The sequence below is a fragment of the Enterobacter sp. kpr-6 genome (assembly GCF_900116015.1).
GTDB lineage: Bacteria > Pseudomonadota > Gammaproteobacteria > Enterobacterales > Enterobacteriaceae > Enterobacter_D.
Genome location: NZ_FOYH01000008.1, coordinates 114,121 through 170,364 on the forward strand (window position 1 = coordinate 114,121; position 56,244 = coordinate 170,364).

The 56,244-nt window shown below is 56.0% G+C and carries 57 protein-coding genes and 2 pseudogenes (2 of these 59 cut by a window edge); 42 read left to right on the forward strand and 17 right to left on the reverse strand.

Features of this window, described 5'->3' with window-relative positions; all coding sequences use genetic code 11:
- From BM373_RS17355 to ftsY, 6 genes are all read right to left on the reverse strand, one after another.
- Window positions 1-402, reverse strand: the beginning of a protein-coding gene (locus tag BM373_RS17355) for a branched-chain amino acid ABC transporter substrate-binding protein (protein ID WP_143102677.1). 702 nt of this gene lie to the left of the window's left edge; 402 of the gene's 1,104 nt are visible here — the first part of the coding sequence; it begins with the start codon at window positions 400-402; its stop codon lies off the left edge, out of view.
- Between the two features lie 265 nt (window positions 403-667).
- Complete coding sequence (locus BM373_RS17360; protein ID WP_090464182.1) at window positions 668-1,933, reverse strand: 4-aminobutyrate--2-oxoglutarate transaminase; 1,266 nt, start codon at window positions 1,931-1,933, stop codon at window positions 668-670.
- Between the two features lie 220 nt (window positions 1,934-2,153).
- A complete protein-coding gene (gene rpoH / locus BM373_RS17365) occupies window positions 2,154-3,008 on the reverse strand; it encodes an RNA polymerase sigma factor RpoH (protein WP_090464185.1) in 855 nt (284 codons plus the stop codon).
- Window positions 3,009-3,274: 266 nt separating this feature from the next.
- On the reverse strand, window positions 3,275-4,330 hold the full coding sequence (gene ftsX / locus BM373_RS17370; protein WP_090464187.1) for a permease-like cell division protein FtsX: 1,056 nt from the start codon (window positions 4,328-4,330) through the stop codon (window positions 3,275-3,277).
- The gene (gene ftsE / locus BM373_RS17375) at window positions 4,323-4,991 is read right to left on the reverse strand and encodes a cell division ATP-binding protein FtsE (RefSeq protein ID WP_090464190.1); all 669 of its coding nucleotides are present in this window, start codon (window positions 4,989-4,991) and stop codon (window positions 4,323-4,325) included. Before ftsE ends, ftsX begins: the two co-directional genes overlap by 8 nt.
- 2 nt (window positions 4,992-4,993) lie before the next feature.
- Window positions 4,994-6,442, reverse strand: a complete 1,449-nt coding sequence (gene ftsY / locus BM373_RS17380; protein WP_090464193.1) for a signal recognition particle-docking protein FtsY — start codon at window positions 6,440-6,442, stop codon at window positions 4,994-4,996.
- A 204-nt stretch (window positions 6,443-6,646) separates the two neighbouring features.
- On the opposite strand from ftsY, the gene rsmD reads away from it, so the two are divergent.
- The 4 genes from rsmD (at window position 6,647) to zntA (ending at window position 10,541) form a co-directional block, all read left to right on the forward strand.
- Window positions 6,647-7,243: a 16S rRNA (guanine(966)-N(2))-methyltransferase gene (rsmD, locus tag BM373_RS17385; protein ID WP_090464196.1), complete on the forward strand. Its 597-nt coding sequence runs from the start codon at window positions 6,647-6,649 to the stop codon at window positions 7,241-7,243.
- Entirely contained in the window at window positions 7,233-7,508 is a 276-nt protein-coding gene (locus tag BM373_RS17390) for a DUF1145 family protein (RefSeq protein WP_090464199.1), read from the forward strand. The genes rsmD and BM373_RS17390 overlap by 11 nt, the downstream gene beginning before the upstream one ends.
- A gap of 126 nt (window positions 7,509-7,634) precedes the next feature.
- Window positions 7,635-8,261: a lysoplasmalogenase gene (locus tag BM373_RS17395; RefSeq protein ID WP_090464202.1), complete on the forward strand. Its 627-nt coding sequence runs from the start codon at window positions 7,635-7,637 to the stop codon at window positions 8,259-8,261.
- A gap of 72 nt (window positions 8,262-8,333) precedes the next feature.
- Window positions 8,334-10,541, forward strand: a complete 2,208-nt coding sequence (gene zntA / locus BM373_RS17400; protein WP_090464204.1) for a Zn(II)/Cd(II)/Pb(II) translocating P-type ATPase ZntA — start codon at window positions 8,334-8,336, stop codon at window positions 10,539-10,541.
- Window positions 10,542-10,668: 127 nt separating this feature from the next.
- On the opposite strand, the gene tusA is transcribed toward zntA, so the two are convergent.
- A complete protein-coding gene (tusA, locus tag BM373_RS17405; protein WP_090464207.1) occupies window positions 10,669-10,911 on the reverse strand; it encodes a sulfurtransferase TusA in 243 nt (80 codons plus the stop codon).
- 167 nt (window positions 10,912-11,078) lie between these two features.
- Here tusA and BM373_RS17410 point away from each other — a divergent pair, with 167 nt between their 5' ends.
- Together BM373_RS17410 and BM373_RS17415 are read left to right on the forward strand one after the other, a co-directional pair.
- On the forward strand, window positions 11,079-11,744 hold the full coding sequence (locus BM373_RS17410) for a 7-cyano-7-deazaguanine/7-aminomethyl-7-deazaguanine transporter (protein WP_090464210.1): 666 nt from the start codon (window positions 11,079-11,081) through the stop codon (window positions 11,742-11,744).
- A 72-nt stretch (window positions 11,745-11,816) separates the two neighbouring features.
- Entirely contained in the window at window positions 11,817-12,374 is a 558-nt protein-coding gene (locus BM373_RS17415) for a DcrB family lipoprotein (protein ID WP_090464214.1), read from the forward strand.
- 11 nt (window positions 12,375-12,385) lie between these two features.
- Here the strand turns inward: BM373_RS17415 and BM373_RS17420 are convergent, their stop codons facing one another.
- Entirely contained in the window at window positions 12,386-13,585 is a 1,200-nt protein-coding gene (locus BM373_RS17420) for an MFS transporter (RefSeq protein ID WP_090464217.1), read from the reverse strand.
- 145 nt (window positions 13,586-13,730) lie between these two features.
- Between BM373_RS17420 and BM373_RS17425 the strand changes: the two genes are divergently transcribed.
- The 21 genes and pseudogenes from BM373_RS17425 (at window position 13,731) to BM373_RS17525 (ending at window position 31,572) form a co-directional block, all read left to right on the forward strand.
- On the forward strand, window positions 13,731-14,780 hold the full coding sequence (locus tag BM373_RS17425) for an AI-2E family transporter (RefSeq protein ID WP_090464220.1): 1,050 nt from the start codon (window positions 13,731-13,733) through the stop codon (window positions 14,778-14,780).
- A gap of 269 nt (window positions 14,781-15,049) precedes the next feature.
- Window positions 15,050-15,439, forward strand: a complete 390-nt coding sequence (locus tag BM373_RS17430) for a hypothetical protein (protein ID WP_090464222.1) — start codon at window positions 15,050-15,052, stop codon at window positions 15,437-15,439.
- A 70-nt stretch (window positions 15,440-15,509) separates the two neighbouring features.
- Window positions 15,510-16,568 carry a methyltransferase gene (locus tag BM373_RS17435; RefSeq protein WP_090464225.1) on the forward strand — a complete coding sequence of 353 codons (1,059 nt, stop codon included), beginning with the start codon at window positions 15,510-15,512 and terminating at the stop codon, window positions 16,566-16,568.
- A 52-nt stretch (window positions 16,569-16,620) separates the two neighbouring features.
- Window positions 16,621-17,343, forward strand: a complete 723-nt coding sequence (locus BM373_RS17440) for a beta-ketoacyl synthase chain length factor (RefSeq protein ID WP_090464227.1) — start codon at window positions 16,621-16,623, stop codon at window positions 17,341-17,343.
- A pseudogene (locus BM373_RS17445) lies at window positions 17,322-18,156 on the forward strand (lysophospholipid acyltransferase family protein). Before BM373_RS17440 ends, BM373_RS17445 begins: the two are co-directional and overlap by 22 nt.
- Window positions 18,137-18,394: a phosphopantetheine-binding protein gene (locus tag BM373_RS17450; RefSeq protein ID WP_090464230.1), complete on the forward strand. Its 258-nt coding sequence runs from the start codon at window positions 18,137-18,139 to the stop codon at window positions 18,392-18,394. The pseudogene BM373_RS17445 and the gene BM373_RS17450 overlap by 20 nt, the downstream one beginning before the upstream one ends.
- Window positions 18,395-18,408: 14 nt before the next feature.
- Window positions 18,409-18,660: an acyl carrier protein gene (locus BM373_RS17455; protein ID WP_090464233.1), complete on the forward strand. Its 252-nt coding sequence runs from the start codon at window positions 18,409-18,411 to the stop codon at window positions 18,658-18,660.
- Window positions 18,661-18,666: 6 nt separating this feature from the next.
- Entirely contained in the window at window positions 18,667-19,248 is a 582-nt protein-coding gene (locus tag BM373_RS17460) for a COG4648 family protein (protein WP_090464236.1), read from the forward strand.
- A complete protein-coding gene (locus BM373_RS17465; RefSeq protein ID WP_090464239.1) occupies window positions 19,245-20,603 on the forward strand; it encodes a class I adenylate-forming enzyme family protein in 1,359 nt (452 codons plus the stop codon). Before BM373_RS17460 ends, BM373_RS17465 begins: the two co-directional genes overlap by 4 nt.
- A complete protein-coding gene (locus tag BM373_RS17470; protein WP_090464242.1) occupies window positions 20,590-20,943 on the forward strand; it encodes an ApeI family dehydratase in 354 nt (117 codons plus the stop codon). Before BM373_RS17465 ends, BM373_RS17470 begins: the two co-directional genes overlap by 14 nt.
- On the forward strand, window positions 20,934-22,628 hold the full coding sequence (locus tag BM373_RS17475; protein WP_090464245.1) for a glycosyltransferase family 2 protein: 1,695 nt from the start codon (window positions 20,934-20,936) through the stop codon (window positions 22,626-22,628). Before BM373_RS17470 ends, BM373_RS17475 begins: the two co-directional genes overlap by 10 nt.
- A 2-nt stretch (window positions 22,629-22,630) precedes the next feature.
- Window positions 22,631-23,053: an acyl-CoA thioesterase gene (locus tag BM373_RS17480; RefSeq protein ID WP_090464249.1), complete on the forward strand. Its 423-nt coding sequence runs from the start codon at window positions 22,631-22,633 to the stop codon at window positions 23,051-23,053.
- Window positions 23,050-23,655, forward strand: a complete 606-nt coding sequence (locus tag BM373_RS17485) for an outer membrane lipoprotein carrier protein LolA (RefSeq protein WP_090464252.1) — start codon at window positions 23,050-23,052, stop codon at window positions 23,653-23,655. Before BM373_RS17480 ends, BM373_RS17485 begins: the two co-directional genes overlap by 4 nt.
- Window positions 23,624-25,942 carry an MMPL family transporter gene (locus BM373_RS17490; protein ID WP_090464254.1) on the forward strand — a complete coding sequence of 773 codons (2,319 nt, stop codon included), beginning with the start codon at window positions 23,624-23,626 and terminating at the stop codon, window positions 25,940-25,942. Before BM373_RS17485 ends, BM373_RS17490 begins: the two co-directional genes overlap by 32 nt.
- Window positions 25,939-26,526 (forward strand): DUF3261 domain-containing protein, encoded by a 588-nt coding sequence (locus BM373_RS17495; RefSeq protein WP_090464257.1) that lies wholly within the window; start codon window positions 25,939-25,941, stop codon window positions 26,524-26,526. The genes BM373_RS17490 and BM373_RS17495 overlap by 4 nt, the downstream gene beginning before the upstream one ends.
- A gap of 1 nt (window position 26,527) precedes the next feature.
- Window positions 26,528-27,697 carry a beta-ketoacyl-[acyl-carrier-protein] synthase family protein gene (locus tag BM373_RS17500; RefSeq protein WP_090464260.1) on the forward strand — a complete coding sequence of 390 codons (1,170 nt, stop codon included), beginning with the start codon at window positions 26,528-26,530 and terminating at the stop codon, window positions 27,695-27,697.
- On the forward strand, window positions 27,694-28,170 hold the full coding sequence (locus BM373_RS17505; RefSeq protein WP_090464263.1) for a hotdog family protein: 477 nt from the start codon (window positions 27,694-27,696) through the stop codon (window positions 28,168-28,170). The genes BM373_RS17500 and BM373_RS17505 overlap by 4 nt, the downstream gene beginning before the upstream one ends.
- The gene (locus BM373_RS17510) at window positions 28,167-28,898 is read left to right on the forward strand and encodes a 3-ketoacyl-ACP reductase FabG2 (RefSeq protein ID WP_090464266.1); all 732 of its coding nucleotides are present in this window, start codon (window positions 28,167-28,169) and stop codon (window positions 28,896-28,898) included. Before BM373_RS17505 ends, BM373_RS17510 begins: the two co-directional genes overlap by 4 nt.
- Window positions 28,895-30,124, forward strand: coding sequence for a beta-ketoacyl-ACP synthase (locus BM373_RS17515; protein ID WP_090464269.1), 1,230 nt, complete (start codon window positions 28,895-28,897; stop codon window positions 30,122-30,124). The genes BM373_RS17510 and BM373_RS17515 overlap by 4 nt, the downstream gene beginning before the upstream one ends.
- Before the next feature lie 2 nt (window positions 30,125-30,126).
- Window positions 30,127-30,705 (forward strand): 4'-phosphopantetheinyl transferase AcpT, encoded by a 579-nt coding sequence (gene acpT, locus BM373_RS17520; protein WP_090464272.1) that lies wholly within the window; start codon window positions 30,127-30,129, stop codon window positions 30,703-30,705.
- 72 nt (window positions 30,706-30,777) lie between these two features.
- Complete coding sequence (locus BM373_RS17525; protein WP_090464275.1) at window positions 30,778-31,572, forward strand: SDR family NAD(P)-dependent oxidoreductase; 795 nt, start codon at window positions 30,778-30,780, stop codon at window positions 31,570-31,572.
- 13 nt (window positions 31,573-31,585) lie between these two features.
- Here BM373_RS17525 and BM373_RS17530 read toward each other — a convergent pair whose 3' ends face one another.
- Window positions 31,586-32,791, reverse strand: coding sequence for a BaiN/RdsA family NAD(P)/FAD-dependent oxidoreductase (locus tag BM373_RS17530; RefSeq protein ID WP_090464278.1), 1,206 nt, complete (start codon window positions 32,789-32,791; stop codon window positions 31,586-31,588).
- A 230-nt stretch (window positions 32,792-33,021) separates the two neighbouring features.
- Here BM373_RS17530 and pitA point away from each other — a divergent pair, with 230 nt between their 5' ends.
- Complete coding sequence (gene pitA / locus BM373_RS17535) at window positions 33,022-34,518, forward strand: inorganic phosphate transporter PitA (protein WP_090464279.1); 1,497 nt, start codon at window positions 33,022-33,024, stop codon at window positions 34,516-34,518.
- 63 nt (window positions 34,519-34,581) lie between these two features.
- Here the strand turns inward: pitA and uspB are convergent, their stop codons facing one another.
- Window positions 34,582-34,917 carry a universal stress protein UspB gene (gene uspB, locus BM373_RS17540; RefSeq protein ID WP_090464282.1) on the reverse strand — a complete coding sequence of 112 codons (336 nt, stop codon included), beginning with the start codon at window positions 34,915-34,917 and terminating at the stop codon, window positions 34,582-34,584.
- Window positions 34,918-35,310: 393 nt separating this feature from the next.
- On the opposite strand from uspB, the gene uspA reads away from it, so the two are divergent.
- The gene (uspA, locus tag BM373_RS17545) at window positions 35,311-35,748 is read left to right on the forward strand and encodes a universal stress protein UspA (protein ID WP_090464283.1); all 438 of its coding nucleotides are present in this window, start codon (window positions 35,311-35,313) and stop codon (window positions 35,746-35,748) included.
- A 111-nt stretch (window positions 35,749-35,859) separates the two neighbouring features.
- Here uspA and rsmJ read toward each other — a convergent pair whose 3' ends face one another.
- Both rsmJ and prlC read right to left on the reverse strand, forming a co-directional pair.
- Complete coding sequence (gene rsmJ / locus BM373_RS17550; RefSeq protein ID WP_090464287.1) at window positions 35,860-36,612, reverse strand: 16S rRNA (guanine(1516)-N(2))-methyltransferase RsmJ; 753 nt, start codon at window positions 36,610-36,612, stop codon at window positions 35,860-35,862.
- A 7-nt stretch (window positions 36,613-36,619) separates the two neighbouring features.
- A complete protein-coding gene (gene prlC, locus BM373_RS17555; protein WP_090464290.1) occupies window positions 36,620-38,662 on the reverse strand; it encodes an oligopeptidase A in 2,043 nt (680 codons plus the stop codon).
- Window positions 38,663-38,835: 173 nt separating this feature from the next.
- On the opposite strand from prlC, the gene BM373_RS17560 reads away from it, so the two are divergent.
- Window positions 38,836-39,678 carry a 23S rRNA (adenine(2030)-N(6))-methyltransferase RlmJ gene (locus BM373_RS17560; RefSeq protein WP_090464293.1) on the forward strand — a complete coding sequence of 281 codons (843 nt, stop codon included), beginning with the start codon at window positions 38,836-38,838 and terminating at the stop codon, window positions 39,676-39,678.
- Window positions 39,679-39,751: 73 nt separating this feature from the next.
- Window positions 39,752-41,104: a glutathione-disulfide reductase gene (gorA, locus tag BM373_RS17565; RefSeq protein ID WP_090464296.1), complete on the forward strand. Its 1,353-nt coding sequence runs from the start codon at window positions 39,752-39,754 to the stop codon at window positions 41,102-41,104.
- A 48-nt stretch (window positions 41,105-41,152) separates the two neighbouring features.
- Here gorA and BM373_RS17570 read toward each other — a convergent pair whose 3' ends face one another.
- Complete coding sequence (locus BM373_RS17570) at window positions 41,153-41,851, reverse strand: GntR family transcriptional regulator (RefSeq protein WP_090464299.1); 699 nt, start codon at window positions 41,849-41,851, stop codon at window positions 41,153-41,155.
- Between the two features lie 263 nt (window positions 41,852-42,114).
- Here BM373_RS17570 and BM373_RS17575 point away from each other — a divergent pair, with 263 nt between their 5' ends.
- The 3 genes from BM373_RS17575 to BM373_RS17585 all read left to right on the forward strand — a co-directional run bounded on the left by BM373_RS17575 (window position 42,115) and on the right by BM373_RS17585 (window position 45,539).
- Window positions 42,115-43,653, forward strand: a complete 1,539-nt coding sequence (locus BM373_RS17575) for a PTS transporter subunit EIIC (protein ID WP_090464301.1) — start codon at window positions 42,115-42,117, stop codon at window positions 43,651-43,653.
- A gap of 11 nt (window positions 43,654-43,664) precedes the next feature.
- Complete coding sequence (locus BM373_RS17580) at window positions 43,665-44,993, forward strand: 6-phospho-alpha-glucosidase (protein WP_090464304.1); 1,329 nt, start codon at window positions 43,665-43,667, stop codon at window positions 44,991-44,993.
- A gap of 120 nt (window positions 44,994-45,113) precedes the next feature.
- Entirely contained in the window at window positions 45,114-45,539 is a 426-nt protein-coding gene (locus tag BM373_RS17585) for a CopD family protein (RefSeq protein WP_090464307.1), read from the forward strand.
- A gap of 33 nt (window positions 45,540-45,572) precedes the next feature.
- Here BM373_RS17585 and BM373_RS17590 read toward each other — a convergent pair whose 3' ends face one another.
- Entirely contained in the window at window positions 45,573-46,658 is a 1,086-nt protein-coding gene (locus BM373_RS17590; RefSeq protein WP_090464310.1) for a serine hydrolase domain-containing protein, read from the reverse strand.
- 379 nt (window positions 46,659-47,037) lie between these two features.
- Here BM373_RS17590 and BM373_RS17595 point away from each other — a divergent pair, with 379 nt between their 5' ends.
- Window positions 47,038-48,687, forward strand: a complete 1,650-nt coding sequence (locus tag BM373_RS17595) for an alpha,alpha-trehalase (RefSeq protein ID WP_090464313.1) — start codon at window positions 47,038-47,040, stop codon at window positions 48,685-48,687.
- A 35-nt stretch (window positions 48,688-48,722) separates the two neighbouring features.
- Here BM373_RS17595 and BM373_RS17600 read toward each other — a convergent pair whose 3' ends face one another.
- Window positions 48,723-50,318, reverse strand: a complete 1,596-nt coding sequence (locus BM373_RS17600) for an STY4199 family HEPN domain-containing protein (protein ID WP_090464316.1) — start codon at window positions 50,316-50,318, stop codon at window positions 48,723-48,725.
- Window positions 50,319-50,455: 137 nt separating this feature from the next.
- On the opposite strand from BM373_RS17600, the gene BM373_RS17605 reads away from it, so the two are divergent.
- Entirely contained in the window at window positions 50,456-50,983 is a 528-nt protein-coding gene (locus tag BM373_RS17605; RefSeq protein ID WP_090464319.1) for a GNAT family N-acetyltransferase, read from the forward strand.
- A 75-nt stretch (window positions 50,984-51,058) separates the two neighbouring features.
- Complete coding sequence (locus tag BM373_RS17610; protein WP_090464322.1) at window positions 51,059-51,460, forward strand: YdeI family stress tolerance OB fold protein; 402 nt, start codon at window positions 51,059-51,061, stop codon at window positions 51,458-51,460.
- 61 nt (window positions 51,461-51,521) lie between these two features.
- Here the strand turns inward: BM373_RS17610 and BM373_RS22005 are convergent.
- Window positions 51,522-51,680: pseudogene (locus BM373_RS22005) on the reverse strand (IS4 family transposase); the annotation flags it as partial.
- 99 nt (window positions 51,681-51,779) lie between these two features.
- Between BM373_RS22005 and BM373_RS17615 the strand changes: the two are divergent.
- On the forward strand, window positions 51,780-51,968 hold the full coding sequence (locus BM373_RS17615) for a helix-turn-helix domain-containing protein (protein ID WP_256214680.1): 189 nt from the start codon (window positions 51,780-51,782) through the stop codon (window positions 51,966-51,968).
- On the forward strand, window positions 51,914-52,603 hold the full coding sequence (locus BM373_RS17620) for a hypothetical protein (RefSeq protein ID WP_090464325.1): 690 nt from the start codon (window positions 51,914-51,916) through the stop codon (window positions 52,601-52,603). The genes BM373_RS17615 and BM373_RS17620 overlap by 55 nt, the downstream gene beginning before the upstream one ends.
- Before the next feature lie 298 nt (window positions 52,604-52,901).
- On the opposite strand, the gene BM373_RS17630 is transcribed toward BM373_RS17620, so the two are convergent.
- Window positions 52,902-53,660 carry an SDR family NAD(P)-dependent oxidoreductase gene (locus BM373_RS17630; RefSeq protein WP_090464331.1) on the reverse strand — a complete coding sequence of 253 codons (759 nt, stop codon included), beginning with the start codon at window positions 53,658-53,660 and terminating at the stop codon, window positions 52,902-52,904.
- 119 nt (window positions 53,661-53,779) lie between these two features.
- On the opposite strand from BM373_RS17630, the gene BM373_RS17635 reads away from it, so the two are divergent.
- The 3 genes from BM373_RS17635 to BM373_RS17645 form a co-directional block, all read left to right on the forward strand.
- Window positions 53,780-54,682, forward strand: a complete 903-nt coding sequence (locus BM373_RS17635) for a LysR family transcriptional regulator (protein ID WP_090464334.1) — start codon at window positions 53,780-53,782, stop codon at window positions 54,680-54,682.
- Window positions 54,683-54,734: 52 nt separating this feature from the next.
- The gene (gene yhjD, locus BM373_RS17640) at window positions 54,735-55,769 is read left to right on the forward strand and encodes an inner membrane protein YhjD (protein WP_090464337.1); all 1,035 of its coding nucleotides are present in this window, start codon (window positions 54,735-54,737) and stop codon (window positions 55,767-55,769) included.
- A 261-nt stretch (window positions 55,770-56,030) separates the two neighbouring features.
- Window positions 56,031-56,244, forward strand: the start of a protein-coding gene (locus BM373_RS17645) for an MFS transporter (RefSeq protein WP_090464340.1). 1,109 nt of this gene lie beyond the right edge of the window; the window shows 214 of its 1,323 coding nt (coding positions 1-214); it begins with the start codon at window positions 56,031-56,033; its stop codon lies off the right edge, out of view.

Below are 56,244 nucleotides of genomic sequence, written 5' to 3' on the forward strand. Positions count from 1 at the left end.
GTAGCCACGTGCGGTCAGTTCCGGGGCGGTTGCCGCAGGGGTGATCATCAGAATGCCTTCGTCTTCGTAGATGTCAGACGCAGGCTGCGTGGAGGAGGAGCACAGGTGGCCGATAACATATTTGATGCCATCGTTAACCACTTTGTTGGCTACCGCTACCGCTTGTTTCGGGTCACAGGCATCGTCGTACTGAACCGCAACCAGTTTGTCGCCCTTGATACCGCCTTTGGCGTTGATGTCGTCAATCGCCTGCTTAGCACCGGTAAATTCCTGGTCACCATACTGCGCAACCGGACCGGACATCGCACCGACGACCGCAACTTTAATATCCTTAGCGAAAGCCATGTTGCTCATTGCCAGCGCAATACATCCTGCCAGTAACGCTTTACCCTTCATTTTCATCCTGAGATTCCCCATTGTTATGGTGATTGCATTTGTTGTGATGTTTTTGTGTGACACATTATTTTGCTTACAGCCATAAGCGAAGCATATGATCGTTGTTTGATGGCAGACTGCTCGTGTCTTAACAGCATACTCTGCTAAAACATACCCCATTTTTCAGAATTTGGAACAACATTTTTGCTGAGCAGATAACAGACAGATAGTGAAAATGTGATGCTGAGAGGGAAATAAAAAGGCCCGGCAAGCGTCAGCCGCCGGGCGGGTATTATTGGGTCAGGGACGAGGAAATAATGTCCAGCGCACGACGGAACTGCGCTTCCGGGATGGTGAGCGGGTAGAGGAAGCGGATCACGTTGCCATACACGCCGCAGCTTAACAGCAGCAAACCGGCTTCCAGCGCCCGCGCCTGCACCTGGCGGGTGAATTCCGGCGACGGTTCACCCGTCTGCGGATCGGCAAATTCCACGGCCACCATCGAACCGAGCGCGCGGATATCGGCAATCTGCGGGCAGTCAGCTTTGGCTTTGTTCAGCACGTCGACCAGATGCTTGCCCAGATGCGCGGCGCGCTCGCAGAGATTTTCTTCTTCAATGACCTCAAGCACCGCCAGCGCCGAGGCGATCGCCAGCGGGTTACCGGCATAGGTACCGCCCAGACCGCCCGGTGCGGGGGCATCCATCACTTCGGCACGCCCGGACACCGCCGAAAGCGGCAGACCGCCCGCCAGACTTTTCGCCATGGTGATCAAATCGGGCTTCACGCTGTGATGCTCCATGGCAAACAGTTTGCCGGTGCGGGCAAAACCGGTCTGCACTTCATCGGCGATCAGCAGGATGCCATGGGTGTCGCAAAGTTTGCGCAGCGCCTGCATGAAATCATCCGGTGCGACGACAAAACCGCCCTCGCCCTGCACCGGCTCCAGCACAATCGCCGCCACCTGATCCGGGGCGATATCAGCTTTAAAAATGCGCTCCAGACTTTTTAAGGCGTCCGCCGTCGATACGTCGTGCAGCGCATTCGGGTACTGGGCGTGGAAAATGGAGCCAGGGAAGGGGCCGAAACCGATTTTGTACGGTGCAACTTTGCCGGTCAGCGCCATGGTCATGTAGGTGCGGCCATGAAAACCGCCGCCGAAGGTGATGAGTCCCGGACGTTTAGTGTAAGCACGGGCAATTTTGACGGCGTTTTCCACCGCTTCCGCCCCGGTGGAGAAAAAGGCGGTTTTAGCGGGGCCTTCGATGGGCACGCGGGCGTTAATTTTTTCAGCCAGTTCAACGTAACCCGCGTAGGGCACAATCTGGTAGGCGGTGTGAGTGAAGGCGTGCAGTTGCTTTTCCACCGCCGCCATCACTTTCGGGTGACGATGGCCGGTGTTGAGTACCGCGATCCCGGCGGCAAAGTCGATCACCTCGTTGCCTTCCACGTCCCACAGCGTGGCGTTTTCGGCTTTGTCGGCATAAAAATCACACATCACGCCGATGCCACGCGGCGTCGCCTGCAAACGGCGTTCGTTTAATTCTTTATTATTCATTATCGTCTCCCCGTCATTGATTCATATTCACCCGCTGTATAACCAATATGGCATAAGGCGATTTTTATTCGAGTGACAGATGGGAATAATTGAGGAGGCAGTTTTGAGAGTGTGATGGAGGTATATCAGGGAAGGTATAGCAGGGAGGATCTCCCCTCACTCCGGTCCTCTCTTGCAGAAAGAGGGAAAAACCGAACAGTGAGGGGGATGTCAGGACAACTTACGCTTCGATAGCCGCGCGCAGTTTCTTCATGGCGTTCTTTTCAAGCTGACGTACACGCTCGGCGGAGACGCCATAACGGTCGGCCAGTTCCTGCAAAGTGGACTTGTTGTCTTCGTCCAGCCAGCGGGCGCGAATGATCGCCTGGCTACGTTCGTCCAGACCCTGCATCGCATCGGTCAGACGGTTTGCCGCCTGCTCTTCCCAGTTATCATCTTCAATGCCGTCGGCAAAGTTAGATGTTTTATCCTGAAGATAAAGAACAGGTGCCATCGGCTGGCTGTCGGACTCATCGTCCGGGGACAGATCAAACGTCATGTCCTGCGCAGCCATGCGCGATTCCATTTCACGGACATCTTTGCTGGAAACGCCCAGCTCGCGAGCAACCATTTCCACTTCGTCCTGGTTGAACCAACCCAGACGCTGCTTCGCTTTACGCAGGTTAAAGAACAACTTACGTTGCGCTTTCGTGGTCGCGACTTTCACAATACGCCAGTTACGCAGAACGTATTCGTGAATTTCAGCTTTGATCCAGTGTACGGCGAACGACACCAGACGCACACCCACTTCCGGATTGAAGCGGCGCACGGCTTTCATCAGGCCGATATTACCTTCCTGAATCAGGTCAGCCTGCGGCAGGCCATAGCCCGAATAGTTACGAGCAATATGAACAACAAAGCGCAGGTGAGACAGGATCAGCGTTTTAGCTGCTTCCAGTGAGCCCTGGTAATGCAGCTTTTCAGCCAGCTCCTTTTCTTCATCAGCCGTTAACATCGGCCATGCGTTAGCGGCCCGGATATAGGATTCCAGGTTACCAACAGGGGCTAAAGCTAAATTTTGCATTTCTTTGGTCATTCAAATCCTCTCAATCGACTTCGTGCTGGCGGCGGTTTGTCCCCATCAGGCAACAAACATGCCAGTGCATATGAGCAACGAGAATATCATTCACACTTTTATCAGACAGTGATTTTATCCACAAGTTCCATGCAACGTTGTGAATAAATTACGCACAAATTGTGACATAACCATGAAAAAAAGCATGAGCAGGAAAAAGAGATAACAGGGACTCTTTCCCTGCAAGGACATCCAGTGCAGCAGGGAAAGAGTATATCAGAGAATTTTTAGTCGGGGGTAAAGTGACGTAAATGTTGCACAGTAGCGAGCCACGCCGCCAGCCAGCCGATCATTGAGCACACCAGCAGCAGCAGTAAACACTCGTCAAACGACAGGCCACTTAGCTCAAACTGGGTGCCGAAGATCTTCGCCACTTCCGTCACAGCCGATGACAAACGCATCACCAGAATTTCAGACAGGATCAGCGATAAAAACGCCCCGGTGAAGCCGAGAAGTGCGCCGCCGTAAAGAAACGGTCGCAGGATAAAACCATCCGTTGCGCCAATGAGTTTCTGCACATTGATGGTGTCGCGGCGGGCAAAAATGCTCAGCCGCACGCTGTTACCGATGACGAGGAAAACGGCGGCAACCATCAGCACGCCAATCATTGCCGAGACGCGTCCCACCAGCCCGGTAAGCGCCGCCAGGCGAGCAAACCAGCTATCGTCCATACGCACTTCATCAATGCCGTTCACCCGCGAAATTCTGTCGCGAAGCGTGTTCAGCGAGTCGGTATTCTGGAAATCCAGCTTCGGCACCACGACCGCCACCGCAGGCAGCGGGTTTTCTTCGAGCATATCCAGCGCACCGCCAAAGCCAGACCAGTTGCGGAACTCGCCCAGCGCCTCGTCGCGCGAGAGGTAATTCACTTTCTCGACGCCCTGCTCGGCCTGCAACTGCCCGACCACCTGCTGTGCCGCGTTATCATCCAGCGCTTTATCGAAATAAACGGTGATCTGCGGCGACGGATAATACTGCGTCGAAGCTTCGTGAACGTTTTTGTAAACCATATAGCAGACGCTGGGCAGCGTCAGGGAGATGGCAATAACCATCACCGTCAGGAAGGTCGCCAGCGGTTTGCTTTTCAGATCCTGCAACGCGCCCTGCCAGGCGTAGCGCATCTGCTCATTAAAAACGTTGGATTTACGCGAACCGGGTTTCGGCGGCGTTTTGCTGCGACCGGATGAGCCGCGATTGCCGCCGCCCGATGCGCCCGGTTTACGGAAGCGGTCGAACTTGCTGCCGAACTGGCGGATTTGGTTTACTGCATCGCGTTTATTCACCCGTCTGGCCTCCATGCAAATGGCCGTCGCTCAGACTCAGCATGCGGTATGAGCGACGCGAAATCAGTCCAATGTCGTGCGTCGCCATCAGCACGGTGACGCCCACGCGGTTAAACTCTTCGAACAGGCGCAAAATCCCTTCGGAGAGCGCATCATCCAGGTTACCGGTTGGCTCATCCGCCAGCAGTACCGCAGGCTTGTTGACCACCGCGCGGGCGATCCCCACCCGCTGTTGCTCCCCGCCGGAGAGCTGGATCGGAAAGTTTTTCGCTTTGTCGAGCAGCCCGACTTTATCCAGTGCCGCCGACACGCGGCGACGAATATCTTCACTGCTGGCACCCGCAATAATCAGCGGGATCGCCACGTTGTCGAACACCGTTCTGTCCATTAACAGATGGTGATCCTGGAAAATCATGCCGATCTGCCGACGCAAAAACGGCACTTCGCGGTTTTTAAGACGGCTAATATCGTGGCCGCCAAACCAAATTTTCCCGGCGCTGGGCCGTTCAATCCCACAGATAAGCTTTAACAGCGTACTTTTCCCGGCACCAGAGTGGCCGGTCAGAAACGCCATCTCGCCCGGTTGCAGGTGAAAAGTCACTCCCTGCAACGCTTGTCTCCCACCGAGATAGGCCTTGCTGACATGTTCAAAGCGAATCATTGTTAATCCTCTCGGGCAAAAAGTGCCTCTATAAAATCGCCCGCATTAAACGGACGTAAGTCCTCTATACGCTCGCCTGTCCCAATGTAGCGGATAGGAATACCAAACTGGTCAGCCACCGAGAAAATCACCCCGCCTTTAGCCGTACCGTCGAGTTTGGTCAGGGTAATCCCCGTCAAACCCACGGCTTCATGGAACAGTTTGGCCTGGCTAATCGCATTCTGCCCGGTGCTGGCGTCGATGGTCAGCATCACTTCGTGAGGCGCATCCACATCCAGCTTTTTCATCACGCGAACAATTTTCTTAAGCTCTTCCATCAGGTGCGCTTTATTCTGCAAACGCCCGGCGGTATCAGCGATTAAGACATCCGCTTTGCGTGATTTTGCAGCCTGAATCGCATCGAAAATCACCGAGGCGGAATCCGCACCCGTATGCTGCGCGATGACCGGAATATTATTGCGCTGGCCCCAGACCTGAAGCTGCTCAACCGCCGCCGCACGGAAGGTATCACCTGCCGCCAGCATTACCGATTTACCCTGCTGTTCAAACTGACGCGCCAGCTTACCAATCGTCGTGGTCTTACCCACGCCGTTAACGCCGACCATCAGAATAACAAAAGGTATTTTGCCTTCAACATTCAGCGGCTCTTCAACTTTCGCCAGAATGCCGCCCATCTCGTCTTTTAACAGACCGTACAGGGCTTCGGCATCACGAAGCTGTTTGCGGCTTGCACTTTCCGTCAGGTTAGCGATGATTTTGCGCGTGGTTTCCACGCCCACATCGGCAATCAGAAGCTGCTCTTCCAGCTCTTCAAACAGATCATCATCAATTTTCTTGCCACGGAAAAGACTGATAAATCCGGAACCGAGATTTTCTTTCGTTTTCAGCAGGCTGCGTTTTAAGCGCGCGAAAAAGCCCTCTTTGGTGGGTTTTTCCTGCTCAGGCTGCGCGGCGGCGATAACGTCTTCTTCAACGATCGTCTCAACCGGTTCTTCTGTTTCTACGGGTTCTGCGGCCAGGGCTGCGGCTTCTAACTCTTCATCCGTTAACGCGGCGTCTTCCTGCTCCTGAAGCCACTCTTCAGGCTCGGCTTCAGAAGGTTGTACTTCTTCGGCCTGCGGCAGTTCTTCATGCAGAACAACAGCTTCCGGTTCAGGTTCTGGTTCTGGTTCTGGTTCAGCAACGATCTCCGGTGCTTCGCGGGCGGCAACCTGCTCCGTGACCTCGACCACCTGCTCTGCAAAAGCCTCGGACTCTGTTTCCGTGTGCGGCTGCGCAGGCGTTTCTGCAACCTGTTCTTCAACTAACGGTTCTTCAGCTCGCTGTTCTTCGACCTGTTCGTCAACAACAGGCTGCGCTTCAATTTTCTGTTCTGGTACTGCTTCCTGCGGCTCGTCCTTCTGACCAAAGCCTAACCAGGAGAACAAGCCACGTTTTTTCTCTTTTGCCATTTGCGACTACACTCCTCGCGGTTAATTCATGGCGCAGCCCGCATTGTCGCAAACAGGGGGCTGAAAAATGAGTAAGATGTAATGATAAGTCGTTCGTTAGTCTAACACTTTCCTTACAGCACAGCACCGCCTGAGGATTAAGGTTTCAGAGCGCGCCTCACATCGCTAAAATAGCGGCCTAAATTTGTGACCAGAGCTTTCACTATGAAAAAACCCACCCGTGCCGCCAGCGGCCAGATTCGAATTATTGGCGGACAATGGCGCGGCCGTAAATTACCGGTTCCTGATAGCCCTGGCCTGCGCCCGACCACGGATCGCGTGCGTGAAACGTTGTTCAACTGGCTGGCCCCGTCGATGGTCAGCGCCCGTTGTCTCGACTGCTTTGCAGGCAGCGGCGCGCTGGGGCTGGAAGCGCTCTCCCGCTACGCCAGTGCAGCGACGCTTATCGAGATGGAACGCGGCGTGGCGCAGCAGTTGCAGCAAAATCTGGCGACGCTGAAGGCCGCGAACGCCAAAGTCGTCAATACCAATACCCTGACGTTCCTTAACCAGCCCGGAACGCCGCATGATATCGTTTTTGTCGATCCGCCGTTTCGCAAAGGCCTTCTCGATGACACCCTGCGTCTGCTTGAAGATAACGGCTGGCTGGCGGATGACGCGCTAATCTATGTAGAAAGTGAAGTCGAAAATGGTCTGCCACCGGTGCCGCTGCACTGGGATTTGCACCGGGAAAAGGTCGCCGGCCAGGTCGCCTACCGCTTGTATCACCGAACCGCTCAAGGAGAGCACAATGCTGATTAATCTGGGGCGCTTACTCATGCTGTGCGTGTGGGCGTTTCTTATCCTGAATCTGATCCACCCCTTCCCGCGCCCGATGAACATTTTTGTTAACGTCGCGCTGGTGTTCACCGCCTTCATGCATGCGCTGCAAATGGTGATGATGAAAACCGCCCTGCCCAAAGACGGCCCGCAGATGACCGCTGCCGAGCAGTGGCGCATTTTCCTGTTTGGCGTTTTCGAACTGCTGGTGTGGTTAAAGCGGCTGAAAAAAACCAGTCAACGTTAAGAAAATGCGGAAACCCGCGCAGACAGACCGAACATGCGTTGTCATAAGGCCGCCGCGACCACTACACTTGTTAGCAGGGCTGTGGGCGTAATGCCCGCGCAACAATAACGAATTCAAGGAATTAAGATGCTTTGGTCGTTTATCGCTGTTTGTTTTTCTGCGTGGCTGTATGTGGACGCGTCTTACCGGGGACCGGCCTGGCAACGCTGGGTATTTAAACCCGTCACCTTACTGCTTCTTCTTCTGCTGGCCTGGCAAGCGCCGATGTTTAACGCCGTCAGCTACTTAGTGCTGGCCGGGCTGTGCGCTTCTCTGGTGGGCGATGCGCTCACCCTGCTGCCGCGTCAGCGCCTGCTGTATGCCATCGGCGCGTTTTTCCTCGCGCACCTGCTGTATACCATTTATTTTGCCAGCCAGATGACGCTGTCGTTTTTCTGGCCGCTGCCGCTGGCGCTGCTGGTCATTGGCGCGCTCTTGCTGGCAGTGATCTGGACGCGGCTCGACGAGTTGCGCTGGCCGATTTGCACCTTTATTGCCATGACGCTGGTAATAGTCTGGCTGGCGGGCGAACTGTGGTTCTTCCGTCCAACCGCGCCTGCGCTGTCGGCCTTTGTCGGCGCGCTCCTGCTGCTGATCGGCAATATCGTCTGGCTGGGTAGCCATTACCGCCGCCGCTTCCGCGCCGATAACGCCATTTCTGCCGCCTGCTACTTCGCCGGACACTTCCTGATCGTGCGATCGCTGTACATATAACCCTTGACTCTGGAGTGGACTCCAGAGTGTATCCTCCGGGTAATGAGAAAATTATCATTCCCGGAGGATGTCATGACGCCCCGCCCATCGGATAAAAAAGCCCCGCAATTTGCCGCCATGAAGCTGCGCCCGCTCACGCCGGAAACCGGGAGCTGCGGCTGCGATAATGCCTGCGAGCCAGCCCCGGAACTCAATGAACAACCGCAGGGCCTCCGCTATTCGTGGCAGGTATCCGGGATGGACTGCGCTGCCTGCGCACGCAAAGTGGAAACCGCCGTGCGCCAGGTGGCGGGCGTCAGTCAGGTGCAGGTGACGTTTGCCACCGAGAGGCTGATTGTCGACGCCGGACAGGACGTGCGCGCGCAAATAGAAAAAGCCGTACAGAATGCGGGTTACCAGCTTCGCGATGAACATGCGGATGCACCAGCCCCCTCACGCCTGCGGGAAAATCTGCCGCTGCTGACATTAATTCTGATGATGGCCCTGAGCTGGACGCTTGAGCAGTTCAATCACCCCTTTGGACAACTGGCGTTTATCGCCACCACGCTGGTGGGCCTGTTCCCCATCGCCCGCCAGGCGCTGCGCCTGATCAAAAGCGGCAGTTGGTTCGCCATTGAAACCCTGATGAGCGTGGCCGCTATCGGCGCGCTGTTTATTGGCGCGACCGCCGAGGCAGCGATGGTGCTGCTGCTGTTTTTAATTGGCGAACGTCTTGAGGGCTGGGCCGCCAGCCGGGCACGTCAGGGGGTGAGTGCGCTGATCGCGCTTAAACCAGAAACCGCCACCCGGCTGCGCGAGGGCGCGCGCGAAACGGTGGCGATCCGCGACCTGCAACCTGGCGACACCATCGAAGTGGCGGCGGGCGGGCGTTTACCGGCGGATGGCAGGCTGATATCAGAATTTGCCAGCTTCGATGAGAGCGCCCTGACCGGCGAATCGGTGCCGGTGGAACGTCATGCGGGTGAAAATGTTCCGGCGGGTGCCACCAGCGTAGACCGGCTGGTGACGCTGGAAGTGGTTTCCCGTCCCGGCGACAGCGCCATCGACCGCATCCTGAAACTAATTGAAGAAGCCGAGGAGCGCCGCGCGCCGATTGAGCGTTTTATCGATCGCTTCAGCCGCATTTATACCCCCGTCATCATGGCCGTCGCGCTGCTGGTCGCGGTGCTACCGCCGCTGCTGCTGAACGCGGCGTGGGCGGAGTGGATCTACAAGGGGCTGACGCTGCTACTGATTGGTTGCCCTTGTGCGCTGGTGATCTCCACGCCTGCGGCCATTACCTCCGGCCTTGCGGCGGCGGCGCGCCGCGGGGCGCTGATCAAAGGCGGCGCGGCGCTGGAGCAGCTTGGGCGTGTCACGCAAATCGCTTTTGATAAAACCGGCACCCTGACGGTGGGGAAACCGCAGGTGACGGCAATCAATCCTTTTAGCGGCAGCGAAGAGACGTTGCTGGCGCTGGCAGCGGCGGTTGAGCAGGGTTCCACGCATCCGCTGGCCCAGGCCGTGGTTGAGGCAGCGGCACAGCGTGGGCTGACGCTTCCCGTCGCGCAAACGCAGCGCACGCTGTCGGGCCGCGGGATTGAGGCGCATATTGACGGCCAGTCGGTGCTTATCAGCGCCCCGGAAAAACTTCCGCCGGGCCTGCTTCATAACGCTGTACGTTTACAGATTCAGGAGCAGGAATCTCAGGGCCAGACGGTGATTGCAGTGGTGCGTGCGGGTGAACTTATCGGCACACTGGCGCTGCGCGATACCCTGCGCAACGACGCCCGCGACGCAGTGGACGCACTCAAAAACCTGGGAATAGAGGGCGTGATCCTCACCGGTGACAACCCACGCGCGGCAGCGGCGATTGCCAGCCGCCTGGGACTGGCATTTCAGGCCGAATTACTGCCCGCTGATAAAGTGCAGGCGGTGACGGCGCGCAATGCCCGCGCTCCGCTGGCGATGGTGGGTGACGGCATTAATGATGCACCGGCGATGAAAGCGGCCACTATCGGCATCGCGATGGGCGGCGGCACCGATGTGGCCCTGGAAACCGCCGACGCAGCGCTGACGCATAACCGTCTGAGCGGGCTGGTACAGATGATCGTTATTGCCCGCGCCACCCACGCCAATATCCGCCAGAACATCGCGATGGCACTGGGGCTAAAGGCGATTTTCCTGGTGACGACGCTACTGGGGATGACCGGGCTGTGGCTGGCAGTGCTGGCGGATACGGGTGCGACGGTGCTGGTGACGGCGAATGCGCTGCGGTTGTTGCGGAAGGGACGGGGTTAGTGTCCCCTCACCCCGGCCCTCTCCCCAAAGGAGAGGGGGAAAAGCCAGTCCGCGCTCGATCTGTCCCCTCTCCCACCGGGAGAGGGTTAGGGTGAGGGGCTCTCAATCTTAGGGTGAGGGTGAAAAACTACCCCTTCCTCAGCAAATACCGGTACGGCAGCGCCGCCGTATCCTGCGCCAGCAACTCATGTTCCATAAAAGTACAAAAGCCAGGGATATCGCGGGTTGTGGCCGGATCGTCCGCCACAATCAGTAGCGTCTCGCCACTTTGCATCGTGCGCACGGTTTTACGCACCATCATCACAGGTTCCGGGCAGCGCAGCCCCTGAGCATCAAGCGTGTGGTCAGGGCTGGAAAAGAGATCGGTCATGGGTATCTCACAGAGTCAAAAACCGGCTTAGTTTACCCCGCCTTTTTTGTGACGCAAGACAGGTTAACGATTGCGTTAAAATTAACCATTGCAATGGCTCCTTAACGCAGTATCATGCTGCGGTTTTCATTGGGTTCCCTCACCCCAACCACTAAAAAGGTCACAATATGACGTCGTTCTCTCAATCACAGCGCGTAAAAGCGTTGTTCTGGCTATCGCTATTCCATTTGCTGGTGATCACCTCCAGTAACTACCTGGTGCAGTTGCCGATCTCTGTTTTCGGTTTCCACACCACCTGGGGCGCATTCAGCTTCCCGTTTATCTTCCTGGCTACCGATTTGACCGTGCGTATTTTTGGCGCACCGCTGGCGCGACGCATTATTTTTGCGGTAATGATCCCGGCGCTGGTCGTTTCGTACATCATTTCGTCGCTGTTCTATATGGGAAGCTGGCAGGGTTTTGGAGCGCTCGCGCATTTCAACCTGTTCGTCGCCCGTATCGCCGTTGCCAGTTTTATGGCCTACACGCTCGGGCAGATTCTTGACGTGCGCGTCTTTAACCGTCTGCGCCAGAACCGCCGCTGGTGGCTGGCTCCGACGGTTTCCACCATCTTTGGTAACGCCTCCGACACCATCGCCTTCTTCTTTATCGCTTTCTGGCGCAGCCCGGATGCATTTATGGCACAACACTGGATGGAAATTGCGCTGGTTGACTACACCTTTAAGGTGCTCATCAGCCTTATCTTTTTCCTGCCGATGTATGGTGTATTGCTCAATATGTGTCTGAAAAGACTGGCAGACAAATCTGAAATTTCCATGTTGCAGACCAGTTAAAGGTACGCCTCTTAACTTGTGATAAGATGGACGAATGAGCCGTTTTGGCCGTTTATCGAAAGGAAGAAGTCAATGCGCAATCTGGTTAAATATGTCGGTATTGGCCTGCTGGTGATGGGGCTGGCGGCCTGTGATAACAACGACACGAAAACGCCTGTCCAGGGTGCTTCAGCTGAAAGCAACGCTACCGGCCAGCCGGTTTCGCTGCTGGACGGCAAACTGACGTTTTCCCTCCCTGCAGACATGACCGATCAGAGCGGCAAACTGGGAACGCAGTCCAACAACATGCACGTTTACTCTGATGCCACCGGCCAGAAAGCAGTGATTGTGATTGTGGGCGATGCCACTAACGAAGATCTCTCCGTGCTGACTAAGCGTCTGGAAGATCAACAGCGTAGCCGCGATCCGCAGCTTCAGGTGGTGACTAATAAATCCATCGAAGTGAAAGGTCACACGCTGCAGCAGTTAGACAGCATTATCTCTGCCAAAGGCCAGACCGCGTGGTCTTCTGTGGTGCTGGGTAAAGTGGATAATAAATTGCTGACGTTCCAGGTGACGCTGCCTGCCGAGAATCAGCAGCAGGCGCAAACTGCCGCTGAGAACATCATCAATACTATCGTTGTGAATTAATTTTACTGCGATTAAACGGCCTCCATCGGAGGCCGTTTTTTTAGCCGCCACGCCAGCAATAGCGCCACCGCCACCAGTCCCGCCGCCGCCAGATAAATCACCGGTACGCCCGCCCAGGCCATGAGCAGCCCGGCAGCCGGTCCCGTCACGCCGAGCGACAGATCCATAAACACGGTATAGGTAGCCAGCGCCGCGCCCTGGTTTTGCTGCGGTACCGCTTTAACCGCCACCACGCCGAGCGCCGGGAAGACCAGCGAGAAGCCAGCACCCGCCAGCAGTACGCCCAGTTTTGCCATCCAGGGTTCTCCTGCCAGCCCCACCAGAATCAGCCCGACGGTTTCCACCACGAAGCACACCATCGCCACGTTCAGACCGCCGACGCGGTTCACGGTATTCGGGAAAAACAGCCGGGTACCGACGAAGGCGCAGCTAAATAATGTCAGCGCAAACGCCGCGCCGTCCCACCCTTTGGCATCGTAAAACAGGGTGATAAAGGTGGCGATAACGCCAAACCCGGCCGATCCCAGTGCCAGCGCCATGCCGTACAGCCAGACGCGTCCGAGCACCGCGCGAAATGGCAGCGGCTTGCCTTTGCTGACGCTGACCGTCGGGCGCGTGAACGCAAACAGCAGCGCGATAATCGCAACCGCCATAATCAATGTGGCAAGACCGGTCAGGCCCGCATAGTGGTAGCACATCACGCCGAGCGGCGCTCCGAGCGCCATCGCGCCGTAAGACGCAATCCCGTTCCATGAAATCACCTTGCCGATGTGCAATGAGCCGACAACGCCCACGCCCCAGAGCGTCGAGCCGGTACCGGCAAAACTCTGCCCGACGCCAAGGATCACGCGCCCCAGACAGAGCAACAGCAGACTGATAACCGGCAAACCGCTGGTCATACCCGCGAGGAAATAGCCCGCGCCGCTCAGCACGCAGCCGCATAAACCAAAGATCACGATTTTTTTGGGGCCAAGCAGATCGGCAAAACGTCCGGCGTGCGGACGGCTTAACAGCGTGGCGAAATATTGCAGACTAATCACAAGTCCGGCCCAGAAGGCGCTAAATCCCATCACATCATGGACATAGCCCGGCAGCACCGCCAGCGGTAAACCAATGGTCAGGTAGCTGGCAAAATTAAAGATCACGACAGAAATAATGCGCAGATTGAGGCGCAATCCGCTTAGCGCCGGTTCGGCAGCAGGTTGGGGCATGGAGATCACCGGATTTTTTACAACAGTGTTTCACTATTACCACGATGGCGGAGGAAAATCAGTAACGCGTTGACGATCCGCATTCTCCAGCGAAGCGTGAGGCAGGCACTACACTTAACGGGCACAGCGAAAAAAGGAATTCAACATGGTTACGCCTAACCCCGATAAAGCGGGTTTACACATTCTGCTCAAACTGGCCTCACTGGTCATTATTCTGGCAGGCATTCATGCTGCCGCCGACATTATTGTTCAGCTCTTGCTTGCCGCATTTTTTGCTATCGTTCTCAACCCGCTGGTGACCTGGTTTTTACGCCGGGGGGTCAAGCGCCCGGTCGCGATCACCATCGTCGTGGTAGTCATGATGATTGTGCTGACGGCACTGTTTGGCGTACTGGCGGCTTCAACCAATGAATTCATTACGATGCTGCCGAAATACAATAAGGAACTGACGCGTAAGATTTTCTATCTGCAGGACTCACTGCCGTTTTTGCACTTACATATGTCGCCAGAACGAATGTTGCAGCGTATGGATTCAGACAAAATGATGACATTCGCCACCGCGCTGATGACGCAGCTTTCGAACGCGATGGCGAGTATCGTCCTGCTGGTCATGACCGTGGTGTTTATGCTGTTTGAAGTGCGCCACCTGCCGTACAAACTGCGTTTTGCGCTCAGCAATCCGCAGATCCACATTGCCGGGCTGCACCGCGCGCTCAAAGGCGTCTCGCACTATCTGGCGCTTAAAACGCTCATTAGCCTGTGGACCGGCGTAATTATCTGGCTGGGACTGATGCTGATGGACATCCAGTTCGCGCTGATGTGGGGCGTTCTCGCGTTTTTACTCAATTATGTTCCCAACATTGGCTCGGTGATTTCCGCAATCCCGCCGATGATCCAGGCGCTGCTGTTCAACGGCGTCTATGAATTTGTTCTGGTAGGTATACTTTTCCTCGTGGTGCACATGGTGCTGGGAAACATGGTGGAGCCGCGCATGATGGGGCACCGGCTGGGCATGTCGACGATGGTGGTCTTTTTATCCTTACTGGTGTGGGGCTGGCTGCTTGGCCCGGTAGGGATGCTGCTGTCCGTTCCGCTCACCAGCGTGTGCAAAATCTGGATGGAAACCACCAAAGGCGGCAGCAAACTGGCCATTCTGCTGGGCCCAGGCCGACCCAAAAGTCGGTTACCCGGATAATTCAACGCCGGGTTTATTCCCTTTAAAAAATAAAAATTTAGCCTGGTAATATACCAGGCTATTTTTTGCGAGAATCATCACTCTTTCAGCCACGATTATTATTCTGCAATAATGCCGCCTTATTATTCCTGACGATGTATAAACATTAATATTTGCTCGTAGACTTTCTGTTCCTTATTTCTGGCTCCGTGAACGGACTTTAATCTTCATTTAGCAGAAGGTAATTTACGTCATCCAGGATTTCCATCGTTATCAGACAAGGAGTCGTTATGAAAAAATATGTGGAATGGGCTGCGGCCATTGCTGTTGTGGGGGCACTGGCAGGCTGCTCCAGTACCGTACCCATCGCGATTATTCACAGCACAATTACCACCAGCCCTACCGAAGCCCAGGTCAGAAGCGCAATCATGAACGCTGGCGTAGAACGCAGGTGGATGATGAAAGAGGAAGGCAAAGGCGTCATCGTGGCCCGCCAGCAGGTTCGTAATCATAATGCGGAAGTGCGCATAAACTACAACGAAAGCACTTACTCTATTACCTATTCCAATAGCACCAATCTGGAAGCGGCCAACGGTCAAATCCATAAGAACTATAACCGCTGGGTGCGCAATCTCGATAAAAGTATCAAGGCTCACTTATACGCAACCGCCGGACGTTAATCGAACCATTTAAAAATCGGGCTAATAAAGGTCCGATAATTGCGTTAAAGCGTAAAAGGATTTACCCACGATGTATGAACAAGATTCATTAAGTGCGCTGGAAGCGATCACCGAAGCACAGCGTATCGCCTTCGCTCCTATGCTCTTTCAGACCGCGCTTTGCCTGAGAAATTTTGGCATCCTGGCTTACCTTGACGCACAGAAAAAAAGTGGCGCGACGCTGGACGAGATTGTGAGCCACAGCACCGCCTGCGAATATGCAGCGAGCGTTCTGCTAGATATGGGCTTAAGCGGCCGTATTGTGACGCAAAAAGAAGGTCGCTATTTTCTGGCCAAAGTCGGACATTATCTGCTGCATGACACCATGACGCGCGTGAATATAGATTTCACTCATGATGTTTGCTATCAGGGGCTTTTTGACCTGCAAACGGCGCTAGAAACGGGGCAGCCGAGCGGATTAAAACACTTTGGTGACTGGCCGACGATCTACCCTGCCCTCTCCCAGTTGCCCGCTGCCGCGCGCAAAAGCTGGTTTGCGTTCGATCATTTCTATTCAGATTCCGCCTTTGATGCCGCTCTGCCACATATATTCGCCAGTAAACCAGCAACATTGTACGATGTAGGCGGAAATACCGGAAAATGGGCATTGCGTTGCTGCCATTTCGATGAGAATGTGCGGGTCACTATATTGGATTTACCGCAGCAAATTGCGCTGTCGCAGGAAAACGTTGCCGCCGCAGGGTTATCTGAACGTATCGACTTTCATGCCGTCGATATGCTGGGCGATGCACCGCTGCCTGCCGGTGCGGATATCTGGTGGATGAGTCAGTTTTTAGACTGCTTTTCCCCGGATCAAATTATCACCATGTTAAGTAAAATCTCAAAAGTGATGAAACCCGACGCACGGCTGTGCATTCTGGAACTGTTCTGGGATGCTCAACGTTTTGAAGCCGCGTCGTTCAGCTTAAATGCGTCATCGCTCTATTTTACCTGCATGGCAAATGGCAACAGCCGCTTTTACAGTGCCGATAAGTTTTATCATTACCTTGAAATGGCGGGATTTCGGGTAGAAAAACGCGTTGATAATCTCGGCATGGGCCATAGCCTGCTGATATGTCATAAGCAGTAAGGATGGGGCGGTCTATGCCGCCTTGAGTCACGATTTTCGCGGATCCGCGTGGATGAAATTTGCATTAAACATTATCGACTGGCAGGCCAGAGCGCCGGGACTAAGTGAAGCATCGCAGTGGCTGGCCTGGTCACAGCATCGCCACGCAATCGATCCTCATGCCCCGCAGGCAAAGCTGACCGAGCTGCCGATGATGACGGCACGTCGTTTGAGTTCCGGGAGTCGTCTCGCGGTCGAATGCGGGCTGTCGATGCTGCACCGTCATCAGATTGACGCGGTGCTCTACACCAGTCGTCACGGCGAACTGGAGCGCAACTACCGCATCCTGCAAGCGCTGGCGACCGGGCAGGATGTCTCCCCGACCGATTTTGCCCTCTCCGTGCACAACTCTGCGGCGGGCAACCTTACCATCGTCGCGCAACAGCCGATCGTCTCTTCTGCGCTCTCCGCTGGCGTCGATACCTTCCAGCAAGGTTTATGCGAGGTCATCTGCTTACTTCAGGCGGGGCACAAGCGCGTGCTGATGGTTGATTTCGATGGAGCGCTGCCCGCGTTTTATCATCCCCACCTGCCCGAAAACATGCCAACCTGGGCCTATGCCGTGGCGCTGGTTTTTGAAGCCGGGAACGACTGGCACTGCGAAAGCAAAACTCAACCGGGCACCAGCGAGCCTGAGCTTGTGCAGAGCCTGCAATTTTTACAGCACTACTTAAACAACGAGTCTGCGTTTACCCTGGCAGGCGAGCGTTTGCAGTGGCACTGGAGCCGCGGGTGAGTCGCCTGTTCGCCATGATGAACAGGTTATGGCGTCTGGTCATGACCGGCCTGTGTTTTGTGCTGTTCGGCATCGGGGGCCTGCTGCTGTCGCTGGTGTGGTTCAATTTATTGCTGCTGGTGCAGCGTGACAAAAATCGCCGTCGCCGTCTGGCACGACGCAGTATCGCCGCAAGTTTCCGCTTCTTTTTGAACATCGCCCGAACGCTGGGCGTGCTCGATTACCGCATCGACGGCGCAGAAACGTTACGCCGTGAACGCGGCTGTCTGGTGGTGGCGAACCACCCGACGCTCATTGATTATGTGCTGCTGGCCTCGGTAATGCCCGAAACCGACTGTATTGTAAAAGGGGCGCTGCTGAAAAACCCCTTTCTGTCAGGCGTCGTGCGCGCCGCAGACTATCTGATCAACAGCCAGGCAGAAGCCTTGTTACCCGCCTGCCAGCAACGGCTTGCGCAGGGTGACACGCTGTTAATCTTCCCCGAAGGCACCCGGACGCGCCCAGGGGAAGCGATGACGCTGCAACGCGGCGCGGCCAATATCGCCGTGCGCTGTAGCAGCGATTTACGCATTGTAGTGATCCACTGCAGTGAACATTTGCTGGATAAAAACAGCCGATGGTATGACGTTCCACCCCGCAAACCGATGTTCACCGTACAGGTACGTGAGCGGGTAAATATAAAGCAATTTTACGATGCAAAATCGCAAGAACCGGCGCTGGCGGCAAGGCAGCTTAACCGGCATCTTTTGCAACAATTAGCACCCGATTTTGCCCCTTTGATCAGGAATGAATGATGCAAGCACTCTCCCTTGAAATTAAAAATCTCATTATAACGACACTCAATCTGGACGAATTAACCGCCGACGATATCGACACCGATGCGGCGCTTTTTGGGGATGGGTTAGGACTGGATTCTATTGATGCTCTCGAACTGGGACTGGCGGTTAAAAACCAGTATGGCGTCGTGCTCTCTGCGGAAAGTGAAGAAATGCGTCAGCATTTTTACTCTGTGGCGAGCCTGGCCTCTTTTATCCAGGCACAACGCGCCTGAAGGAGACTGCTGCCATGACTGAACAACACGCTATTTATGAAGAAGTCTCCACACTTCTCGTCAAACTGTTCGAAATCGAACCCGATGCCATCACGCCACAGGCCCGCCTGTATGAGGATCTGGAGCTGGACAGCATCGACGCGGTGGACATGATCGTGCACCTGCAAAAAAAGACCGGTAAGAAAATCAAACCGGACGAGTTTAAATCCGTGCGCACCGTTCAGGATGTGGTTGACGCCGTAGAACGTCTGCTGCGCGAAGAATAACTCGCCATGCGTCGCTCCCGCCTGCGACCGGGCGTGCAGAAACTTTCAGCGCTGCTGATGCTGGGCTGGCCATTTTTTATCTGGTTTGGCCTGACGCATAACAGCCTGCACTGGCTGCTGCCGCTGATGGCGCTGCTGTTGATTGTTCGCCTGCGCCAGATCCGCCAGATGACCGGCCCGATGCGCGCCGTATTGCAGTCCGTCGCGCTGGCCGGTATCGCGCTCTGTATCGCCAGCTCGCTACTGAAAAGCCATCAGTTGCTGCTGTTTTATCCGCTGGCGGTCAACCTGGTGATGCTCTGCGTATTCGCCGGGTCGCTGTGGACAACTCAACCGCTGGTCGAACGCCTGGCGCGCCTGCGAGACCCCGATCTTTCTGCCGCAGCGGTGCGCTACACGCGTCGCGTCACGCAGGTCTGGTGCGTCTTTTTTATCATCAATGGCACGCTGGCCCTTCTCACGGCAGTGCATGGCGATATGCAGCTCTGGACCGCCTGGAACGGCTTGATCGCTTACCTGCTGATGGGAACCCTCATGGCGGGTGAATGGCTGGTGCGCTGCCGGGTGATTAAGCGAGAAACACGATGATGCTAACGCTTCCGCTGGCGCACTGGCTTACCAGCCCGCGCCCGAACGAGACGCCCATCGCCTGGCTGGGCGACCACATCTGGACGCTGGGCCAGTTGCGGTATGACGTCGCGCACCTGGCCGCCGCCCTGCAACAGCAGGACGGCGCACGCTGGGCGCTGTGCGCTGAAAACAGCTATCTGTTTCTCGTGGCGCTGCTCGCCGCGCTGCATGCGGGCAAAACGCCGGTGATCCCCGGTCACAGCCGCGAATCTTTGCTCAATGAACAACGCACGCTGTTTGACGGCGTGTTGAGCGATCGTCCTCTGGACGGGTGCGGACCGGTACAGGTGGTGACCTCCTCAGGGGAAAGCGGGGCCGGTGTTCAGCCCCTGCCTGCCATCGATCCACACAGTCACGTTGAACTCTTTACCTCCGGCTCGACCGGGCACCCGCAGCGGATCGTTAAACCCATTGCCAGCCTTGATTGTGAAGCCAGCCTGCTGGCGGCCCGTTTTGCCGATCGGCTGGCTGGCTGCCGGGTGATTGGGTCCGTCGCGCCGCTGCATCTGTATGGCCTGACCTTTCGCATTTTCCTGCCGATGTCGCTTGGCCTGCCGCTGCACGCCGCGATGATCCAGTACGCTGAACAGCTTGCCGCACTCGATAGCCAGCAACGTTATGCGTTCATCAGTAGCCCGGCGTTTCTGAAGCGACTCGACGATAAACTGACGCCGCCGCCGGTAGAAATGCTCCTGTCAGCGGGCGGAATGCTGCCCTGTCAGGACGCCGTGCACACCGCCGCCTGGCTTCACGTCTGGCCGGATGAAATCTACGGCAGCACCGAAACCGGTGTTCTCGCCTGGCGTCATCGCCAGCACGATGACGCAGCCTGGCTGCCCTTTCCTGGCGTGCAGATCACCGCTGAGGGGGAGCATTTTCGCGCCATTTCCCCGCTGATCCTCGCAGAAAGCGGCCTGTTGCTCGACGATATTTTGCATTTTAATCAGGACGGGACCTTTCAGCTTGTCGGCCGTCGTGGTCGGGTCGTGAAAATTGAAGAAAAACGCATTTCTCTGAACGAAATTGAACAGCGACTGCGGGATCTCGATGGTGTGTGCGACGCCGCAGCGCTGGCCATTACGCGCCATGGACGCCAGAGCGTTGGCGCGTTGCTGGTGCTCGATGCGGTCACGCGTGAAAAGTGGCAGCACAGCGCCGGGGCACTGGAATTATCCTGGCGAGCCGCGCTGCGCCCCTGGCTTGAACCGGTCGCCGTGCCGCGCTACTGGCGCATTATTGAAGAAATTCCCGTCAACAGTATGAACAAGCGTGTCTATGCGCATTTACAGGAGTTATTTCATGAAACCGCATGAAATCGAGCGCCACCAGCCCACGCCTGCGCAAGCCCACATTGTTTTGCATCTCGATCCCGACCTGTTCTGGTTTCGCGGACATTTTGCTGTGCAACCGCTGCTGCCCGGCGTCGCGCAACTGGACTGGGCGATGTATTACGCCACCATGCTACTGGCCCCGGATTTTCGTTTCCACAGCCTGCAGAACGTTAAATTCCAGGCTCCCCTGCTCCCCGGCTATCTCGTCACGCTGACGCTGGCGTGGCAGGCGGAGCGCCAGATGCTGAGCTTTAGTTATCAGTACCATGCCGGTGAGGCCCGCCACACCGCCAGCAGCGGGAAAATCCGGCTATGTCGTTAACTTTTCGCCCCTGCGTGGTGATCCCCTGCTATAACCACGGCGCGATGATGGCGAGCGTCATCGCCCGCCTGAAACCGTCGGGCCTGCCCTGCTATATCGTGGACGACGGCAGCGACTTCGCCACCCGCCAGGTGCTGACAGCCCTTGCCGCCGCACATGAAAACGTCACCCTGCTGCGGCTGGCGAAAAACGCCGGAAAAGGCGAAGCGGTGATCCAGGGCCTGCGGGCCGCCGCTGCTGGGGGCTTTACCCACGCCGTGCAGGTGGACGCCGACGGGCAGCACGCCATCGAAGACATTGCCGGTTTGCTGGCTCTCGCGAAGCAGCATCCGCAGGCGCTGATCTCAGGTCAGCCCATTTATGACGACTCGATCCCCCGCTCGCGCCTGTACGGGCGCTGGATCACCCACGTCTGGGTCTGGATCGAAACCCTGTCGCTCACCCTCAAAGACAGCATGTGCGGCTTTCGCGTTTATCCGGTTGCGCCCACGCTGCGGCTGGCGTCGCGGGTCACGCTCGGCAAGCGCATGGATTTCGATACCGAAGTGATGGTGCGCCTTTACTGGCAGGGAAATACCAGCTATTTCCTGCCCACTCACGTTACCTATCCGGCGGACGGGCTGTCGCATTTCGACGCGCTGAAAGACAACCTGCGTATTTCGCTCATGCACACCCGGCTGTTTTTCGGCATGTTGCCGCGATTGCCGTCGCTGCTCATGCGCCACCGCCGTAAACACTGGGCGCAGCAGGACGAAGTGAGCGGTCTGCTCGGTATGCGGATCATGCTCGCCGTCTGGCGGTTGTGCGGGCGGCGGGCTTTCTCCGCCCTGCTTTATCCGGTGGTGGCGGGATACTGGCTGACGGCACACACCGCCCGCCGGGCTTCAAACCTGTGGCTGGAACGCGTACGCACTACGCTCGTCGAACGCGGTCAGCCTGTGCCCGGCAAACTCACCAGCTATCGCCACTTTTTACGTTTTGCTGATGCGATGTCCGACAAAATCGCCAGCTGGCGTGGCGAGCTACACATGGGCCGCGACGTGCATTTTGCGCCGGGGGCCGAAGCCGCGCTGGGGCGCGACGAACCGGAAGGCAAACTGCTGCTGGCCTCGCATCTGGGAGATGTTGAAGCCTGCCGCGCGCTAGCCCAGCTTGAAGGCGGTAAAGTCATTAACGCGCTGGTATTTAACGAAAACGCCCGGCGCTTTAAGCAGATCATGCAGGAAGTGGCTCCGCAGGCCGGGCTGAACCTGATCCCGGTCACCCACATCGGCCCGGATACCGCCATGCTGCTGAAAGAGAAGCTGGATCGTGGCGAATGGGTGGCGATCGTCGGCGATCGCATCGCGGTTAATCCGCAGCGCGGCGGCGAGTGGCGCGTTAACTGGAGTTCCTTTATGGGCCACCCCGCGCCTTTTCCGCAGGGGCCGTTTATTCTCGCGGCGGCGCTGCGTTGCCCGGTGCTACTGATTTTCGCGCTACGCGAGGCCGATAAAACGCTGCGCATCCACTGCGAGCCGTTCGCTAACCCGCTGCCGATGCCGCGCACAGCGCGGGAAGCGGCGCTGCAACAGGCGATCGATCGCTACGCCGCGCGCCTTGAACACTACGCGCTGTTATCGCCGCTCGACTGGTTTAATTTTTTCGATTTCTGGCAACTGCCTGACGCCCAGGACAAGGAGTAAGTGTGCTGAACGATCCCCGTTTTACTGCCGAAGTGGCGCTCACCGTGCCCTTTCACGACGTCGATATGATGGGCGTGGTCTGGCATGGTAATTACTTTCGCTATTTTGAGATCGCCCGCGAAGCCCTGCTGAACCAGTTCAATTACGGCTACCGCCAGATGAAAGCATCCGGCTACGTCTGGCCGGTGGTGGACACCCGCGTGAAGTACCGCGATGTGCTGACGTTTGAGCAGGCGTTCCGCGTACAGGCGACGCTGGTGGAGTATGAAAACCGACTGAAAATTAACTACGCGATTTTCGATGCTGAAAGCGGCAAGCGCACCACCACCGGTTACACCATTCAGGTGGCCGTTGAGGAAGAGAGCAAAGCGCTGTGCTTCGTCAGCCCGGACATTTTGTTTGAACGTATGGGAGTCACGCCATGAAATGCTGGCCTTTACTTGCTCTGCTGGTAAGCCCGTTTGTCAGCGCGGTAACGCTCGATGAACTGCAACAGCGCTTTACCGACCAGCCGATTGTGCGCGCCCATTTTGAGCAAACGCGGGCGATTAAAGATCTGCCCCAGCCGCTGCGTTCGCAGGGTGAGATGCTCATCGCCCGCGACCAGGGACTGCTGTGGGATCAAAAATCCCCTTTCCCGATGCAGTTGTTGCTTGATGACACCCGCATGGTGCAGATCGTCAACGGCCAGTCGCCGCAGGTGATCACCGCGCAAAATAATCCGCAGATGTTCCAGTTTAATCACCTGCTGCGCGCCCTGTTCCAGGCCGACCGCAAGGTGCTGGAGCAAAACTTCCGCATTGATTTTCAGGACAAAGGAGACGGGCGCTGGTCGCTGTCGCTGACGCCCGTTACCACGCCGCTGGACAAAATTTTTGCCACCATCGATCTGGCCGGGCAGACCTATCTGGACAGCATCCGGCTCAATGACAAACAGGGCGACCGCACCGATATCGCTTTTTCCCAACACCGCTTAACGCCCGCCACGCTGACCGATGACGAACGCCAACGCTTTGCCGCGCACTAACCCCCGCGCCGCCATCGGCTGGGGCGTCGTCTGCCTGCTGCTACTGGTCGCGCTGATGCTGCTCTTACCGCAGGCGCGGCTCAACAGCAGCGTGCTGGCGATGCTGCCCAAACAGACGCTGGGGGCAATCCCGCCGGCGCTTAACGACGGCTTTATGCAGCGCCTCGATAAACAGGTGGTCTGGCTGGTCAGCCCTGGCAAGCAGGCCAATCCGACGGTGGCAAAACGCTGGCTGACGCTGCTTGCGCAATCCAGAGAACTGCGTGAAATCAAAGGCCCGATGGATGCACAAAGCCAGCAGCAATGGGGAGCGTTTTTCTTTACCCATCGTAACGGCCTGATTGACGCCGCAACCCGCGCGCGTCTGCAAAATGGCGGCGAGGCGCAGGCGCAGTGGGTGCTTTCTCAGCTTTACTCTGCGTTCTCAGGCGTCAGTGGCAAAGAGTTACAAAACGATCCTTTCATGCTGATGCGCGGCTCGCAGCTTGCGCTCTCCGCGAACGCCCAGCGTTTGCGGCTGGTCGACGGCTGGCTGGTGACGCAGGACGAGGCAGGCAATTTCTGGTATTTGCTGCACGGCGAGCTGGCGGGTGAGTCGTTTGATATGCAGCAGACGCATCAGTTTGTCAGCCGCCTCACTGAACTCGAAGCACAACTGAAAGCCGATTTCCCGCAGGCGCACATTCTGTCGCGCGGGACGGTGTTTTACAGCGATTACGCCAGCCAGCAGGCGAAGCAGGATGTTTCCACGCTCGGTGTGGCGACGATCTGCGGGCTTATCCTGCTGATTGTGGCGGTGTTTCGCTCAATCCGCCCGCTGCTGCTGTGCGTGATCTCCATCGCCACCGGCGCGCTGGCGGGCACCGTCGTCACGCTGCTGCTGTTCGGCGAACTGCACCTGATGACGCTGGTGATGAGCATGAGCGTCATCGGCATTTCCGCTGATTACACGCTCTACTACCTGACTGAACGCATGGTGCACGGCGCGGAAGCTTCCCCCTGGCAAAGCCTTGCGAAAGTGCGCAATGCGCTGTTGCTGGCGCTGCTGACCACGGTGGCCGCGTATCTGATCATGATGCTGGCTCCCTTCCCCGGCATCCGGCAAATGGCGGTGTTTGCGGCGGTCGGCTTAAGCGCCTCCTGCCTGACGGTGATCTTCTGGCATCCGTGGCTGGTGCGCGGTTTACCGGTGCGCCCGGTTCCGGCAATGGTCTTAATGCTGCGCTGGCTGGCGGCCTGGCGACGCAATAAAAAACTCATCCTGGGCCTGCCGATCGCGCTGGCGTTGCTGTCGCTGGCGGGCCTCACCCGGCTGCATGTGGACGATGACATTGCGCAGCTTCAGGCGCTGCCGCAGCACATTCTGGCTCAGGAAAAAGCGATCACCCGGCTGACCGGACAGAGTGTCGATCAGAAATGGTTTGTGGTGTATGGCGCGACAGCGCAGCAAACGCTGGAACGACTCGACGCGTTAATACCCGCGCTGCATCAGGCGCAGGCCGCAGGCGCGCTCAGCGGTTTCCGCACTATCCCGCTGAACTCGCTGGCGCGACAAAAACAGGATTTAACCCTGCTGCAAAACGCCGCGCCCGCCCTGTCCCGCGCGCTGCAAAGTACGGGCATGACGACGGTATCCCCTGACGTTCGCCCGATGGACGTCAGCGTGGAGTCCTGGCTTGAAAGTCCAGCCAGCGAGGGCTGGCGGCTGATGTGGCTGACGCTGCCCGGCGGTGAAAGCGGCGTGCTGGTGCCGGTGGAAGGCGTGAAACAGAGCGCTGAACTTCAGCGACTGGCGCAGGCGCACGACGGCGTGGCGTGGGTGGATCGAAAAAGTCATTTCGACGAACTCTTCGCACTGTACCGCACCATTCTCAGCGGGCTGCTGCTGGTGGCGCTGGCGGTGATCGCCTGCGGTGCAATAGTGCGCCTCGGCTGGCGGAAGGGGCTGATAAGCCTCGTGCCGTCGGTGCTGTCGCTCGGTTGCGGGTTGGCAGCGCTCACCCTCACAGGCCACGCGGTAAATCTGTTCTCCCTGCTGGCACTGGTGCTGGTGCTGGGGATCGGCATTAACTACACGCTGTTTTTTGGTAATCCGCGCGGCACACCGCTCACCTCATTGCTGGCGGTGACGCTGGCGATGCTGACCACGTTATTAACGCTGGGCATACTGGTGTTCAGCGCTACCCAGGCGATCAGCAGCTTTGGCATCGTGCTGGTCAGCGGGATTTTCACCGCCTTTTTGCTTTCCCCGCTGGCGATGCCCGGTAAACGAGAGAGAAAAAAATGAGACTACGCGACATTTTTCGCGCCAGCGCCCTGCTTGTGACGCTGATCCTGACGGGCTGTAGCCATTCCAGCAGCAACACGGACAACACCCGCCCCGAGGCCTGGCTGCAACCGGGCACCCGCGTGACGCTGCCCGCGCCGGGCATTACGCCTGCGGTCAATTCTCAGCAACTGCTGAGCGGGCGTTTCAACGGGCAAACCCAGTCGTTGCTGGTGATGCTCAGCGCCGATGAGAAAAAAATTACGCTTGCCGGGCTGTCGTCGGTGGGGATCCGGCTGTTTCTCGTCACCTACGACGAGCGCGGCATTCACACCGAACAGTCGATTGTGGTGCCGCAACTGCCGCCCGCAAGCCAGGTGCTGGCCGATGTGATGCTCAGCCACTGGCCAGTTGCCGCCTGGCAAAAACAGCTTCCGGCGGGCTGGACGCTTACCGATCGCGGCGACAAGCGCGAACTGCGTAACGCCGACGACGAGCTGGTGACAGAAATCACCTATCTGCAACGACACGGCAAGCGCGAGCCGATCAGCATTGAACAGCACGTGTATAAGTACCACATCACCATTCAATATCTGGGTGACTGAGATGATCTACTTTTCTGCCTTCGGCATGATTAACGCGCTGGGCCGCTCAAATGCGGAGATTGCCGCGAATCTGACGCGTGGTGTTGCGCCCGGTATGCAGCGGCGCGAAGGCTGGCTGCAACAGATCCCGGACGCCATGCTCGGCGGCGTGGACGGCGAACTGCCCGCCATTCCCGACGATTTTTCCGCCCACCGTTCGCGCAATAATCAATTACTGCTGGCGGCGCTGGCGCAGATCCAGCCTGCGGTCGATGACGCCATTGCCCGCTTTGGTCGCGACCGCGTGGCGGTGGTGCTCGGCACCAGCACCTCCGGGCTTGATGAAGGCGATAAGCACGTTGACCTGACGCTGAACGGTCACGCCAGTCCCCACTGGCAGTATGCACAGCAGGAACTGGGCGACCCGTCGCGCTTTTTAAGTCGCTGGCTGCAACTGGAAGGCCCGGCGTTTACCCTCTCCACCGCCTGTTCGTCGAGTGCGCGCGCCATTATCAGCGGGCGTCGTCTGATTGATGCCGGGCTTGCTGATGTGGCGATTGTCGGCGGCGCGGATACGCTCAGCCGGATGCCGGTTAACGGCTTTCACAGCCTGGAGTCGCTCTCCGCCTCGCTGTGCCAGCCTTTTGCGCGCGACCGCTGCGGGATCACCATTGGCGAAGGCGCAGCGCTGATGCTGCTGACCCGCGAGCCGCAGCCGCTGGCGGTGCTTGGCATTGGTGAATCCAGCGATGCGTATCATATTTCCGCCCCGCACCCGCAGGGCGTGGGCGCTACCCGGGCCATTGAGCAGGCACTGGCAGAGGCGGGCATGACGCCTGCCGACGTGGGTTACATCAACCTGCACGGCACCGCCACACCGCTTAACGATCAGATTGAATCCAGAGTGGTCAATGCGCTTTTTGGCGAGCAGACCCCATGCAGTTCCACCAAACATTTAACCGGGCACACGCTGGGGGCGGCAGGCATTACTGAGGCGGCGCTTAGCGCGCTGATCCTGCAAGAAAATTTACCGCTGCCGCCGCAGGATTTCAGCCGCTCGCCCTGGGACCCTGCGCTTCCGCCGTGCGGCATTCTCACGACCGCACAACCGCTGACGCGTCCGGTGATTTTATCCAACTCCTTCGCCTTTGGCGGGAACAACGCCAGCATACTGCTGGGGAGGACGGCATGACGCATTTACTCACGCCAGGGGAGTGTTTACCGCACGATGCCCCGATGCTGCTGCTTGAAGAGGTGGTGGACGTTACCGACGAGAGCGCTCATTGCCGCGTGTCGGTGAATCATCAGAGCGTACTCGCGCCCTTTCTCGACGCGCAGGGCGCGCTGCCAGGCTGGTACGCCCTGGAGCTGATGGCCCAGACCGTTGGCGTCTGGTCTGGCTGGCACCGGCACCATCGCGGCCAGGGAAGCATCACCCTCGGCATGGTGCTTGGCGCGCGCGAACTGGTTTGCGCGGCGGGTGCTTTTCCCGCGAACGCCACGCTGGATATCCAAGTTAACCTGCTGATGCAGGACGACCGTTTCGGCAGCTTTGACTGCACTATCAGCGCGGGCGGCGAGCCGCTGGCGACCGGGCGGGTGAATACCTTCCAGCCCACCGAAGACGAATTAGCCACACTTTTTAATCCGGGAGTCACCCCATGAGCCGTTCCGTTCTGATCACCGGTGCCAGCAAAGGCATTGGTCGCGCCATCGCCCTTCAGCTTGCCGCAGACGGCTTTACCATCGGCGTGCATTATCACCGCGACGAGGCGGGCGCGCAGGAGACACTGAGCCGTATTATCGCGGCGGGTGGACAGGGGCGGCTGCTCGGCTTTGACGTCGGCAACCGCGAGCAGTGCCGTGACATTTTAGAGCAGGATATGGCGGAGCACGGCGCGTGGTACGGCGTGGTCAGCAATGCGGGCATTACCCGCGACGCCGCTTTCCCGGCCCTCACCGACGACGACTGGGACGCGGTGATCCATACCAATCTCGACAGCTTTTATAACGTGATTAAGCCCTGCATTATGCCGATGATCGGCGCACGCCAGGGCGGTCGCATTATTACGCTCTCCTCCGTTTCCGGGATAATGGGCAACCGTGGACAGGTGAATTACAGCGCGGCCAAAGCCGGGATCATCGGCGCGACCAAAGCGCTGGCGATTGAACTGGCGAAGCGCAAAATCACCGTTAACTGCATTGCGCCGGGGCTTATTGATACCGGCATGATCGACATGGAAGAGACGGCACTCAAAGAGGCGATGTCGATGATCCCGATGAAACGCATGGGCCAGGCACAGGAAGTCGCCGGGCTCGCCAGCTATTTAATGTCGGACATTGCGGGGTATGTGACCCGCCAGGTTATTTCCATCAATGGAGGGATGCTATGACACGTCGTGTCGTCATTACAGGGATGGGCGGTGTCACCGCCTTCGGTCAGAGCTGGGAGGACGTTTCCCGTCGTCTGCTGACTTACGAAAACGCCGTGCGCAAAATGCCCGAATGGCAGATTTATGCCGGACTGCATACGCTACTGGGCGCGCCGATCGACGACTTTACGCTGCCGGAGCACTATACGCGTAAGCGCATCCGCGCCATGGGCCGCGTGTCTCTGATGTCCACCCGCGCCTCTGAACTGGCGCTGGAGCAGGCCGGGCTGATCGGCGATCCGGTGCTGACCAACGGGGAAACCGGCATTGCCTATGGTTCTTCCACTGGCAGCACCGGCCCGGTGAGCGAGTTCGCCACCATGCTCACTGAAAAACACACCAATAACATCACCGGGACCACCTACGTGCAGATGATGCCGCACACCACGGCGGTGAATACTGGCCTGTTCTTCGGCCTGCGCGGGCGCGTGATCCCGACTTCCAGCGCCTGCACTTCCGGTAGCCAGGCGATTGGCTATGCCTGGGAAGCGATTCGCCACGGTTATCAGACGGTGATGGTGGCGGGCGGTGCGGAAGAGTTATGCCCGTCGGAAGCGGCCGTCTTTGATACCCTGTTCGCTACCAGCCAGCGCAATGATTCCCCCTCCACCACGCCCGCGCCGTTTGATGCGCAGCGCGACGGACTGGTGATCGGCGAAGGGGCTGGTACGCTGGTGCTTGAAGAACTGGAGCACGCTCGCGCTCGCGGGGCGACCATTTACGGTGAAATCGTCGGCTTTGCCACCAACTGCGATGCGGCGCACATCACCCAGCCACAGCGCGAAACCATGCAGATTTGCATGGAAAAATCCCTGCACAGTGCGGGACTTAGCGCGCGGGATATCGGCTATATTTCCGCGCACGGTACGGCCACCGAACGGGGAGACATTGCAGAAAGTCAGGCCACCGCCGCCATTTTCGGTGATAATGTCCCGGTCTCTTCGCTAAAAAGTTATTTCGGTCATACCCTGGGTGCCTGCGGTGCGCTGGAAGCCTGGATGAGCCTGCAAATGATGCGCGAAGGCTGGTTTGCGCCTACGCTAAACCTGAAGACGCCGGACGATGCGTGCGGCGCGCTGGACTACATCATGGGTGAAGCACGTCGCATCGATTGCGAATACTTGCAAAGCAACAACTTTGCTTTCGGCGGCATTAACACCTCGATCATTATCAAACGCTGGGTTTAAGCATGTACCGAGTAGTTCGCGGTAAAATTTCGACATTAAGCGCGGGTGAGTTTTCTCCTGCGCTCATTTCACAGGCCCCACAGGGCGCACGACGGGCAAGCTGGCTTGCCGGGCGCGCGCTGCTGTCCCGACTCTTTTCGCCGCTGCCGGACCTGGTTTATAGCGAGCAGGGAAAGCCGCGTTTTGCCGACCGTAACGAGTGGTCATTCAGCCTCAGTCACAGCGGGGATGACATCGCCATACTGTTAAGCGATGAAGGTGAAGTCGGTTGCGATCTGGAAGTGATCCGCCCGCGTGCCAACTGGCAGGCGCTGGCAAATGCAGTATTCAGCAATGCTGAACATGCTGAACTGGAACGCACGCCAGCCGAGCAACAACTCACCGTTTTCTGGCACATCTGGACGCGCAAAGAAGCCATTGTGAAACAGCGCGGCGGTAGCGCCTGGCAAATCGTCAGTGTCGACAGCTATAAGCTCATCGACGTTTCCCTCAGCCACTGCCAGCTCGACACACTCAGCCTGGCCGTCTGCACCCCTACCCCTTTCTCCCTGACGGCTGCGGATGTGCAGGTGCTGGGGTAAACCCTTGCTCGCCCCACCCACCTGCTACGCTTAACGATCTAACGAATAATTCATTACGATCGGGAGCGGAAAATGAAAATCGATTTAACGGGAAAAGTGGCGCTGGTGACGGCGTCAACAGGCGGGATTGGTTTTGCTATTGCCCGTGGTCTGGCGGAAAGCGGCGCGGAAGTGATCGTCAACGGACGCAGCGAAAGCTCGGTGAATAAGGGAATTCAGAACTTACAGCAGGTGGTTCCGGGCGTGGCGGTGCGTGCAGCCATTGCCGATTTGAGCACCCCGGAAGGGGTGGCGTCGCTACTACAGGTGGCAGCGAACGTCGATATTCTGGTGAATAACGCCGGGATTTACGGGCCGCAGGATTTCTACTCTACCGATGATGAGACCTGGGATAATTACTGGCATACCAACGTGATGTCCGGCGTGCGGCTTTCCCGCGCGTTGCTGCCCGGGATGGTGCAAAAAGGCTGGGGACGCGTGGTGTTTATCTCCTCGGAATCCGCGCTCAATATCCCGTCGGATATGATCCACTACGGTGTGACCAAAACCGCGCAGCTCTCGCTCGCTCGCGGGCTGGCGAAATTCGTGGCGGGCAGCGGTGTCACGGTCAACAGCGTGTTGCCGGGCCCAACGCTGTCCGATGGCTTTGCTGAGATGATGAAAGATGAGATGGAGCGCACCGGCAAGTCGCTGGAAACTCTGGCGAAAGAGTTTGTGATGACGAACCGCCCAGGGTCGGTGATCCAGCGTGCCGCCACGGTGGACGAAGTCGCGAACATGGTGGTGTACGTCTGCTCGCAACAGGCCTCAGCCACATCCGGCGCGGCACTGCGCGTTGATGGCGGCGTGGTGGACGATATCGTTTAACGTACCGCCCGTTTTATTGCGGATGACGGTTTTCACTCAGCGCCTGCGCGCACGCCCAGGCGCTGGCCCATGCCCACTGGAAGTTATAGCCGCCTAACCAGCCGGTCACATCCATCACTTCGCCGATGAAATAAAGCCCCGGTACGTTGCGGGCTTCCATGGTGCGTGACGACAGCTCATGAGTATCCACGCCGCCGAGAGTGACTTCCGCCGTGCGGTAGCCTTCGGTGCCGTTGGGCTGCACGCGCCACTGCGTCAGGGTGTCGATCAACGTCTGCTGATCGCGGGCATTAAGCTGTTTGAGCGTGACGTCCGGGATTTGCCCGAGCAGTTGTAAGCACTCGATCAACCGCTTCGGCAACTGCATCGCCAGCGTATTTTTCAGGCTCTGGTTTGGATGCGCGGTGCGTTGCTCGTTCAGGAAAGCGTCAGGATCGCATTCCGGCAGCAAATTAATGGTGACGAACTCACCCGGCAACCAGTAGCTGGAAATCTGTAAAATCGCCGGGCCGGAGAGACCGCGGTGAGTAAAGAGCAGGTTTTCGCGGAAAACGGTGCCGTCTTCGGCGGTGATAACCGATGGAACCGACACCCCGGAAAGCACCTGGAGCTGCTCGAGCAGGGGTTTATGCAGCGTAAACGGCACCAGCCCGGCCCGGGTCGGCAGTACTTTCAGACCAAACTGTTCGGCAATCTTATAGCCAAACGGCGTCGCGCCCAGCCCGGGCATCGACAGCCCGCCGCTGGCAATCACCAGCGCTTTGCCGCTGACCGTTTCACCGTTCAGTTGTAACGTATAACCGTCGTCATCGCGGGTGACGTCCAGCACTTCGCTGCGCAGCCGGGTGGTGACATTGCCCTTTGTACATTCTGCCACCAGCAGATCCACAATCTGTTGCGCCGAGTCATCACAGAAAAGCTGGCCGAGTGTCTTCTCATGCCACGCAATACCGTGCTTGCCGACCAGATCGATGAAATCCCACTGGGTATAACGCGCCAGTGCAGATTTGCAAAAATGCGGGTTCTGGCTCAAATAGGCCGCGGGTTCGACATAAAGGTTAGTAAAGTTGCAGCGACCGCCGCCAGACATCAGGATCTTGCGTCCCGGTTTTTTGCCATTATCCAGCAACAGCACACGGCAACCTGCCTGTCCGGCCTGCGCGGCACAGAACATACCAGCCGCACCGGCACCAATAATGATGGCATCAAACCTTTCCACACGACGATCCTCTTAAATAATGAGCGGCGGATTGTAAATATTCAGCGCTGGTCGCACCAGCACAAATATGACAAATCGATGATATTTAATTGAAATTTATAAGATAATTGTTTTTCTTCACGTGTAAGTGCAGGAGAAACGGCAAAAAAAGTCTATATTTCACTTTGCCCACGCTGCCTTTGTCCACGATAATGCGCCGCGTTCATGACCTCAAAAACGGCGTCACGTCTATGCTACATTTATTTGCAGGCCTGGATTTACATACCGGGTTGTTACTTTTACTTGCTCTGGCATTTGTTCTGTTTTACGAAGCTATCAACGGCTTCCACGATACCGCGAACGCGGTTGCAACGGTGATCTACACTCGCGCCATGCGCTCACAGCTCGCTGTTGTTATGGCGGCGGTATTTAACTTCTTCGGCGTATTGCTTGGCGGGCTGAGTGTAGCCTATGCCATTGTGCATATGCTGCCAACCGATCTCCTGCTCAACGTCAGTTCCGCTCATGGCCTCGCCATGGTGTTCTCGATGCTGCTGGCGGCGATTATCTGGAACCTGGGCACCTGGTATTTCGGTCTGCCTGCGTCCAGCTCACACACGCTGATTGGCGCGATTATCGGGATTGGTTTAACCAATGCGCTGATGACCGGCTCCTCCGTTGTGGATGCGCTGAACATTCCAAAAGTGATCAATATCTTCGCTTCGCTTATCCTCTCCCCCATCGTCGGGCTGGTGTTTGCGGGCGGTCTGATCTTTTTGCTGCGCCGCTTCTGGAACGGCAGCAAGAAGCGTGACCGTATCCATATGACCCCTGCTGAACGTGAAAAGAAAGACGGTAAGAAAAAGCCGCCGTTCTGGACGCGTATCGCACTGATTTTGTCCGCCATCGGCGTGAGCTTCTCACACGGTGCGAATGACGGTCAGAAAGGCATTGGCCTGATCATGCTGGTGCTGATTGGCGTGGCACCGGCGGGCTTCGTGGTGAACATGAATGCCTCCGGCTACGACATCACCCGTACCCGTGACGCGGTGAACAACGTTGAAACTTACTTCCAGCAGCATCCTGCGCTGCTGCAAAAAGTGACGGGTGCCACCCCTGCCATTCCGACACCGGAAGATATCGCGACGAAACCTAACGAGTTCCATTGCCATCCGGGACGCGCTGTTACCGCGCTGGATACGGCAAAAGCGATGCTGACGAACATCGAAAGCTACGACAAACTGCCGGTTGAGCAGCGTGGCCAGTTGCGTCGCATCCTGCTGTGCATCTCGGATATCACTGACAAAGTCGCTAAACAGCCGGATGTCAGCCTTGACGATCAGCGTCTGCTGAAGAAGCTGAAAGGCGATATGCTGAGCACCATCGAATACGCACCGGTCTGGATCATTATGGCTGTCGCACTGGCGCTGGGCCTGGGTACGATGATCGGCTGGCGTCGCGTGGCGACCACTATCGGTGAAAAAATCGGTAAGAAAGGTATGACCTACGCGCAGGGCATGTCTGCCCAGATGACGGCGGCGGTCTCTATCGGTCTGGCGAGTTATACCGGGATGCCGGTTTCCACCACTCACGTGCTCTCCTCGTCAGTGGCGGGTACGATGATCGTGGACGGCGGTGGTCTGCAAAGAAAAACCGTCACCAACATTTTAATGGCCTGGGTGTTTACGCTGCCCGCGTCCATTCTGATGTCAGGTGGGCTGTACTGGATTGCGCTGAAGCTGATTTAAGCGCGGTTGCAGAGACAAAAAAAGCGGGTCAGGAAACTGGCCCGCTTTTTTTATGGTGGGTAATCAGTGCCAGATCATCAGGGCAATCATACTCACGACAACCAGGCCACACAGGGCGCTGGTTAACAGGAACTGACGACGCAGGCGTTCGCAGCGACGAATAAATTCATCGTCGTGGTGATCCAGATAACGCTGGTAGTAGATATAGCCAACCAGCCGCATCTGTTTGCTGGGCTGTCCATGCGAGGTGAAAAAGCCTCCCCCATCCACATACTGATAGAGCAAAGGATCGCAACCACGAAGTACCACTAACAATGCGCGTAATGATGAGAAGTAACGCGCCATGTTGACCACACAAACGACACATAAAGCCCAGAACAGCGCGACGGTGCTGACCATACCCCCTCCCCGGCGGCTGCCACGGGAAAGGCCCCGGACTACCGCTCCGCGATACTCAGCTAAACAGTTCAGTGAAGCGTGTTACGATTAACCGACAGGGATCACATTTATTTATCCGAGCGGCTCCTCTAATAGTGTAGGAGATCAGTTAATTTTTTTACCACAACGTTAACGCTTATCGCTGCTTTCTAATGCATTTTTTGTTGTATTAAACCGTGACCTCTGCGGATTGACGTCAGGATTTGAGCGTTATAAGGTAGAAATATCTTCTACAATTAAACCCTTAGAACGGGCATTACCCGCGCAAGTGGTACGCAGGACGCGGGGACACAAAGCGGCGCTTAACGGCTGCTATCCCGATGGTAATCGACAACTTATGGAAGGAGTAACACTATGGCTTACACACATATCCTCATCGCGGTCGATCTTTCCCCTGAGAGCAAAGTGCTGGTTGAAAAAGCGGTTTCAATGGCACGCCCTTACAACGCAAAGGTTTCGCTGATTCATGTCGATGTGAATTACTCCGATCTTTATACCGGTCTTATCGACGTTAACCTTGGCGACATGCAAAAACGCATTTCTGAAGAGACCCACAACGCACTGACTGAGCTTTCGACTAATGCGGGTTACCCGATCACGGAAACCCTGAGCGGTAGCGGCGATCTGGGTCAGGTACTGGTTGATGCCATTAAGAAATATGATATGGATTTGGTGGTCTGCGGCCACCATCAGGATTTCTGGAGCAAGCTGATGTCGTCTGCGCGCCAGCTTATCAACACGGTTCATGTTGATATGCTGATTGTTCCGCTGCGTGACGAAGAAGACGAGTAAGGATTACCCCTCGCCCTAACCCTCTCCCACGGGGAGAGGGGACAGATCGAGCTTGCGTTGAGGCCGCTGTTCCCCCCTCTCCCTCAGGGAGAGGGCGGGGGTGAGGGTGGTTTACTCCGCCGTCCCCGGATAAATATCAAACCGGTGTCCCTTCGTCACCACGGCGTTCGGCGTTGCAACGCCTGCGAGCGGGGGTGCATAGTCCGGGCGCTTCACCACCACGCGTTTCGTGGCAAGTTTACAGGCAGGCTCTAACAGACCATCAGCGTCCAGATCCGGCCCCACCAGCGACTGAAATACCCGCATCTCTTTTTTCACCAGCGCGCTTTTCTGCTTATGCGGAAACATCGGATCGAGATAGACCACCTGCGGGCGCGGGGTAATCTCACCCAGCGATGTCAGGCTCGACGCATGAATAAGCTGTAGCCGCTCCTGCAGCCAGCCGCCGATCTCCGCATCGGCATAACCGCGAGTAAGACCGTCATCCAGCAGGGCCGCCACAACCGGATTGCGCTCCAGCATCCGCACCCGGCAGCCAATCGACGCCAGCACGAATGCATCGCGCCCCAGGCCCGCGGTCGCATCCACCACATCCGGCAGATAACTGCCCTTCACGCCCACCGCTTTTGCCACCGCTTCGCCGCGTCCACCGCCGAATTTGCGCCGGTGCGCCATTGCACCCTCAACAAAATCCACGAAGATGCCGCCAAGTTTTGGCTCATCGCGCTTACGCAATTCCAGATGTTCCGGCGTCATAACCAGCGCCATCAGGTTTTCGGGATCGTGCGCCAGCCCCCAGCGGATAGCCAGAACAGATAAGGCACCGTCTCCGGTGCCTGTTTCATCAATCAGACAGATTTTCACCAGGCGATCAGCCTTCGATGCCGTAATGCGCCAGCATCGCGTCCAGTTGCGGTTCGCGGCCACGGAAGCGTTTGAACAGCTCCATCGGCTCTTCCGACCCGCCGCGCGTCAGAATGTTATCGAGGAACGACTGCCCGGTTTCGCGGTTGAAAATCCCCTCTTCTTCAAAGCGGGAGTAAGCATCTGCCGCCAGCACGTCGGCCCACAGATAGCTGTAGTAACCCGCCGCATAGCCACCGGCAAAAATGTGGCTGAACGCGTGCGGGAAGCGGCCCCAGGTTGGGCCCGGAATAACGGCCACCTGCTTTTTGATTTCTGCCAGGGTTTCGAGGATTTTCGCCCCCTGCTCCGGGCTGAATTCCGCGTGCAGGCGGAAGTCGAACAGGCCGAACTCAAGCTGACGCAGAATAAACAGCGCTGCCTGGTAGTTCTTCGCCGCCAGCATTTTATCCAGCAACTCCTGCGGCAGCGGCTCGCCGGTTTCGTAATGACCGGAGATAAACGCCAGCGCGTCCGGCTCCCAGCACCAGTTTTCCATGAACTGGCTCGGCAGTTCGACCGCATCCCACGGTACCCCGCTGATGCCCGCCACGCCTGCGGCTTCGATGCGCGTCAGCATGTGGTGCAGCCCGTGACCGAACTCATGGAACAGGGTGATCACTTCGTCGTGGGTGAACAGCGCCGGTTTGCCTGCCACCGGGCGGTTAAAGTTACAGGTCAGATAGGCGACCGGTTTTTGCAGCGAGCCGTCAGCTTTACGCATTTGACCGACGCAATCATCCATCCACGCCCCGCCGCGCTTGTTCTCGCGGGCGTACAGATCGAGATAGAAACTGCCGCGCAGTTCGTTGTTCTCGTCGAACAGATCGAAGAAACGCACATCCGGGTGGTAGACATCCACATCAGTACGCTCTTTCGCGGTGATGCCATAAATGCGCTTAACCACTTCGAACAGGCCATTAACCGCTTTGTTCTCCGGGAAATAAGGGCGAAGCTGCTCATCGCTGATGCTGTACAGGTGCTGTTTCTGTTTTTCGCTGTAGTAAGCGATATCCCACGGCTGAAGTTCATCCACGCCAAATTCAGCTTTGGCAAAGGCGCGCAGTTGCGCCAGCTCTTTTTCACCCTGCGGGCGGGCACGTTTTGCCAGATCGGTTAAAAATTCCAGCACCTGATCCGGGCTTTCGGCCATTTTGGTGGCCAGCGATTTGTGCGCGTAGTTATTAAAGCCCAGCAGTTGCGCCAGTTCGTGACGCAGCGCGAGGATCTCCGCCATCACCGGGCTGTTGTCCCATTTACCGGCATTCGGCCCCTGATCGGACGCGCGGGTGCTGTAGGCGCGGTACATCTCTTCACGCAGCGCCTGGTTATCGCAGTAAGTCATCACCGGCAGATAGCTTGGGATATCCAGCGTTAACAGCCAGCCTTCCTGCTCTTTGGCCTGTGCCTGAGCCTGGGCCTGCGCCAGTGCGCTTTCCGGCATGCCGGACAGTTCAGATTCGTCAGTGATGAGCTTGCTCCAGCCCATCGTGGCATCGAGCACGTTGTTGCTGTAGGTCGATCCCAGTTCAGACAGGCGAGCGGCAATTTCACCGTAGCGCTTTTGTTTCTCTTTCGGCAGACCAATGCCGGAGAGTTCAAAATCACGCAGCGCGTTATCCACGGCTTTTTTCTTCGCGATATCCAGCGCGGCATACGCCTCGCCATCGCGCAGATTGCGGTAAGCCTGATACAGCCCTTCGTGCTGCCCAACCCAGGTGCTGTATTCGGACAGCAGCGGCAGCGTCTGCTCGTAGGCTTCGCGCAATTCCGGGCTGTTCTGCACCGAGTTCAGGTGGCTGACCGGGGAGAACAGGCGGCCTAAACGGTCGTCCACTTCCGCCAGCGGCTGGCAAAGATTATCCCAGGAATAAGGCGCGCCCTGCGCCACTACCTGCTCGACCGCTTCACGACAATCGGCCAGCGCTTTCGTCACCGCCGGTACGACATGTTCAGGTTTGATATGGGAAAACGGCGGTAATTCGAAAGGCGTCAGTAATGGATTGGTCATAAGCGCTGTCCTGTTCAATAAAATTATTAAGCGCGTTGAGCGCTTTTTCCGATAAGGTCTGGTATGGGGTTGAGTGTAGTTAATTTCAATGCCGGGCGTTGCGCTTTCGCGGTGGCGGGCACTTTTCGGTATACTGTCGTACATACCCTCTTCAGGCCATTGGAACGCGCTACATGCTCAGTTATCGTCACAGTTTTCACGCCGGCAACCATGCCGACGTCCTCAAACACACCGTTCAAAGCCTGATCATTGAATCATTAAAAGAGAAAGAAAAACCGTTTCTTTATCTTGATACCCACGCGGGTGCGGGCCGTTACCAGCTTGCCAGCGAACACGCCGAGCGCACCGGAGAATATCTGGAAGGAATCGCCCGCATCTGGCAGCAGGACGATCTCCCGGCGGAGCTGGAATCTTATATCACGGTGCTCAAGCACTTTAACCGCAGCGGCACGTTGCGCTACTACCCTGGCTCGCCGCTCATCGCCCGCCAGTTGCTGCGCGAGCAGGATAGTCTGCAACTCACCGAGCTGCACCCGAGCGATTTCCCGCTGCTGCGCTCTGAGTTCCAGAAAGACGACCGTGCCACAGTCGCGCGCGCTGACGGCTACCAGCAGCTTAAGTCCAAACTGCCGCCGGTATCACGCCGTGGCCTGATCCTCATCGACCCGCCGTACGAAATCAAAAGTGACTATCAGGCGGTGGTGCAGGGGATCGCTGAAGGCTACAAACGCTTTGCCACCGGCACCTATGCGCTGTGGTATCCGGTCGTGCTGCGTACGCAAATCAAACGTATGTTGAAGGAACTTGAAGCCACCGGCATCCGCCGCATTCTGCAAATTGAGCTGGCGGTACGCCCGGACAGCGATCAGCGCGGCATGACCGCGTCCGGCATGATTGTGATTAATCCGCCGTGGAAGCTGGAGCAACAGATGCAAAACGTGCTGCCATGGCTGCACAAAAAACTGGTGCCAGCCGGCACGGGCCATGCGCTGGTGAACTGGGTAGTGCCAGAGTAATCACACCCATTGGTGGAACCTTTTAAATCGCGGGCTACAATGCCCAAAAATGCGATTCACTTAAGGAACGGTCATGACAAAGCATTATGATTATCTCGCCATCGGCGGCGGCAGCGGCGGTATCGCCTCTATTAATCGCGCGGCGATGTACGGCCAGAAGTGCGCCCTGATTGAAGCCAAAGAACTGGGCGGTACCTGCGTTAACGTCGGCTGCGTCCCGAAAAAGGTGATGTGGCATGCGGCGCAAATCGCCGAAGCGATTCATCTTTACGGCCCGGACTACGGTTTTGACACCACCGTTAACAAATTCGACTGGAGCAAGCTGGTCGCCAGCCGCACCGCCTACATCGACCGCATTCACACCTCGTACGAGAACGTGTTCAACAAGAATAACGTTGATGTGATCCGTGGCTTCGCCCGCTTTGTGGACGCAAAAACCGTGGAAGTGAACGGTGAGACGATCACCGCCGATCACATTCTGATCGCCACCGGCGGTCGTCCGAGCCGCCCGAGTATTCCTGGCGCGGAATATGGCATCAACTCCGACGGTTTCTTTGAGCTTTCAGCGCTGCCGAAGCGTGTAGCAGTGGTGGGCGCAGGCTACATCGCCGTGGAACTGGCAGGCGTGGTCAACGGCCTGGGAGCCGAAACGCATCTGCTGGTGCGTCAACACGCGCCGCTGCGCACCTTTGACCCGATGCTCACCGAAACGCTGGTGGAAGCGATGGCAGCCGATGGCCCGACGCTTCACACCCATGCGATACCGAAAAGCGTGGAAAAAAATGCTGACGGTAGCCTGTTGCTGACCCTGGAAGATGGTCGCAGCCTGACCGTGGATTGCCTGATCTGGGCGATTGGCCGCGAGCCATCGAACGACAATTTCAACCTGGCAGTCACAGGAGTGAAAACCAATGAAAAAGGCTACATCGTCGTCGATAAATTCCAGAACACCAGCGTGGAAGGCATTTACGCGGTGGGTGATAACACCGGCGCGGTAGAACTCACCCCTGTCGCGGTCGCCGCAGGCCGTCGCCTCTCCGAGCGTCTGTTTAACAACAAGCCGGATGAGCATCTGGATTACAGCAACATCCCTACCGTGGTCTTCAGCCATCCGCCAATCGGCACCGTGGGCCTGACCGAACCGCAGGCGCGCGAGCAGTATGGCGACGACGCAGTGAAAGTGTATAAATCGTCCTTCACCGCGATGTACACCGCCGTCACCTCCCATCGCCAGCCCTGCCGCATGAAGCTGGTCTGCATGGGTGAAGACGAAAAAATCGTCGGCATTCACGGCATCGGTTTTGGTATGGATGAGATCCTGCAAGGCTTCGCCGTGGCGCTGAAAATGGGCGCAACGAAAAAGGACTTTGATAACACCGTGGCGATCCACCCCACCGGCGCGGAAGAATTTGTCACCATGCGCTAACGCTGAAAAACTGGCCGTAACAGGCCAGTTTTTTCTCCCCTGCACCGCTTAACGTCGAATAACGTGTTTCACGATGTATTTATTGGTGTTCTGATAAATATCTGACAAATCGACAATCTTGTTATCCTGCGAATAACTCACCGACTGCACGCGCAGTAATAAAGATCCCGCAGGCACCTGCAACAATTCCGCCTGTTCTTTCGTCGCCTGCACCGGGGTATAACTGCGGTGGCTTTCAAGAATGGTGATATTGCACTCCTTGCGAAAGTAATTGAATTTCGATTGCTCCATATTGCCGATGCTAAGCCAGGGGAAAGGCGCGACAGGGATATAACTGTTTTCAATCAGGATAGGAATGTCATCAATAATGCGAATGCGCCGGATGTAATAGACCTTCTCGCCAGGTTCTATTTTGAGCTGCTGCGCAATGGCCAGCGGCGCATCAAGCATAGAGAATTCAATCACTTTGTTAACATAATTGGTGACGCCCACCACGTTCATCTGGTAGTTAAAACCGTCCAGTTCCCCGCCGTGATAGTTTATTTTACGCGCCACAAACGAACCGCTGCCGTGACGCTTAATGATGAGTTTTTCGCTCTCAAGCAGCGCCAGCGCTTTTCTCACCGTCATCACTGAAACCTGCAACTCCTGCGCCAGCGCCTTCTCGCTCGGGAGAATATCGCCGATCTCATACTCCTCACTGTTGATACGCACTTTTATCTGATCGGCAATGGTTTTATATATCACTTCTAGATCTCTCGCTGTCTGATTTGACGGTGAAGAATTATCTCAACTCGATGTAATTGCTATATTTTTTATCAACACCCCACGCATAATAGATAACTCATACATGAAGTTACGCAAATTTATATATTTCTTTGCACCGTGATTATATGACTTATATCACAAATGCTCTCTTTTCGGGTCTGTATGAAAATCCCCGCCACGTAAGATGATTCTAATGTTCAGGTTTTTCTGCAAGCAATCTGCAAGAAACGAGGGTGTGTCAGATGGCCGTATTAAAAAAATTACAGGACTTCTCGAAAGCAATGATCGGTCCGGTGCTTTATCTGCCGGTAGTGGGTCTTTTAATTGCCTTATTTAGCATGGCAACCAATAAATTGTGGGTAGCAGAAAGCAGTACGCTCTATCTCATCGGCAAATATGCCTCCAGCATGCTGTGGGCAATAATGAATAACCTGGGCTTTTTCTTTTGCCTGGGACTCGCCAGTGGGCTTGCCAGAACCCGAAAAGCAGAAGCCTCTTTTGTCGCCGCGATGTCTTATTTCATGTATCTGGCAGGAAATAATAGCTGGTTAACCCTGACCCAGCGCCTGGCGGAAGGGGCCACTAACGCGGAACTTTACGGCAGCGGGCAGATCTTTATTTTTGGCTTTAAAGTCGTTGATATCGGCGTCTTTTTAGGGATTATTTTAGGTGCGCTGGTCGCCTTTATTCATAACCGGTTCGTTAATACCGAATTTCGCGGGGCCTTCTCGATTTACGGCAACAGCAAGCTGGTGCTGATTATTATGATCCCCGTGGTGGCTGTGCTGGCCGTGGCGACCGTCTATATCTGGCCGGTGGTGGCGCACGGAATTTCGGCGCTGACGACGTTTATGAAAACGTTCGGCTCCCTCGGCGTATTTCTGTACGGCTTTCTTAATCGCTTTTTAATTCCGACGGGGTTACATCATCTGATCTGGTCGCCGTTTGTCTTTACCTCCATCGGCGGGCAACTGCTGGTTGACGGGCAGACGGTGATCGGCGCGAAGCCCATTTTTCTGGCAGAAATCGCCAACAATGCCGGCGGTGCGTTAAGCGATTCGGCGCGATTCCTGACCTATGGCATGGTGAAGATTTTCGGTACTGCCGGGATGGCGCTGGCGTTTTATAAAACCGCACGTCCTGAACTGAAGCCCCGGTTAAAAGCGGCGTTAATTCCGCTGATTGTGACCTCGTTTTTGGTCGGCATTACCGAACCCTTCGAGTTCTTATTTATTTTCACCGCACCGCTGCTGTGGCTGATTTATTCCTTACTCGATGGTTTCTTTCAAATGCTGGCGTGGATGCTCAATGTCCGGGTCTGCGCAACAAACGGCATCATCGATTTTATTGTCTACAACATTCCGGCAGGTGCCGGGCGAACTCAGTGGCCGCTGTTCGTGCTGCTGGGGCTTATTGAAACCCTGACGATGTACGTTGTCGGTAAATTTGTTATCACCCGATTTAATATGGCGACGCCAGGACGCAACGCAGACGACACGCCTGACGAAGAAAAAGCCCATCCACAGCCTCTCGCAAATAATCAATTAGGTGAGAACGTCATCAAAGGGCTGGGTGGCCGGGACAATATTATCTCCGTCGATAATTGTTTTACCCGATTGCGTGTTGATGTGCATAGCCCGGAATTAGTGCAGGAAGCATTACTGAAACAAACCGGCGGCACCGGCGTATTAATCAAAGGAAATCACATTCAGGTTATTTACGGCTTAAGCGTGAACAAAGTCAGAAATAACGTCAATACGGCTTTAGGTATCAATGAATAAAGAGGTGGCAAGTGAAAGATAAATTTATCGTGACCATTGCAGGCGGTGGTAGCACCTATACGCCGGGTATCGTGCTGATGCTGCTGGAAAATATGAACCGCTTTCCTATCAGTGAAATTCGGCTGTATGACAATAACGCCGAACGGCAGAGCGTGCTGGGCGAAGCCTGTCAGATCATGGTCAACGAGCGTCATCCTGAAGTGGCGTTCAGCTACACCACCGACCCGCAGGCGGCATTTACCGATGTCGATTTCGTCATGGCGCACATTCGCGTTGGCCTTTACGAGATGCGTGAAAAGGATGAAAAAATCCCGCTGAAATATGGCGTCGTGGGCCAGGAAACCTGCGGGCCTGGCGGCATCGCCTACGGTATGCGATCCATTGCGGGCGTGCTGGAACTGGTCGATTACATGGAGCAATACTCGCCGAACGCCTGGATGCTCAACTATTCCAACCCGGCGGCCATTGTCGCTGAAGCGACCCGACGCTTACGCCCGACCTCGAAAATCATCAATATCTGCGATATGCCGGTGGCTATTGAAGGGATCTTCGCCGATATCCTCGGCCTGGCATCACGTAAAGAGATGAACGTCCGCTATTACGGTCTGAATCATTTTGGCTGGTGGACGAGCATCACCGACAAGGCCGGAAACGATCTTATGCCCGCGCTGAAACAGCATGTCGCTGAACAGGGTTACTGTAGCCCGGCGGAAGACTTTCAGCACAAAGCGCCGAGCTGGATTGAGACCTTCAGAAAAGCGAAAGATCTCTTTGCCCTTGATCCACAGACGCTGCCCAATACCTATCTGAAATACTATTTTTACCCGGATTATGTGGTCGAACACTCCAATCCGAACCATACCCGCGCCAATGAGATCGTCATCGGCCGGGAAAAAGAGGTGTTCGACATGGCCCGGCACATTGTGGAACGTGAAAGCGCCCGCGAAGCCCATTTCCATGCGGGTGCCCATGCAACCTTTATCGTGGATCTGGCCTGTGCGATTGCTTTTAACACGCAGGAAAGAATGCTGCTGATTGTGGAAAACAACGGGGCGATTGCGAATTTTGACGAAACCGCGATGGTGGAAGTCCCCTGCCTGGTCGGGGCTAACGGGCCGGAACCGCTGGCAATGGGCCGAATCCCGACGTTCCAGAAAGGGTTGATGGAACAGCAGGTGGCGGTCGAAAAACTGGTTGTGGAAGCCTGGATTGAAGGCAGTTATCAGAAGCTCTGGCAGGCGCTCACGCTGTCAAAAACCGTGCCCAGCGCCTCGGTTGCAAAAGCGATTCTCGACGATTTAATTGCGGCAAATAAAGACTACTGGCCTGAACTCCATTAATTCCCCCGCCATAATGACCCGGCAGCGTTGCGCCGCCGGGTATTTTCATAAGAACTTACTCAACTTTAATCCCTGAAAAGAGTACGCTTGCTTAATTAGCGTAATTAATAAGGGAAAAAAATGACTCACCAATGGTTAAACGTTATCCATCTGATTGCAGGAATGGTCTGGCTGGGCGGTTTGTTACTGATGGCTGTCGTGGTGGTCGCCTGTTCATTGGGCAAAAATTCGGGCGATAACGCCCTTATCGGCTACGTGCGCCGCTGGAGTCGCAGCGTCACCTCCCCGGCCATGCTGATCCTGTGGGCCTGCGGCATCGCCATGATCGTCAGCCACGGCGGAGGCATTCCCCTGTGGCTTATCATCAAAATTCTTGTGCTGATTTTCCTCTCCGGCCTGCACGGTATGCTCTCAGCCAGCTTGCGCAGACTGGCGGGTGGCGAGACTGCCAGAAGCAATCCGATGGTGCGTCACGCTCCCTATATCATTCTCGTGGCGGCCGCCCTTGTGGTTATTCTGGCGAAAATGGGTCATTTCTTAGGGTAATTTGACTTAAAGAGCCGAAGTCTGCTTCGGCTCTTATTGCAGGCGGGTGAGCAGCGTATGCCCAATATAGTTGCTCCAGTTAAAACTGTTCTGTAGCACGACAACCGCATTCTTATTTTTCTTATCAAAGCCAATGTAACTGGAATAACCGCCGATATAGCCAACCTGATAGGTGATTTTGCTGTCATTAATGCGATCGGTGACCCAGCCAAGGTTTGCCGCTTCCTGCGGGCGCTCAAAATAACTGACGGTGGCGTCCTGGAAGGTTTTATTCAGCCGGGAATTTGCCGTCGGGGTAAAGTGGGCGCGGGCATATTCAATCAAATCGCCTGCGCTGCTGTATAAGCTGGCAGCGGCCATCATATTGTTATTAAAAATCCAGTCCGGCGTTAATTGCCCACGCGGAATGAGTTTCGGCTGATCGCCAGCATGTCCGAGCGCCCGCACGGGATAAGCGCGCAGCGTTGGCGCAATAAAACTGGTGTTTTGTAAATGCAGCGGCTGAAAGAGATATCGCGTCGCCAGCGTTTCGACAGATTCGCCCGTTTTATATTTCAGAATATAGCCAATGAGGGCATAGCCGATATTGGAATAGCGCGGCAGGCGTTCATCGGGTGCCGTAAAATCAGCCATCCAGTCCACGACACGATCGTTATCCAGCCCCTGATAAAAGTTTTCGCCGCTGGAAAAATAGCGCACCACGTTTTCCATGGTGAGTAAATCCATCGGCTGCCGGGGCAGACCGGACGTATGTGTAACCAGATGAAGAAGCGTTATTTTTTGTGCGTCGGCGCTTAAGCGGGTGCCCGGAGGCAGCAACGTCACCAGCGTATCGTTCCAGTGCAGGCGACCTTCGTTAACCAGCGAGGCGACCACTTCAGCGGTAAACCCTTTACTCACCGACCCAAGAGCAAACAGCGTCTGCGGGGTAATCGGATAACGGTGGCGCTCATCCGTCACACCATACTGATAAAATTCTGCCGGGCCACCGTGACGGATCACCGCCACCACCATGCCGGTCACCGCTTTTTTTTGCTGGTAATTCTTAACGATAAGATCAATCGCAGGCTCGCGTCCGCTCTGGCTAAACTGGCTAATCTCTGCGGCAGGCATTGTCATTTGGGAGAGCGTACTATTACCGCAGCCGACTCCTGATGATGATATAATCAAGACGCAAAGTGCGCGCCTAATGGTATCAATGTCCACGTTATTTTCTTATATGAGATGATTCGCAAGGCGTATAATTTGACAGGAATTGAGCTATTAATAAATCGTTGCAAAGTGAATGCTCTGAATTTCGTCATCGGGCCTTTTGCGGCTGTTTCCCACTTCCTGAAAAAATACAAAAAGTTATCTCAACGTCGCCTAAAACCAGACGCTGATAAGTGTGATCCGCCGCACACTTTGCCCTTCAAACGGCGGTATGAATGACTAAGCTTAGTGAATTACCGGGCAATACCCGTCTCTTTTTATGACGCCATCCGGAGGCTGCATCACAATGTTCAACCAGAAACTAAAATTAGATGAATCAGTTGACTTCGTGATCGAAGAAGAAATCCGTTTTGAAAATGATCCTTATGAGCTAAAGCTCAAAGAGATGCTCGAAGCGGAACCAGAGCCGGAGATGATCGAGGGGCTTCCCGCCTCTGATGCACTCACGCCTGCCGATCGTTATCTGGAACTGTTTGAGCACGTCCAGTCCACGCGCCTGTTTGTCGACAGTAAAACCTTTCCCGACTGTGCGCCCAAAATGGACCCGCTCGATATCCTGATTCGCTATCGCCGCATTAAGCGCCGCCAGGATTTTGATTTAGAAAAATTCGTGAAGGCGCATTTCTGGCTGCCTGAGCAGTACGGCAGCGAGTACGTTTCCGATCCTAAAAACTCGCTCAAAGATCACATTGACCAGCTCTGGCCGGTGCTGACACGCGAGCCGCAGGATCACATCCCCTGGTCTTCGCTGCTGGCCCTGCCGCAGGCGTACATCGTGCCGGGCGGACGCTTCAGCGAAACCTACTACTGGGACTCCTACTTCACCATGCTCGGCCTTGCCGAAAGTGGCCGTAACGACCTGCTGAAATGTATGGCCGATAACTTCGCGTGGATGATCGAAAGGTACGGCCACATTCCTAACGGCAACCGTACCTATTACCTGAGCCGCTCGCAGCCGCCGGTGTTTGCGCTGATGGTCGAGCTGTTTGAGGAAGATGGCGTGCGCGGCGCGCGCCGCTATCACGAGCACCTGCTGATGGAGTACGCCTTCTGGATGGACGGCGCGGAATCGCTGGCGCTGAATCAGGCCTACCGCCATGCCGTGCGTATGCCGGACGGTTCTCTGCTCAACCGCTACTGGGATGACCGCGACACACCGCGCGATGAATCCTGGCTGGAAGACGTGGAAACCGCCCGTCACTCCTCGCGCCCTGCGGCGGAGGTTTATCGCGACCTGCGTGCGGGTGCGGCGTCGGGCTGGGACTATTCTTCCCGCTGGCTGCGCGATCCGCATCGCCTCGCCAGCATTCGCACCACCCAGTTTATCCCCATCGATTTGAACGCGTTTCTGTTCAAATTGGAAAGCACCATCGCCAATATTTCCGGCCTGAAGGGTGACCGTGAAGGTGAAGCACTGTTCCGCCAGCGGGCGAGCGATCGCCGGGCGGCGGTCAACCGTTATCTGTGGGATGACGAGAAAGGCTGCTACCGTGACTACGACTGGCGGCGCGGCGAAATGGCGCTGTTTTCGGCGGCCAGTATTGTCCCGCTGTACGTGGGCATGGCGACGCATGAACAGGCCGATCGGCTGGCGCTGGCGGTGCAGGAGCGTCTGCTCACGCCCGGCGGCATCATGGCGACCGAGTATGAAACCGGCGAACAGTGGGACAAGCCGAACGGCTGGTCACCGATTCAGTGGATGGCGATTCAGGGCTTCAAACTCTATGGCAACGATACGCTTGGGGATGAAATCGCCCGAAGCTGGCTGCACACGGTGAACCATTTTTATCAGCAGCACCACAAGCTGATTGAGAAGTACCACATTGCAGGCGGCACACCGCGTGAAGGGGGCGGGGGTGAATACCCGCTCCAGGACGGCTTCGGCTGGACAAACGGCGTGATACGGCGATTAATCGGGCTGTACGGCGAGCCGTAACGAGCGCTGACTGGCCGGGTAGCGCCCCGGCCTGCCTAATCAATCACCTCATAAATGGACGACTGAATAGTCGCCCATTTTTTATTAAACGCAGAGGGCGCGGCGGCGTTACGCTTTTGCGCTTGTTCGGCTTCGTATTGCTGGCGTTTTACCACCGCAGGCGTGGTACAAAACGCGCGCAGATAAGCCTTACGCTGCCCGGTGAGCGGCGCACCGTCCGCCATCGCATGCGTTAAGGTGTTGATAAAACGGCGGCACGGTTTCAGTTCGCTCATTTGCAGCCGATAGCGCAGGAGCAGATCCAGCACGTCCTCATGGTTGGCCGCCATCGCCTCTTCGGTCCAGGAAAGTTTCCAGTCCATCCCGCCCTGCAAAAACCACGTCGCCACGCGGATGTCGTTGCGCCCGATAGCCGAGCGGAAATTACTTTCATCCCAGGTAATCCCCATCCGGGTCAGATTTTCGCGCGCCGAGGGTTTTTCGCGTACCGGGCCTTCCATTTCCACCTGCGGGGGCTGCACCTGCGCCACGGCCGGCGCGGAACTGCCGCTGGTAAAAAGCCACAGACCGCCGCCGAACATCATCAGCACCATTACGCCCACCGCGCCCCAGAGCAGGCCTGACACCAGTTGTTCCTGCTCCTCGCGGCTACGCGGTGCGCGCAGCCCCTGACGCTCAATGTTATCGCGCACTTCAAAAATATCGCCCCCGGTCGCCTTCGCCTTCTTCTGCGCCCATTCCCAGAATCCGTGGAGCTCATCGACCCCTGCCGCCTGTAACGCCGCCGGGCTGGTCTTCGTGCGCCCCTCGTTAAAGGCGCGCTGCACCGCGTCGGTGATCTGCGGGAAATAGTTATCCAGCAGGCTGAGCTGAACAGGCGTCAGCGGGTGCTGAGAAGTCACGGTGTTACGGATCTGGCGAATATCATCGAGGAAAATTTGCAGGGTTTTGCGCGGCTCAACGAACAGCGTCAGCGCCGCCGGATCGTCAAACAGCCCGGCATAATGCTGAGAAAACTCTTTTTTATCGACCAGCAGCAGCGCCAGTTCGCTAAATAGCATGCCGCTTAACACGTCGTTGCGCTCGCCGAGTTTCAGCCAGCGACGTACGCGATCCACGCCAAACTGCGTTTTGAGATGGTTACTCAGGCGCACGCTGTCCGGCCAGGCTTCGTAGACCAGTGAAGCGATCATCAGCTCAATCGCGCGAAGCTGCGCAAGCGCCCGCTGCTGCTGTGTGCCGCCGGGAAGCGCCAGTTCCGTGCTGTAGGTCAGTAGCGGCTGCTTTTGCCGGAGATGTTCCAGCGCGGTCATAAAACGCAGCGCGGTAATCAACTGATCTTCACTCACATCCTGCCCGCTCTCATATTGCGGCACGCGCTGTTGCAGGTGGCGTAATTGCAGGGTGAACTGGGTTAACTCCGCGTCGTTGAGCTTAAGTCGGTGCGCAACCGCGCCCCAACCGCCGAGGCTCAGCCGGGCGTTATCAAGCTGTTCCAGAAACCAGCGCGGATCTTTGCCTTCGCTGACCCGCACCTCCAGAAGCGATAAGATTTCGACAGACGCCTGGCGAATAATGCCAATACACTGCTCGAACTGTTCACGTAATCTTTGCGCTGAATTGTGCATCATAATGTTCCTTTAAGTACAACCAGAAGACGAATATCACGACAACAAAATTTTATTTTTTCTTTTTATTCCGGGCACTTAAAGGATAGTCTGCTTTATGATGAAGTTCAGTGACCGTCGCAATAATACTGGAAGTGATTATGATTGAACTGACCACCGACCGTCTTTACTGCCGCCAGATCCAGTCCACCGACTGGCCGTTTTTCCTGTCGCTTTATGAACATACTGACATCATGCGCTACGTCTCCGACACGCGCTCCCACGCCGACATTCACGACGCGTTTGATAGCCGCTTACCTCTCTGGTCACCGGGAAGCCCGCACTGGCTCTGCCTGATGGTGTTCGATCGCGCAACTCAGCAACCGCTTGGCGTGACGGGCTATATCCACCGCGAAGACGATTGTGCAGAAGTGGGCTTTTTATTTATCCCCCAGGCTCATGGAAAAGGCATTGGCTACGAGTCGCTGCGTGCGGTCTGTGATTACGCCTTTCACGACGGCGGTATCCGGCGAATGATTGCCACGGTCACAGCGGGGAACCACGCCTCAAAGCGGCTGCTGGAGAAAACGGGCTTTGTTCAGGAAGGGGAATTGCGCGAAGCGTTCTGGCTTAACGGGCAGTGGCAAAACGACTGGTTATTTGGCCTGTTGCGCCACGAATATCGCTGATCCAGACGATTCACCCTGTGCAATGGCACACCTTATGCCAGGCTTACGTTATCTCACCGAGCGTAAGGAGTTAGTATGCGGAAAATGATCCTCGCCGCCAGCCTGGCGGCATTATTTACTCTCCCGGCACTTGCCGATGAAAAACCCGGCCTGAACACTGAGGAGAAAGCGCCAACGCCTGCTCACAAACTTGATGACGGTTATCGCGGTATCGAAGATGCGCGCACCATGAACGTTAAGCAGGCAAAAGAGATGCATGACGGTGCCTCTATTTCGCTGCGCGGTAATTTGATTGAGAAGAAAGGCGAAGATATTTATACCTTCCGCGATAAATCAGGCCAGATGGACGCTTATATCCCGATGGCGATATTTGACGGTAAAAATGTCACCCCGGATGAACTGGTCGGTATCAGCGGCTCGCTGGACGCGAAACAAAAACCGATGCGGATAAAAGTCACGCATTTTCAGAAGCAGTAAATAAATGTGGCCTAGCCCTAATGCCAGTCAGTTAAGCAACTGACTGGCTTTTTTATTCACACTGTATCAATTGCGGTATTCGACCTGATGCTGCTCTCTGAAATGTCATTAGAGCAGACGCATCATTAGACCACAGGATACTGAGAAGCGCAGCTGATTCGGCCAGTAGACGTTTCAGCGCACCTGCCATCTTTATCATCTGATACCGCACCAGATTGTAACGTCTGCGTACGTTCAGGATGACCATCGCCCGGACAAAAGGGAAACTGTGGGGAAATAACCAGAATAGTCTAATAAACAGCCAAAAGAGCTTTGTAGAATGTACAGAAGCGGTGGGTATACCATAAGAGATCTGGCCGAACTATTTTCAGTTTCGCGCCTCACTGTCTACCAATGCTATCTTGTGGGGAAAAATGAAAAATTGGATCTAATGAAAATAAACAAGGAGCGGTTATGTATAACAATGAAGTCATCAATTACCTACAGGCCAACAGGATTCTCGCATTAAAGCTCGACCATGCAGTTTCTGCCGTCGGTCACCAGGTCACAAATCAAGTTGAAATTTTAGGAGAGGGTACTACCCGCCTGCTGTATTATACGTCCTGTTTTACTGATGAATATAACGATGTTTGCCAGCAGCAAAAGGCGGAAGATCTGCGCTTCAGGAATGCTGTTATTCGCATTATCCAGCATGGTGACGTTGTCTACGAAATGCTTCGGATCTACTTTGAGGAAATATTAAAATACAAAACTAATGCTCAATTAGAGCATATTAAAAAAGCGCTTATGGGCGTGAATATCCATATTGCTGCCAGCACGCTTACAAGTGCGGGGTACGCTTTAGCGGTCGCTACCAGCGTCCGTATTGGATTGAATCTAAGTGTGCAACTTAGTGCCCTTACGGGACGAGTATCGGGTACGGTTGCAGGGGTTGTGGCTACATATGGTCTGGTTCAAAAAGCGGCGAATAGCGCTCATCGTTTATACGTCCAATACCCGGCCTATTACTCAGCACTTTACATGCAACAACTGGAAATGATGTATTTCTTGATTGAACCGGTATTCGAGCGTGCGGGCGCAATGGAAGCGCAATGGTCGTCTGATTCCGATATAGCAAACATCATCAACCGGATGATCCGATAATCATGATTCAATCACTAAAGAAATTTCTATTATGGCAACTCAGGTTTTTATCATCGCTTTACGGGCCTGTCATTCTCACGGTTATTTTCGCACTGCTTCAGGGGTATTTTTTTCCGGACAGCCCTGTCTGGCCTATAGGCGTATTCGCCATATTTATGATTGTTATTTTTACGCGTTACTGTAAATGGTGAAACGCCCGATTTCATCAAAGGCAAAACCTACCCTTACGGCGAATGGTAAAACGTTCAGGTATCCTTTAACGGCTCTGCTCTTTGACAGAGCCGTCATGCTTTACCTGTTACAAAAACATCCCGCCCGAGACTTCCACGCGCTGCGCGTTCATCCAGCCGAGTTCGTCGCTTAACAGCGCGGCGATGGCGTCACCAATATCATCCGGCAGACCGACGCGGCCCAGTGCGGTTTGCGAGGCGATAAACTGATTCATTTCGGCATTATCGCGCACGCGACCGCCGCCAAAATCGGTTTCGATCGCGCCGGGGGCGATGATGTTGGCGGAAATCCCACGCGCGCCCAACTCTTTTGCCTGATAGCGGGTTAACACTTCCATCGCTCCTTTCATCGCCGCATAGGTACCGGAGCCTGGGATAGCAAAGCGGGCAAGGCCCGAGGAGACGTTCAGAATGCGCCCGCCGTCGTTCATCAGCGGCAGCAGGCGCTGCGTGAGAAAGAACGGACCTTTGAGATGGATGTTCAGCATCTGGTCAAACTGCGCTTCGGTGGTGTCCGTAAACGCGGCGTGTAAACCCACACCCGCATTGTTTAATAAATAATCAAACTTATCCCGACCCCAGACGCTATTAAGCTGGTTTTGCACTTCCTGAGCGAAAGATTCAAAGCCGCGGGTGTCGCTGACATCCAGCTGCAACGCCACGGCTTTCGCGCCTTTGCGCTCAATTTCTGCCACCACGTCGGCGGCATCCTGGGCGTTGCTGTTCCAGGTCAGAATAATATCCGTTCCCTTCGCCGCCAGCTTCAGCGCCGCGTTTTTTCCCAGTCCACGGCTGCCGCCGGTCACTAATGCGATACGTTGTGTCATAAGAAACCTCATTTCTGTCGGTGTGGAGATTGAGAAGCAGCTTATTAGGTGATAGAAAATCAATAAAGACCGCCCGGTGCGCTTCACTGTTTCATCTTTGACAACAATAGGGGTTAAGGTTGGATAAAGTTTATGCAATGCAACTGTTTGTTCGCGTGGCAGAATTAGAAAGTTTTACCCGCGCGGCAGACTCACTTGGCCTGCCAAAAGGCAGCGTGTCGCGCCAGATCCAGGCGCTGGAAAACCATCTTGGCACGCAATTACTCCACCGCACTACCCGCCGCGTTCAGCTCACTCAGGACGGCATGGTCTATTACGAGCGGGCAAAAGATCTGCTGATTAACCTTGATGAACTCGATGGTTTATTTTTGCACGATCCTTCGACGCTCAGCGGGCGACTGCGCGTCGATATGCCCGTCGGCGTGGCGAAGAATCTGGTGATCCCCCGCCTGCCCGCCTTTGTGCAGCAGTACCCCGGCATTGAGCTGGAACTGAGCAGCAGCGACCGGCTGGTGGATGTGATCCGCGAAGGGTTCGACTGTGTGGTGCGCGTCGGCACGCTAAAAGACTCAGGGCTGATCGCCCGCCCGCTGGGGCAACTGTCGGTGATTAACTGCGCCAGCCCCGATTATCTGGCGCGTTTTGGTTATCCGGAAACCCTGGACGATCTCTCCTCACATGCCGTGGTGCACTATGCGGTAAATCTCGGCGTGCGCCCGCAGGGGTTTGAGTTGTACCGAGATAACGCCACCCAGTGGGTGAAAACCGGCGGAATTTTAACGGTCAACAGTACCGAAACCTACCACGCCGCCTGCCTTGCCGGACTGGGGATTATCCAGGTGCCGCGCATCGGCGTGCGTGACGCGCTGCGCGCCGGCAAGCTGATTGAAATCCTGCCGCAATACCGCGCCCGGCCAATGCCCGTCTCGCTGATTTACCCGCACCGCCGTAACCTCTCACGCCGGGTGCATCTGTTCATGGAGTGGTTGTCGGGGGTGATGAAGGCCTACGTTGATGCATGACCGTCTATAATTGGCTGTACATCACGCCAAAAGAAAAGGAACACGGCCCCCGATGACAGCGGAAAATAACGAGAAGCGACCGACCCAGGATCTGGATTATGAACCGGTCAAAAAAGTAGAAACGGCGACACCGCCTGAGCCAAAACCTGAAGAAAACCACGAGTCGGGCGGAGCCATCGAAACGGTGAAAGAGACGGCGGAGAAGATCCAGCGCCGCCCGATGGTTGCCCACATTATCCGCGCCGCAGAGCGCTTTAATGACCGCATGGGAAATCAGTTTGGCGCAGCCATTACCTATTTCTCGTTCCTGTCGATGATCCCCATTCTGATGGTCTCCTTCGCCGCCGCGGGGTTTATCCTGGTGTCGCACCCCACGCTTTTGCAGGACATCTTCAATAACATTCTGAACAGCGTCAGCGATCCGACGCTGGCCCGCACCCTGAACAGCACCGTGAACATTGCCGTACAGCAGCGTACCACGGTGGGACTGGTTGGGCTGGTGGTGGCGCTCTATTCCGGGATTAACTGGATGGGCAACTTACGTGAGGCGATCCGTGCCCAGTCGCGTGACGTCTGGGAGCGTACCGCCCAGGACGAAGAAAAGTTCTGGGTAAAATACCTCCGTGATTTTGTCTCGCTGATTGGCCTGCTGGTGGCGCTGATCATTACGCTGTCGATCACCTCGATTGCCGGTTCCGCGCAGGAGATGATTATTTCAGCGCTGTATCTGGATTACATCGGCTGGCTGAAACCGGTCTGGCATTTGATTGGCCTCGCCATTTCAATCGCCGCCAACTTCCTGCTGTTCTTCTGGATTTTCTGGCGCTTGCCGCGCCATCGCCCGCGCAAAAAAGCGCTGATCCGCGGCACGCTGATCGCCGCCATCGGCTTCGAGGTGATCAAGATCATCATGACCTACACCCTGCCGTCGCTGGTCACTTCGCCTTCCGGTGCAGCCTTTGGTTCGGTGCTCGGCATCATGGCGTTCTTCTATTTCTTTGCACGCTTAACCCTGTTTTGCGCCGCGTGGATCGCCACCGCCGAGTATAAAGATGACCCGAAAATGCCGGGCAAATCACACCGTTAATCATCTGTCGGGCTGATAATTTCAGCCCAATTCATCATTTCAGCATGAAAAACCAGCCCGTAACTTTTATTTAACCGAAAACCAGTTTTATATGCTGATTATAAAATTCTGTGAAGCATTTCATGGAAGATAATTAGCAGGCATGAAAATTATCCGCTTTTTGCGCAATTCGTCACCAGCCCGGCGATTTGTTACAGATTGAAATGTCGCTTTTGCTGTGCGTAATATGGTCGTTCGTTCGCCATAAAATAAGAATTTTCTATGCAAGCTACAGCCACAACCCTCGACAATGAGCAGGAAAGCCCACCGGTAAACTCGCGTAATAAAGTCGTCGTCGCCTCCCTGATTGGCACCGCCATCGAGTTCTTCGACTTTTATATTTATGCCACTGCCGCGGTCATCGTCTTTCCGCATATCTTCTTCCCGCAGGGCGATCCGACAGCGGCTACGCTTCAGTCTCTCGCCACCTTCGCGA

Excerpts from the sequence above, each read along its gene's own strand:
- BM373_RS17630 (WP_090464331.1), bottom strand. The coding sequence starts at position 53,660 with ATGACACAACGTATCGCATTAGTGACCGGCGGCAGCCGTGGACTGGGA.
- acpT (WP_090464272.1), top strand. The coding sequence starts at position 30,127 with ATGTACCGAGTAGTTCGCGGTAAAATTTCGACATTAAGCGCGGGTGAG.
- BM373_RS17590 (WP_090464310.1), bottom strand. The coding sequence starts at position 46,658 with ATGACAATGCCTGCCGCAGAGATTAGCCAGTTTAGCCAGAGCGGACGC.
- BM373_RS17440 (WP_090464227.1), top strand. The coding sequence starts at position 16,621 with ATGAAATTTGCATTAAACATTATCGACTGGCAGGCCAGAGCGCCGGGA.
- BM373_RS17510 (WP_090464266.1), top strand. The coding sequence starts at position 28,167 with ATGAGCCGTTCCGTTCTGATCACCGGTGCCAGCAAAGGCATTGGTCGC.
- BM373_RS17620 (WP_090464325.1), top strand. The coding sequence starts at position 51,914 with ATGTATAACAATGAAGTCATCAATTACCTACAGGCCAACAGGATTCTC.
- BM373_RS17460 (WP_090464236.1), top strand. The coding sequence starts at position 18,667 with ATGCGTCGCTCCCGCCTGCGACCGGGCGTGCAGAAACTTTCAGCGCTG.
- BM373_RS17435 (WP_090464225.1), top strand. The coding sequence starts at position 15,510 with ATGTATGAACAAGATTCATTAAGTGCGCTGGAAGCGATCACCGAAGCA.
- BM373_RS17525 (WP_090464275.1), top strand. The coding sequence starts at position 30,778 with ATGAAAATCGATTTAACGGGAAAAGTGGCGCTGGTGACGGCGTCAACA.
- BM373_RS17430 (WP_090464222.1), top strand. The coding sequence starts at position 15,050 with ATGAAAAAATATGTGGAATGGGCTGCGGCCATTGCTGTTGTGGGGGCA.
- yhjD (WP_090464337.1), top strand. The coding sequence starts at position 54,735 with ATGACAGCGGAAAATAACGAGAAGCGACCGACCCAGGATCTGGATTAT.
- BM373_RS17360 (WP_090464182.1), bottom strand. The coding sequence starts at position 1,933 with ATGAATAATAAAGAATTAAACGAACGCCGTTTGCAGGCGACGCCGCGT.
- uspA (WP_090464283.1), top strand. The coding sequence starts at position 35,311 with ATGGCTTACACACATATCCTCATCGCGGTCGATCTTTCCCCTGAGAGC.
- gorA (WP_090464296.1), top strand. The coding sequence starts at position 39,752 with ATGACAAAGCATTATGATTATCTCGCCATCGGCGGCGGCAGCGGCGGT.
- ftsE (WP_090464190.1), bottom strand. The coding sequence starts at position 4,991 with ATGATTCGCTTTGAACATGTCAGCAAGGCCTATCTCGGTGGGAGACAA.
- BM373_RS17600 (WP_090464316.1), bottom strand. The coding sequence starts at position 50,318 with ATGATGCACAATTCAGCGCAAAGATTACGTGAACAGTTCGAGCAGTGT.
- pitA (WP_090464279.1), top strand. The coding sequence starts at position 33,022 with ATGCTACATTTATTTGCAGGCCTGGATTTACATACCGGGTTGTTACTT.
- BM373_RS17515 (WP_090464269.1), top strand. The coding sequence starts at position 28,895 with ATGACACGTCGTGTCGTCATTACAGGGATGGGCGGTGTCACCGCCTTC.
- BM373_RS17410 (WP_090464210.1), top strand. The coding sequence starts at position 11,079 with ATGACGTCGTTCTCTCAATCACAGCGCGTAAAAGCGTTGTTCTGGCTA.
- BM373_RS17485 (WP_090464252.1), top strand. The coding sequence starts at position 23,050 with ATGAAATGCTGGCCTTTACTTGCTCTGCTGGTAAGCCCGTTTGTCAGC.
- BM373_RS17575 (WP_090464301.1), top strand. The coding sequence starts at position 42,115 with ATGGCCGTATTAAAAAAATTACAGGACTTCTCGAAAGCAATGATCGGT.
- BM373_RS17475 (WP_090464245.1), top strand. The coding sequence starts at position 20,934 with ATGTCGTTAACTTTTCGCCCCTGCGTGGTGATCCCCTGCTATAACCAC.
- BM373_RS17605 (WP_090464319.1), top strand. The coding sequence starts at position 50,456 with ATGATTGAACTGACCACCGACCGTCTTTACTGCCGCCAGATCCAGTCC.
- BM373_RS17505 (WP_090464263.1), top strand. The coding sequence starts at position 27,694 with ATGACGCATTTACTCACGCCAGGGGAGTGTTTACCGCACGATGCCCCG.
- ftsY (WP_090464193.1), bottom strand. The coding sequence starts at position 6,442 with ATGGCAAAAGAGAAAAAACGTGGCTTGTTCTCCTGGTTAGGCTTTGGT.
- uspB (WP_090464282.1), bottom strand. The coding sequence starts at position 34,917 with ATGGTCAGCACCGTCGCGCTGTTCTGGGCTTTATGTGTCGTTTGTGTG.
- BM373_RS17465 (WP_090464239.1), top strand. The coding sequence starts at position 19,245 with ATGATGCTAACGCTTCCGCTGGCGCACTGGCTTACCAGCCCGCGCCCG.
- BM373_RS17595 (WP_090464313.1), top strand. The coding sequence starts at position 47,038 with ATGTTCAACCAGAAACTAAAATTAGATGAATCAGTTGACTTCGTGATC.
- BM373_RS17390 (WP_090464199.1), top strand. The coding sequence starts at position 7,233 with ATGCTGATTAATCTGGGGCGCTTACTCATGCTGTGCGTGTGGGCGTTT.
- BM373_RS17395 (WP_090464202.1), top strand. The coding sequence starts at position 7,635 with ATGCTTTGGTCGTTTATCGCTGTTTGTTTTTCTGCGTGGCTGTATGTG.
- BM373_RS17470 (WP_090464242.1), top strand. The coding sequence starts at position 20,590 with ATGAAACCGCATGAAATCGAGCGCCACCAGCCCACGCCTGCGCAAGCC.
- BM373_RS17450 (WP_090464230.1), top strand. The coding sequence starts at position 18,137 with ATGCAAGCACTCTCCCTTGAAATTAAAAATCTCATTATAACGACACTC.
- BM373_RS17585 (WP_090464307.1), top strand. The coding sequence starts at position 45,114 with ATGACTCACCAATGGTTAAACGTTATCCATCTGATTGCAGGAATGGTC.
- BM373_RS17500 (WP_090464260.1), top strand. The coding sequence starts at position 26,528 with ATGATCTACTTTTCTGCCTTCGGCATGATTAACGCGCTGGGCCGCTCA.
- prlC (WP_090464290.1), bottom strand. The coding sequence starts at position 38,662 with ATGACCAATCCATTACTGACGCCTTTCGAATTACCGCCGTTTTCCCAT.
- rpoH (WP_090464185.1), bottom strand. The coding sequence starts at position 3,008 with ATGACCAAAGAAATGCAAAATTTAGCTTTAGCCCCTGTTGGTAACCTG.
- BM373_RS17610 (WP_090464322.1), top strand. The coding sequence starts at position 51,059 with ATGCGGAAAATGATCCTCGCCGCCAGCCTGGCGGCATTATTTACTCTC.
- BM373_RS17455 (WP_090464233.1), top strand. The coding sequence starts at position 18,409 with ATGACTGAACAACACGCTATTTATGAAGAAGTCTCCACACTTCTCGTC.
- BM373_RS17560 (WP_090464293.1), top strand. The coding sequence starts at position 38,836 with ATGCTCAGTTATCGTCACAGTTTTCACGCCGGCAACCATGCCGACGTC.
- BM373_RS17420 (WP_090464217.1), bottom strand. The coding sequence starts at position 13,585 with ATGCCCCAACCTGCTGCCGAACCGGCGCTAAGCGGATTGCGCCTCAAT.
- BM373_RS17615 (WP_256214680.1), top strand. The coding sequence starts at position 51,780 with ATGTACAGAAGCGGTGGGTATACCATAAGAGATCTGGCCGAACTATTT.
- tusA (WP_090464207.1), bottom strand. The coding sequence starts at position 10,911 with ATGACCGATCTCTTTTCCAGCCCTGACCACACGCTTGATGCTCAGGGG.
- rsmD (WP_090464196.1), top strand. The coding sequence starts at position 6,647 with ATGAAAAAACCCACCCGTGCCGCCAGCGGCCAGATTCGAATTATTGGC.
- zntA (WP_090464204.1), top strand. The coding sequence starts at position 8,334 with ATGACGCCCCGCCCATCGGATAAAAAAGCCCCGCAATTTGCCGCCATG.
- BM373_RS17490 (WP_090464254.1), top strand. The coding sequence starts at position 23,624 with ATGACGAACGCCAACGCTTTGCCGCGCACTAACCCCCGCGCCGCCATC.
- BM373_RS17495 (WP_090464257.1), top strand. The coding sequence starts at position 25,939 with ATGAGACTACGCGACATTTTTCGCGCCAGCGCCCTGCTTGTGACGCTG.
- BM373_RS17425 (WP_090464220.1), top strand. The coding sequence starts at position 13,731 with ATGGTTACGCCTAACCCCGATAAAGCGGGTTTACACATTCTGCTCAAA.
- BM373_RS17415 (WP_090464214.1), top strand. The coding sequence starts at position 11,817 with ATGCGCAATCTGGTTAAATATGTCGGTATTGGCCTGCTGGTGATGGGG.